Origin of the sequence: Collinsella sp. AM12-1 (genome assembly GCF_003472325.1) — a bacterium.
In the GTDB taxonomy this organism is placed as follows: domain Bacteria; phylum Actinomycetota; class Coriobacteriia; order Coriobacteriales; family Coriobacteriaceae; genus Collinsella.
This window is the reverse complement of record NZ_QRLS01000013.1, coordinates 1-57671: the sequence shown is the minus strand read 5'-3', so window position 1 is coordinate 57671 and position 57671 is coordinate 1. Positions and strand designations below refer to the sequence as shown.

Annotated in this window: 51 protein-coding genes and 2 pseudogenes (1 of these 53 running past the window's edge); 26 read left to right on the top strand and 27 right to left on the bottom strand. The window is 58.0% G+C overall.

Annotated elements, in window-relative coordinates; genetic code table 11:
• Both DW136_RS07540 and DW136_RS07535 read left to right on the top strand, forming a co-directional pair.
• Nucleotides 1-300, top strand: partial view of a response regulator transcription factor gene (locus tag DW136_RS07540; RefSeq protein WP_055252402.1) — the end only. 375 nt of this gene lie to the left of the window's left edge; the window shows 300 of its 675 coding nt (coding positions 376-675); its start codon lies beyond the left edge, outside the window; the stop codon is at nt 298-300.
• Nucleotides 297-1445 carry a HAMP domain-containing sensor histidine kinase gene (locus DW136_RS07535; RefSeq protein WP_055252403.1) on the top strand — a complete coding sequence of 383 codons (1149 nt, stop codon included), beginning with the start codon at nt 297-299 and terminating at the stop codon, nt 1443-1445. The genes DW136_RS07540 and DW136_RS07535 overlap by 4 nt, the downstream gene beginning before the upstream one ends.
• 116 nt (nt 1446-1561) lie before the next feature.
• On the opposite strand, the gene guaA (DW136_RS07530) is transcribed toward DW136_RS07535, so the two are convergent.
• On the bottom strand, nt 1562-2542 hold the full coding sequence (gene guaA / locus DW136_RS07530) for a glutamine-hydrolyzing GMP synthase (RefSeq protein ID WP_118289350.1): 981 nt from the start codon (nt 2540-2542) through the stop codon (nt 1562-1564).
• 297 nt (nt 2543-2839) lie between these two features.
• On the opposite strand from guaA (DW136_RS07530), the gene DW136_RS10060 reads away from it, so the two are divergent.
• Together DW136_RS10060 and DW136_RS07520 are read left to right on the top strand one after the other, a co-directional pair.
• The gene (locus DW136_RS10060; RefSeq protein WP_199580208.1) at nt 2840-3844 is read left to right on the top strand and encodes a helix-turn-helix transcriptional regulator; all 1005 of its coding nucleotides are present in this window, start codon (nt 2840-2842) and stop codon (nt 3842-3844) included.
• Nucleotides 3845-3999: 155 nt separating this feature from the next.
• Nucleotides 4000-8367, top strand: coding sequence for a hypothetical protein (locus tag DW136_RS07520; RefSeq protein ID WP_118289349.1), 4368 nt, complete (start codon nt 4000-4002; stop codon nt 8365-8367).
• A 90-nt stretch (nt 8368-8457) separates the two neighbouring features.
• Here the strand turns inward: DW136_RS07520 and DW136_RS07515 are convergent, their stop codons facing one another.
• From DW136_RS07515 to DW136_RS07505, 3 genes are all read right to left on the bottom strand, one after another.
• Complete coding sequence (locus DW136_RS07515; protein WP_055252406.1) at nt 8458-9042, bottom strand: hypothetical protein; 585 nt, start codon at nt 9040-9042, stop codon at nt 8458-8460.
• A 9-nt stretch (nt 9043-9051) separates the two neighbouring features.
• A complete protein-coding gene (locus tag DW136_RS07510; protein WP_055252407.1) occupies nt 9052-9282 on the bottom strand; it encodes a helix-turn-helix transcriptional regulator in 231 nt (76 codons plus the stop codon).
• A 270-nt stretch (nt 9283-9552) separates the two neighbouring features.
• The gene (locus tag DW136_RS07505) at nt 9553-10113 is read right to left on the bottom strand and encodes a sugar O-acetyltransferase (protein ID WP_055252408.1); all 561 of its coding nucleotides are present in this window, start codon (nt 10111-10113) and stop codon (nt 9553-9555) included.
• Between the two features lie 234 nt (nt 10114-10347).
• On the opposite strand from DW136_RS07505, the gene DW136_RS07500 reads away from it, so the two are divergent.
• Both DW136_RS07500 and DW136_RS07495 read left to right on the top strand, forming a co-directional pair.
• A complete protein-coding gene (locus DW136_RS07500; protein WP_055252409.1) occupies nt 10348-12345 on the top strand; it encodes a type IIA DNA topoisomerase subunit B in 1998 nt (665 codons plus the stop codon).
• 45 nt (nt 12346-12390) lie between these two features.
• A complete protein-coding gene (locus tag DW136_RS07495; protein ID WP_118289348.1) occupies nt 12391-14631 on the top strand; it encodes a DNA gyrase subunit A in 2241 nt (746 codons plus the stop codon).
• 99 nt (nt 14632-14730) lie between these two features.
• On the opposite strand, the gene DW136_RS07490 is transcribed toward DW136_RS07495, so the two are convergent.
• The 3 genes from DW136_RS07490 to DW136_RS07480 form a co-directional block, all read right to left on the bottom strand.
• Nucleotides 14731-16020, bottom strand: a complete 1290-nt coding sequence (locus DW136_RS07490) for an ATP-binding protein (protein WP_117583295.1) — start codon at nt 16018-16020, stop codon at nt 14731-14733.
• A 180-nt stretch (nt 16021-16200) separates the two neighbouring features.
• Entirely contained in the window at nt 16201-16731 is a 531-nt protein-coding gene (locus tag DW136_RS07485; protein WP_117583296.1) for a flavodoxin family protein, read from the bottom strand.
• Between the two features lie 204 nt (nt 16732-16935).
• Nucleotides 16936-17490: a TetR/AcrR family transcriptional regulator gene (locus DW136_RS07480; RefSeq protein ID WP_117583297.1), complete on the bottom strand. Its 555-nt coding sequence runs from the start codon at nt 17488-17490 to the stop codon at nt 16936-16938.
• Between the two features lie 143 nt (nt 17491-17633).
• Here DW136_RS07480 and DW136_RS07475 point away from each other — a divergent pair, with 143 nt between their 5' ends.
• From DW136_RS07475 to DW136_RS07465, 3 genes are read left to right on the top strand one after another with little or no spacing between them, the layout of a single operon-like run.
• On the top strand, nt 17634-18599 hold the full coding sequence (locus tag DW136_RS07475; RefSeq protein WP_199578365.1) for a Sir2 silent information regulator family NAD-dependent deacetylase: 966 nt from the start codon (nt 17634-17636) through the stop codon (nt 18597-18599).
• Between the two features lie 3 nt (nt 18600-18602).
• Nucleotides 18603-19301: a hypothetical protein gene (locus tag DW136_RS07470; RefSeq protein WP_117583298.1), complete on the top strand. Its 699-nt coding sequence runs from the start codon at nt 18603-18605 to the stop codon at nt 19299-19301.
• Nucleotides 19289-20137 (top strand): NAD-dependent protein deacetylase, SIR2 family, encoded by an 849-nt coding sequence (locus DW136_RS07465; protein ID WP_117583299.1) that lies wholly within the window; start codon nt 19289-19291, stop codon nt 20135-20137. The genes DW136_RS07470 and DW136_RS07465 overlap by 13 nt, the downstream gene beginning before the upstream one ends.
• Before the next feature lie 83 nt (nt 20138-20220).
• On the opposite strand, the gene DW136_RS07460 is transcribed toward DW136_RS07465, so the two are convergent.
• The gene (locus tag DW136_RS07460; protein ID WP_117583300.1) at nt 20221-20781 is read right to left on the bottom strand and encodes a TetR/AcrR family transcriptional regulator; all 561 of its coding nucleotides are present in this window, start codon (nt 20779-20781) and stop codon (nt 20221-20223) included.
• 143 nt (nt 20782-20924) lie between these two features.
• Between DW136_RS07460 and DW136_RS07455 the strand changes: the two genes are divergently transcribed.
• The 4 genes from DW136_RS07455 to DW136_RS07440 all read left to right on the top strand — a co-directional run bounded on the left by DW136_RS07455 (nt 20925) and on the right by DW136_RS07440 (nt 23653).
• Nucleotides 20925-21125, top strand: a complete 201-nt coding sequence (locus DW136_RS07455; RefSeq protein ID WP_055252679.1) for a hypothetical protein — start codon at nt 20925-20927, stop codon at nt 21123-21125.
• Nucleotides 21122-21811, top strand: a complete 690-nt coding sequence (locus DW136_RS07450) for a radical SAM mobile pair protein A (protein WP_055252677.1) — start codon at nt 21122-21124, stop codon at nt 21809-21811. Before DW136_RS07455 ends, DW136_RS07450 begins: the two co-directional genes overlap by 4 nt.
• Nucleotides 21799-22707: a radical SAM mobile pair protein B gene (locus tag DW136_RS07445; protein WP_118289347.1), complete on the top strand. Its 909-nt coding sequence runs from the start codon at nt 21799-21801 to the stop codon at nt 22705-22707. Before DW136_RS07450 ends, DW136_RS07445 begins: the two co-directional genes overlap by 13 nt.
• Nucleotides 22708-22906: 199 nt before the next feature.
• Nucleotides 22907-23653, top strand: a complete 747-nt coding sequence (locus DW136_RS07440) for an NAD-dependent protein deacetylase, SIR2 family (protein WP_117583302.1) — start codon at nt 22907-22909, stop codon at nt 23651-23653.
• Nucleotides 23654-23791: 138 nt separating this feature from the next.
• Here the strand turns inward: DW136_RS07440 and tnpA are convergent, their stop codons facing one another.
• Nucleotides 23792-24262, bottom strand: coding sequence for an IS200/IS605 family transposase (tnpA, locus tag DW136_RS07435; protein WP_117583303.1), 471 nt, complete (start codon nt 24260-24262; stop codon nt 23792-23794).
• Nucleotides 24263-24896: 634 nt separating this feature from the next.
• Between tnpA and DW136_RS07430 the strand changes: the two genes are divergently transcribed.
• From DW136_RS07430 to DW136_RS07420, 3 genes and pseudogenes are all read left to right on the top strand, one after another.
• Nucleotides 24897-28724, top strand: coding sequence for an N-6 DNA methylase (locus DW136_RS07430; RefSeq protein ID WP_118289346.1), 3828 nt, complete (start codon nt 24897-24899; stop codon nt 28722-28724).
• A 37-nt stretch (nt 28725-28761) separates the two neighbouring features.
• Nucleotides 28762-29754 carry a site-specific tyrosine recombinase/integron integrase gene (gene xerA, locus DW136_RS07425; RefSeq protein ID WP_117583305.1) on the top strand — a complete coding sequence of 331 codons (993 nt, stop codon included), beginning with the start codon at nt 28762-28764 and terminating at the stop codon, nt 29752-29754.
• A 57-nt stretch (nt 29755-29811) separates the two neighbouring features.
• Nucleotides 29812-30354 (top strand): annotated as a pseudogene (locus tag DW136_RS07420) (restriction endonuclease subunit S); the annotation flags it as partial.
• Between the two features lie 26 nt (nt 30355-30380).
• Here DW136_RS07420 and DW136_RS07415 read toward each other — a convergent pair.
• The 6 genes and pseudogenes from DW136_RS07415 to DW136_RS09895 form a co-directional block, all read right to left on the bottom strand.
• Complete coding sequence (locus tag DW136_RS07415; protein ID WP_117583307.1) at nt 30381-30743, bottom strand: hypothetical protein; 363 nt, start codon at nt 30741-30743, stop codon at nt 30381-30383.
• Between the two features lie 58 nt (nt 30744-30801).
• Nucleotides 30802-30972 (bottom strand): annotated as a pseudogene (locus tag DW136_RS10165) (IS30 family transposase); the annotation flags it as partial.
• Nucleotides 30972-31304 (bottom strand): nucleotidyl transferase AbiEii/AbiGii toxin family protein, encoded by a 333-nt coding sequence (locus DW136_RS07410; RefSeq protein WP_117583308.1) that lies wholly within the window; start codon nt 31302-31304, stop codon nt 30972-30974. The pseudogene DW136_RS10165 and the gene DW136_RS07410, both read right to left, overlap by 1 nt.
• Before the next feature lie 16 nt (nt 31305-31320).
• Entirely contained in the window at nt 31321-31533 is a 213-nt protein-coding gene (locus DW136_RS07405) for a hypothetical protein (protein ID WP_117583309.1), read from the bottom strand.
• Between the two features lie 169 nt (nt 31534-31702).
• Nucleotides 31703-31876: a type IV toxin-antitoxin system AbiEi family antitoxin domain-containing protein gene (locus tag DW136_RS07400; protein ID WP_255413178.1), complete on the bottom strand. Its 174-nt coding sequence runs from the start codon at nt 31874-31876 to the stop codon at nt 31703-31705.
• Nucleotides 31877-32323: 447 nt separating this feature from the next.
• Nucleotides 32324-32554 (bottom strand): hypothetical protein, encoded by a 231-nt coding sequence (locus DW136_RS09895; RefSeq protein WP_128619958.1) that lies wholly within the window; start codon nt 32552-32554, stop codon nt 32324-32326.
• Between the two features lie 202 nt (nt 32555-32756).
• On the opposite strand from DW136_RS09895, the gene DW136_RS07390 reads away from it, so the two are divergent.
• Together DW136_RS07390 and DW136_RS07385 are read left to right on the top strand one after the other, a co-directional pair.
• Nucleotides 32757-33719, top strand: a complete 963-nt coding sequence (locus tag DW136_RS07390; RefSeq protein ID WP_117583312.1) for an Abi family protein — start codon at nt 32757-32759, stop codon at nt 33717-33719.
• A 505-nt stretch (nt 33720-34224) separates the two neighbouring features.
• Entirely contained in the window at nt 34225-34644 is a 420-nt protein-coding gene (locus DW136_RS07385; protein WP_117583313.1) for a YjdF family protein, read from the top strand.
• Nucleotides 34645-34852: 208 nt separating this feature from the next.
• Here the strand turns inward: DW136_RS07385 and DW136_RS07380 are convergent, their stop codons facing one another.
• Nucleotides 34853-35302 carry a hypothetical protein gene (locus DW136_RS07380; RefSeq protein WP_117583314.1) on the bottom strand — a complete coding sequence of 150 codons (450 nt, stop codon included), beginning with the start codon at nt 35300-35302 and terminating at the stop codon, nt 34853-34855.
• Nucleotides 35303-35867: 565 nt separating this feature from the next.
• Here DW136_RS07380 and DW136_RS07375 point away from each other — a divergent pair.
• The 3 genes from DW136_RS07375 to DW136_RS07365 all read left to right on the top strand — a co-directional run bounded on the left by DW136_RS07375 (nt 35868) and on the right by DW136_RS07365 (nt 38034).
• Nucleotides 35868-36497: a class I SAM-dependent methyltransferase gene (locus tag DW136_RS07375; RefSeq protein ID WP_117583395.1), complete on the top strand. Its 630-nt coding sequence runs from the start codon at nt 35868-35870 to the stop codon at nt 36495-36497.
• Nucleotides 36484-37089: a class I SAM-dependent methyltransferase gene (locus tag DW136_RS07370; RefSeq protein ID WP_117583315.1), complete on the top strand. Its 606-nt coding sequence runs from the start codon at nt 36484-36486 to the stop codon at nt 37087-37089. Before DW136_RS07375 ends, DW136_RS07370 begins: the two co-directional genes overlap by 14 nt.
• 114 nt (nt 37090-37203) lie before the next feature.
• On the top strand, nt 37204-38034 hold the full coding sequence (locus tag DW136_RS07365) for a class I SAM-dependent methyltransferase (RefSeq protein WP_117583316.1): 831 nt from the start codon (nt 37204-37206) through the stop codon (nt 38032-38034).
• Between the two features lie 413 nt (nt 38035-38447).
• Here the strand turns inward: DW136_RS07365 and DW136_RS07360 are convergent, their stop codons facing one another.
• The 4 genes from DW136_RS07360 to guaA (DW136_RS07345) form a co-directional block, all read right to left on the bottom strand.
• Nucleotides 38448-40514: a DUF262 domain-containing protein gene (locus DW136_RS07360; protein WP_117583317.1), complete on the bottom strand. Its 2067-nt coding sequence runs from the start codon at nt 40512-40514 to the stop codon at nt 38448-38450.
• Nucleotides 40515-40523: 9 nt separating this feature from the next.
• Nucleotides 40524-41882, bottom strand: a complete 1359-nt coding sequence (locus DW136_RS07355; protein WP_117583318.1) for a P-loop NTPase fold protein — start codon at nt 41880-41882, stop codon at nt 40524-40526.
• Between the two features lie 34 nt (nt 41883-41916).
• The gene (locus tag DW136_RS09995; protein ID WP_158551530.1) at nt 41917-42138 is read right to left on the bottom strand and encodes a type II toxin-antitoxin system RelB/DinJ family antitoxin; all 222 of its coding nucleotides are present in this window, start codon (nt 42136-42138) and stop codon (nt 41917-41919) included.
• Nucleotides 42139-42349: 211 nt separating this feature from the next.
• Entirely contained in the window at nt 42350-43948 is a 1599-nt protein-coding gene (guaA, locus tag DW136_RS07345) for a glutamine-hydrolyzing GMP synthase (protein WP_117583320.1), read from the bottom strand.
• Between the two features lie 267 nt (nt 43949-44215).
• Here guaA (DW136_RS07345) and DW136_RS07340 point away from each other — a divergent pair, with 267 nt between their 5' ends.
• On the top strand, nt 44216-45229 hold the full coding sequence (locus tag DW136_RS07340) for an asparaginase (RefSeq protein ID WP_117583321.1): 1014 nt from the start codon (nt 44216-44218) through the stop codon (nt 45227-45229).
• Between the two features lie 22 nt (nt 45230-45251).
• Here DW136_RS07340 and DW136_RS10275 read toward each other — a convergent pair whose 3' ends face one another.
• Nucleotides 45252-45470: a helix-turn-helix domain-containing protein gene (locus tag DW136_RS10275; RefSeq protein ID WP_035136926.1), complete on the bottom strand. Its 219-nt coding sequence runs from the start codon at nt 45468-45470 to the stop codon at nt 45252-45254.
• 76 nt (nt 45471-45546) lie between these two features.
• Between DW136_RS10275 and DW136_RS07330 the strand changes: the two genes are divergently transcribed.
• Nucleotides 45547-45936, top strand: a complete 390-nt coding sequence (locus tag DW136_RS07330) for a hypothetical protein (RefSeq protein ID WP_117583322.1) — start codon at nt 45547-45549, stop codon at nt 45934-45936.
• Between the two features lie 9 nt (nt 45937-45945).
• Here DW136_RS07330 and DW136_RS07325 read toward each other — a convergent pair whose 3' ends face one another.
• The 6 genes from DW136_RS07325 to DW136_RS07300 all read right to left on the bottom strand — a co-directional run bounded on the left by DW136_RS07325 (nt 45946) and on the right by DW136_RS07300 (nt 52559).
• Nucleotides 45946-46329, bottom strand: a complete 384-nt coding sequence (locus tag DW136_RS07325; RefSeq protein WP_089572786.1) for a DUF1648 domain-containing protein — start codon at nt 46327-46329, stop codon at nt 45946-45948.
• Nucleotides 46330-46340: 11 nt separating this feature from the next.
• The gene (gene ychF, locus DW136_RS07320) at nt 46341-47417 is read right to left on the bottom strand and encodes a redox-regulated ATPase YchF (protein ID WP_118289345.1); all 1077 of its coding nucleotides are present in this window, start codon (nt 47415-47417) and stop codon (nt 46341-46343) included.
• 114 nt (nt 47418-47531) lie between these two features.
• Nucleotides 47532-48785 carry a 4Fe-4S binding protein gene (locus DW136_RS07315; protein ID WP_117583323.1) on the bottom strand — a complete coding sequence of 418 codons (1254 nt, stop codon included), beginning with the start codon at nt 48783-48785 and terminating at the stop codon, nt 47532-47534.
• Nucleotides 48786-48936: 151 nt separating this feature from the next.
• Entirely contained in the window at nt 48937-50004 is a 1068-nt protein-coding gene (locus DW136_RS07310) for a glycerol dehydrogenase (protein ID WP_118289344.1), read from the bottom strand.
• A 147-nt stretch (nt 50005-50151) separates the two neighbouring features.
• A complete protein-coding gene (locus tag DW136_RS07305; RefSeq protein WP_117583325.1) occupies nt 50152-51252 on the bottom strand; it encodes a glycerol dehydrogenase in 1101 nt (366 codons plus the stop codon).
• Between the two features lie 83 nt (nt 51253-51335).
• Nucleotides 51336-52559 (bottom strand): iron-containing alcohol dehydrogenase, encoded by a 1224-nt coding sequence (locus DW136_RS07300; RefSeq protein ID WP_117583326.1) that lies wholly within the window; start codon nt 52557-52559, stop codon nt 51336-51338.
• A 500-nt stretch (nt 52560-53059) separates the two neighbouring features.
• Here DW136_RS07300 and DW136_RS07295 point away from each other — a divergent pair, with 500 nt between their 5' ends.
• Genes DW136_RS07295 through DW136_RS10160 form a run of 3 tightly spaced genes read left to right on the top strand, consistent with a single transcriptional unit; the run spans nt 53060 to nt 57402 of the window.
• Nucleotides 53060-54136: a hypothetical protein gene (locus DW136_RS07295; RefSeq protein WP_117583327.1), complete on the top strand. Its 1077-nt coding sequence runs from the start codon at nt 53060-53062 to the stop codon at nt 54134-54136.
• Nucleotides 54136-55179 (top strand): hypothetical protein, encoded by a 1044-nt coding sequence (locus DW136_RS07290; protein WP_117583328.1) that lies wholly within the window; start codon nt 54136-54138, stop codon nt 55177-55179. The genes DW136_RS07295 and DW136_RS07290 overlap by 1 nt, the downstream gene beginning before the upstream one ends.
• 45 nt (nt 55180-55224) lie before the next feature.
• The gene (locus DW136_RS10160) at nt 55225-57402 is read left to right on the top strand and encodes a MurT ligase domain-containing protein (RefSeq protein ID WP_233503790.1); all 2178 of its coding nucleotides are present in this window, start codon (nt 55225-55227) and stop codon (nt 57400-57402) included.
• Nucleotides 57403-57671 lie beyond the last annotated feature (269 nt).

Sequence of the window (57671 nt, the reverse complement as noted above, 5' to 3'; positions counted from 1 at the left end):
GTTCTAACCTGTGGATCGCTGAGCTTTGACACCAAGGCGCGCCTCGCCACAGTGGGCGACGAGATCCTGTCCCTCACGCGCAAGGAGACCGGCATCTTGGAATACCTGATGCTTAACCAGGGGCGGCCGGTGAGCCAGGAGGAGCTCATCGACCACGTATGGGACAGCAGCGTCAACAGCTTTAGCAACGCGACCCGCGTGCACATCTCGTCGCTGCGCAAAAAGCTGCGCGGCGCGTTGGGGCACGACCCCATCCGCAACCGAATCGGCGAAGGCTACGTTATGGAGGATGGCAAATGAAGCGGTTGTCGCTGCAGTGGCGCATCACGTTGATGACGGCACTGCTGATATGTTCGACCTGCGTACTTATGAATTGCCTGGTTGGCTACTCCGGCATGCGCTACATGGACTCGATTGGTGCAGAAGCGTCGGCGCACAGCAAGGTGGAGGCGGCCTCGCCCAGCTCATTTGACCCGACAAACAAAGAGCTCGACGACGCGCTGACCATCGTCGTGAACGACGCCCAAGAATCGTTTGGCGCGACGAGCTGGTATATAACTGCGGCGGTGACGCTGCTCGGCGGCGTGCTGGCCTACTTTGTAAGCGGACATGCGCTGCGGCCGTTGCGCTTCTTTGCGACGCAAGTCGAGAGCGTGCGGCCCGACAACCTCGCCGACACAAAAATCAGCGAGGACGTGCCCTCTGAACTCAGGCGCTGCAGCGCGTCGTTTAACGACATGATTGCCCGCCTTGACGAGGGATTTTCCGCACAAAGACAGTTTACGGGCAATGCGGCGCACGAGCTGCGCACGCCACTTGCGCTCATGCAGGCCCAGGTCGAGCTGTTTTGCGCCGAGCACCCCGACGTCGACGCCGATACAGCGAGCCTGCTCGGGCTGCTGCAGGAGCAGACCGAGCGAATGACGCACATGACAAAGACCCTGCTCGAGATGAGCGAGCTGCGCAGTGTCCCTTGCAACGATGTGATTGACCTAGCGCCGATGATCGAAGAAGTGCTCACGGACCTGGCACCCCTTGCCGAGCAAAAAGACATCACGCTTACAAGTGAGGGCGACGCGCAAACGATCGGCAGCGACACGCTGATCTATCGGTTGCTGTTCAACTTGACCGAAAACGCCATACGCTATAGCGCGCCCAACTCGACCGTGCAAATCAACGCCTGCGCCGAAGGCGACCGCGTGCTGCTACGCGTGCGCGACCAGGGGCCGGGCATTCCCGAGCAATACCAGACGAGCATCTTTCAGCCCTTCTATCGCGTCGACAAATCGCGCAGCAGGGCATACGGCGGCGTGGGGCTGGGGCTTGCGCTGGTCTGGGAGATCGCCGCACTTCACGGCGGCTCCATCGAGGTCGAAAAGAGCTCGGAGCGCGGAACGACCATGCTCGTGACTCTTCCCACTCGCGCACTCGGCTCATTAAAATAACGAACGGGATGGCACGCCGCGTGGCGTACCATCCCGCACATAATATCGAGGATGTGACAAAGGGACTGTCCCTTTGTCACATCTGCTAGTTCTCGTCGCCTACCAGCTGAGTTAGCTTACTCCCACTCGACCGTGCCGACGGGCTTCGGCGTGAGGTCGTAGCACACTCGGCAGATGCCGGGAACCTCGGCGGTGACGCGAGCGGCAATACGCTTGAGCAGCGCCCAGTCGAGCTCGGGCACCTCGGCGGTCATGACGTCAACGGTGTTGATGCAGCGGATGATGCAGGGCCAGTCGTAGGCGCGCTTACCCTCGCGCACGCCGGTGGCGCGGAAGTCGGGCACGACGGCAAAATACTGCCAGATGGTCAGACCTGCCTTGTCGATCTCCTCGCGCACGATGGCGTCGGCTTCGCGCAGCGCCTCAAGACGGTCGCGGGTGATGGCGCCAAGGCAGCGGACGCCCAGGCCAGGACCGGGGAACGGCTGACGCTCAACCATGTTCTCGGGCAGGCCGAGCTCGCGGCCCACGACGCGCACCTCGTCCTTGTACAGTAGCTTGACGGGCTCGCAGAGCTCAAACTGCAGGTCATCGGGCAGGCCGCCCACGTTGTGGTGAGCCTTCACGCCATCCTGGGACTCCAGGATGTCGGGATAGATGGTGCCCTGGGCGAGGAAGCTAACCTCGTCGCCAACCTTGCGGGCCTCCTCCTCGAACACGCGAATGAACTCGGCGCCGATAATCTTACGCTTGGCCTCGGGCTCCTCGACGTCCACGAGCTTATCCAGGAAGCGATCAGTCGCGTCAACATAGACCAGGTTGGCGTCCATCTGGTTCTTGAAGACGTCGACGACCTGCTCGCTCTCGCCCTTGCGCATCAGGCCGTGGTTCACGTGCACGCAGATGAGTTGCTTGCCGATGGCCTTGATGAGCAAGGCCGCGACAACCGAGCTGTCAACGCCGCCCGAAAGGGCCAGCAGGACCTTCTTGTCGCCGATCTGCTCGCGGATTGCAGCGACCTGCTCTTCGATGAACGCCTGGGCAAGTTCGGGAGTGGTGATACGCACCATGTCGTCGGGACGCTTGTTGGGATCCATGCAGAGCTCCTTTTCGGTTCGATGGGAATGCGTTACACGTATGCAAACGCACCGTCACATGACCTCATTATATGCAGAACGAGATGCGTTTCCCATCGCTGCGACAGAGCTTTTTACAGGGGTGGTATTTTTTCCTAATGTCGAGGTCAGCTAGGCTTCGGTAGCCACCTTGGGAGCATCGCCAATAGACTCTTCCTTTATACGTTCGGCACAATCGTAGGCGATACCCACAAATTCAAGTCCCGAGCAACAGGAGTACAATTGCTGCTATTGTTGCCAGCTGTTGGGAGATGGAAGATGGACTGCGATGGCTACCCATGCGTTCCCATGCCGTTGATGTGCACTGCCTTTGTGCCGGGGCAGATGGACGCTGCGGTTGCAGGCATTTCCGACCCCGATTCGCGCGCCATTGCCACGGCAGAAGCGCTGTACTTTCGCGGACAGGCCACCCTTGCTGCCAAGACGGCGCGCCCCTATCTTGACGCCACCGATCCCGCACTGCGCTATTCCGCATGCTTTATCTGCGGATACGCCAGTCTGTCGCTCAACCGTATCGCCGACGCCCGCCGGTGCCTTGCGGGCATCCTCGATACGCCAACTGACGAGGAATCGCCCGCCGTCCACGCCACGCATATCCTGTTCGCCTCGGCCGCGAGCGTCCTGCTGCACTTGCCTTCCCCGTATTCTGCCGAAGAGTTTTATCCGCTTGCGGCGCATCTGCCCGAAGGCCTGCGCTTGTTCGCCAGCTACGTGATGGCGCATGCCCTGTACCTGCGCGGCGAATATGGCCGCAGTCTGGGCATGGCGGAAAACGCCCTAATTATGAAACAGGGAAGCTATCCCATCTCGGAACTGTTCCTGCACCTGGCAGCTTCCATGGCATGCATGAGCCTCAAGGACATCGACGCCGCAAAAGCGCATTTTGGAGCCGCTTGGGACATTGCGCGCCCCGACGGACTTATCGAGCTCATTGGCGAGCACCACGGCCTTTTGCAGGGGCTCATCGAGGCATGCCTAAAAACGCAATACCCTGACGACTTCGCACGCATCATCGAGATCACGTACCGCTTCAGCTACGGCTGGCGGCGCATCCACAACCCCGATTCGGGCGAGGACGTTGCCGACGATTTAACGACCACAGAGTTCACCATGGCCATGCTCGCCTGCCGCGGATGGACCAACGCTGAAATCGCAGGCCATATGGGAGTATCGCCGGGCACCGTCAAAAACCGCCTATCCGGCGTATACGCAAAGCTTGGCATCGGCACACGCGCCGAGCTGGTCGCGCACATGTTGCGTTAGCGACCGGGCTGCCAAGCGCATCGAACGCGTTCCGGAACCCGGCGCTTCGCTCGATCAATTTGGACATTTTGGCCATCGAACGGCACTACCGCCACGAAGCGTCTTCTCGCAAAATTGGATTATTTCCACCGATATTTGCGGAATGGGAGCCCAAGATGCTTGATCGCCGTTCGTTACTTGTTGCTGGAGCGTCCTCGCTGGCGAGCATTATGTTGCCTCGCGTGCCGGGAAGCGAAAATGCCTTCCTGCTGCCGTTCGCGCCCACCGCGGCCTATGCCGACGAAGAAGATCCCTTCAAGGTGCTCGTTCTCTCGCGCACCATGTTTGGTGTGGTCGTGGTCGACGTCGCCAACAAGAATACGCCCATCGCAGGTGCCCAGGTCACGCTCACATCGCGCTATGCCGTAGGCAAGCAGCTCACCGCCACGACCGATGACGAAGGCACGGCCATCTTTGAGGTCGCCCCTCTTTCGGAAGACTACGTGGACGAGGCAACGCTTCTCGACGCGTACGACTTTAACGGCGGCATCTCCATTAGCATGGCGGGCTACCGCGATGTCGAGATTCCCCTTGCGCGTATCCAGGGCGGCACCGCCATAACCGCGCCCACGCGTCCGCTGTCCGACGGCGAGCCGTACTTCCGCCAGCTCACATTCGACGAATGGGACATCCAGTACGCTGATGCCACGTTCATGGCATTGCCGAAGGACGACGCGGCAAACGACCAACCCGACACGCATGCCTTTATTGTACAGGCACATCTGCCACAGGGTGGACAGGCAACGCTGCACATCAACAAGGTAATGCCCGCCACGGGTAGCTCGCCCGAAACCGTCACGCAGATCGGCCAGATCAAGGCCAGCGCATCAGGCGCGGATAATCTGGCGACGTTCACACTCGAAGACAAGTTTCTCGACGCGGCATCGGGCCTTCTGGAGGAAGGGTGCAAGCTGCGCTTTGTCCTCGACTATCAGGGCAAAACCTACACGCTCTCATCCCCCATGGCCGTTGTCACCGCGCCGGCCGCAAAGGCGGAATCGGGCTCGACCACTATCGTCCCCACTACCATGGACCAAGAGGTCACTCCGTTTGATTTCCCCGCGGCGTTTCCCGGCATCGGCGGCAATAAGTTCACGTGCTGGATACCCACATTTCCGATCCTCTTCGATTTCTCGTTTGCTGGATACGTGCTGTTTGGCGGAGGATACAAACCAGCCAGCTATATGAACGATTCGGGCAATCCGGATCCGGAGTACTGGAAGAAGTCACCGCGCGAGTCGGGCGCCAAGCAGGCAAACCGCTACCTCGATGAAATGGAGGGGAAGTGGAATCAGTACAAAAGTATGAGTGCCGGTTCGGGCACCGATCCAAGAAACACCAAGCTCCTTCGCCACCATTGCACGCCGCTGTTCACGATGGATATCGCCACACAGCTGTACGGCTCGCTCGCCTACGATTGGGTGGGCAAAACCTGGGGTGACAACAACGACCCCGCATACGGCAATATTAAGGCCCTCTTCCAGGTAAGAACCGACCTCAATTGGACCGAGCAGTTTACCCTAGGACCGGTGCCGTTTTTCCTAAACGTCAACCCCTGGGTGCTGGCAAAACTGGCGCTCGCCGTGGGCGCCCACACGCACGGCAGCGGCGCGGCGTTTTTCAAGAACATTTCGCTCGACTATTCCAACACGTCGGGCTCGTTCACCATCCAGATCGGACTTGCCGTCACCTTTGGAGCCGGCATTGCAGGCGTCGCTTCGTCCGCTGTGCGTGGCGCCGCATCCCTCACACTGTTCATTGGGTACGAGAAGGCAGATGGACACCAGCTTCCGCGGCTGCGCGTAGGTGCAGACGTCGATGTCGATGTGATACTCCAGTTCGTAATGTTCAAGTGGACCACCAAGGCTTGGTCGGGGTCGTGGCCCACACTCATCGATTCGTGGAATATGTCGGTGAACAATGGCGACCAGTATGTGCTCCAACGCTCTGAGCTGGCATTGGGTGGAGATACGCCTTACACGCTGGATGCCTGCTTCGGCACGCCCGGCAACACCGAGGCAGGTGGTGTGCCGCAGTTTATCGCATCGGCCACCATCGTCACCAACGCCGAGCTGCTCGCACGCGCCGAGGTTAAGGCCACTGCCGTAAACGCCGCGCCTGTCGTGCGCGATTGGGATCAAGCGGTCACGCGCATTGAGCTCGAGGCGGATTCAGAAAGCGACGACACGGGACAGATCGAGCATTTCGTCCATGCACTGGTAGAGAACGACGAAAATGCCGCACCGATGTATGAGTACACCTACATCGGTCAGTCAACGAACGCCGTTGCGGACCCGAACGCCAATTCTGCCGGCGTGTCGGAGGACGAGCGTGGCGGCGTCAAACCCTCGAGCGACAACGTGCTGTTTTCCGGCGTGCTCAGCGAAGCCCACATGAAGCTAACGATGATTGCCGGCGTAGAATACCTGTTCCGTATCGCCTCGGTGCGCTACGGCGACAATGGCCGCTCGCGCCTGGTGGTGCACACAAAGGCAAACGGCACGTGGTCCGCTCCCACGCCCGTGGACTTTCCCCTTGGGTTTGGCGAGGGCGACGTGGAGCGCGACGGCATATTCGATTACGACTTCGACGTGGTGGAATATACGGACGGAAGAGGAAACCAGGACGCCTACGTGCTGCTGGTCTCGGGCGAGCGCCCCGCCGGCGACAACACCCTTTTCGATACGGCAAGCACAGCCGGCATACTGTCCGTTGTGCGCCTGCGCATAAGTAATGACGAGATCCGCGTGGTGTCGCATACGTCATGGCGCAGCATCTCGCGCGGCCGCCTGCAAGAGGATGGCTACCATTGCCTGCAGTGCCCGCGCATCACGGCAGGCAAGACGCTGGTCGACGGGCGCCTGTCGGGTGCCTACCTCCACCGCCGCGGAACCACCGCAGAGAAGGCGCTCGGCAGCGAGGCCGAGGTTGCGCTGGAATGCTTTACCCTGTGGTCGGATGATTTGGGCGACAGCCTGACGTTCCGCCAAGTTCTTCGCTTTCCGCAGGCACCGTCGAGTATCGAGCTGAGCGAGCCCGAGAATATCAACGGCAAAATGGTGGTGCCCGTTGCGTACGAGACCGCAGACGGTTGCGGCTGCGCATCGTACGCCGTGATCGGCCAGTCCATTGCGGGCTGGGGCGTTATGCCACCAGACGCCACGGTGCCCCATGCGGTGCCGTGGCCACAACATTCGGGCTTTTTGGCCACCGTCAACGAGCAGCTGCAGCATATTACTTGGACGCGAGGCGCATCGGCATTTGCAACGCAGCCCGTGGGTGCCGCAGGCTGTGGCCCGGCATCGTTTAGCGTAAGCAACAACGGCAGGTGCGCGCTCTATGTAGAGAACACCGATGGCAAGGTGGGGCAAACCTACGACGAAGAAGGCAACCCGGTAGCAGTAATGGGCAAGCACTTCCGCATCTTCGCCAGCACCTTGGCAGGCGATCTGTTCACGGAGCCGTTCGTGATGTGCGAGCTGGACCATCCCGTCGATCAGATAACGACATTTTTGACGTCGGGAGGCATGCTCTCCGCGCTCGCCACGCACATTGTGAGCGCGGAGAAGAGCGAGGCAGAGCTGCACGGCATCGAAGTGCCTCTGGTGGCGTGTGCCACTCCGACGGGCGCGGTCGCTACCTCGGGCGCGGTGGTGCCCGGAGCAGCAGGCGAATCCTTCATGGTCACGGTGCGAAACGACGGCAACACTTTGCTGACTGCCGGCACAATCGATCTGTACCGAGAGGGCTCCAGCCAGCCGTTCTCCAGCGCATCCATCGGATTCGGAGCGAACGCACGCATGGCTTCGATCTACGATCCAGAGCTTGCCGAAGACGCTTCGGCCAACGACATGGCACACGTAAAGTACGCGCTCGAGACGCTGGGCGCACGTTTTGCAACGCACCCGCTGGTAGCCGACAACGGCAACGCCGTGCTGGCACCGGGTTGCACGGCACAGTTCCGCATGAGCTTCGCCATCCCCGAGAGTTGGAGCGACGAAGTGGGCAAACGCGTCACGCTGTATGCGAAGGCGCGTAATCTGGTGGCGCTCGATCCCGTAACGCTCGAGGAGATCCGACCGGGCGCAAACTCGGCGCTGAGTGCCGTTCTGCACGAGCTTCATGTGCCCGACGCGGCATGCGAACGCTCAGAAGTTCAGGTCGGCGTATGCGACAGCGCGGATACGACAGGACTTCACGACGCCCCGATGACAGCAGACGGCGATGGTAGCTCGAGTGGCGGCGGTACTGACGAGGGCGGCGGCTCCGGCGGAAGCAGCTCCGGCAGTGGCAAAGACCACGGCAATAACAAGCGCTCCGGAAAAGCGGGCGCGCTTGCGGGCACGGGCGACAGCAACGTCCCCCTAACCGCAGCCGCAGCAGCGCTCGCCGCAGTTGGTGCCGGCCTTGTCGCCTACAGCGCCCGCCGCACGGCGCTCGAAAAAGACACCGCCAATGAGGACAATTCGGATAGGCCTCGCTAGCTCCTAGTTACTTTTGTGAGAGGCGCCGACTCGGCTCATCGAACATCAAAATGGGCTGGTTCTGAATACCCAGAGCCAGCCCATTGCGCATTAAATGTCGTCTGAGGAGTCGAGTTCTGCCTCGAGCTTGGCACGGCGTCTTTTCGCCGTGAAAAACGTTGCGCACAGGACAGCAAACGTGGCCGCGAAAATCGTCGCACCGCAGAACACGCCCGTGACCAGGTTCGCCAACCAAAAGACGCTTTCGAGCGGTACGATCTGCGCCTCAGCGATACAGCGCATTGCGGCAATAACAAGCGCGAACGCGGCGCCGCTAAGACCGCTGACAAGCAGGAAATATCCAACAGGAAGATGCTCGGTTTGCCCAAAACGATTGGTATCGACATAGCCCTTCCGCGTTTGCAGTCCTGCGCAAATCAACATCACGAGAACGAGCCACAAATACATGGCTGCCTCGAACGGCGTTGCAAAGCCATGCGGCATTTCACTAGCGTCGCTGTGAACCCACGTAACCTGTCGAGCTATAAACTGGTAGAAAAAGATCATCAACATGCCAAACGAAAGCAGCACGAAGCCAATCTTGTAGATCTTCGCGTTCTCAGCCTCCAGGCGTTCATCCTTTGGGCCGGCATATTCACGCCACTTTTGCACGATTTTCAGATCTTCATATTTCATAGTGAACTCCTAAAGAGCATTAGGGTCGGCGTCGGTTTCGTCTTCCCAAAACAAGTCGTTCAACGTAACGCGCAGCGCCTTACAGATTGCCACGCACAAATTGAGCGTGGGGTTGTAGCCGCCCGCCTCGATAAGGCCGATGGTTTGGCGCGTAACGCCCACGGCTTGGGCTAAGTCAGCTTGCGAAAGGCCAGCCGCCGCGCGTGCCGCCTTCATGCGTAGGTTCTTTTTGCCCGGCATGGAGTTCCTTTCGTAGTAATGGACAGATATCCGTTGCAACATGACAGAAATATATTGCATCCTTCACAAGATGTCAACTATATCTGTCATTATGGAAACCATGTCCGCCATCGCCATGTGGACATAACAATTTCGATTCGCTATTCAATCTTACTCGGACAAAACCGAGTCGGAAGGACCCGAGTAAGTGGAACTTATCAGCATGGCCAACGCGCACGCCAATAACCGGATTTGCCGGAACCATGCGTGCCCCATCGTTTAATAGCTCCGTTATTGTTCGATGATCTTCTTGACGACCGCGGGAACGCCTGCCGCCACCACGTTGTCCGGAAGGTCTTCCGTCACGACGCTGCCCGCGGCAATTACGCAACCGCTGCCGATGGTAACCCCCTGCAACACGGATACGTTCGCGCCAAACCAGCAGTTATCGCCTACAACAATAGGCAGAGCCTTCTCGAGACCCAAGTTGCGGTCCTTTGCCTTTAGGGGGTGCGAAGCGGTGTAGAAGCCGCAAAACGGCCCGATAAACACGTTGCCACCAAAGGTGATAGAGCCGCCGTCCATAAAGTAGCAGCCATGGTTTACAAAGCAGCCCTCACCAAAGCTCGTCTTGCTCCCGTAGTCAAAGTAGGCAGGCGAAAGGACCGTCAGCCCTTGCGGAAGATCGGTATCGAGCAAGGATTTCAAAGCGTCAAGCTGCGCGTCGCTTCCGGGTTTTGCCATATTAAAGTCATAGCAGAGCGCCTCCGCCTTTGCGCGTTGCGCCAGGAGCTCCTCGTCAAAGTTGGCATCATGCCACTCCCCGCGCTCCATCTTCTCTTTCTCAGTCATTGCGCCCCCTCAAACAACATGCAGTCTTGATGCGGCAATTCTACCAGCCGATAAGCCACGGTTTTAACACGAGCACCACGCCGCGCAGGGAATGACCGCAGAAGCTAAAGGTCACCGACTCCGAACGCGCGTTCGATGGAATTCGTGTTAGTTGGAATCGTCCGAGGCCTGGGCTATGCTACCTTGACTATCTATATGACTACAACGCAGCAAAGGAGCATCGAGAGAGCGAGCATGGCAAAAAACACCGCAAACTATGGTAACGACAGTATTCGTCAGCTCAAGGACGAGGAGCGCGTACGCCTGCGCCCCGCCGTTATCTTTGGCTCGGACGGACTCGACGGCTGCGCGCATGCCGCCTTCGAGATCCTGTCCAACGCCGTTGACGAGGCGCGCCAGGGCTACGGCAAGCTCATCACCCTTACCGCCTTTCGCGATGGTTCCATTCAGGTAGAGGACAACGGCCGCGGCTGCCCGCTCGACTGGAACCCCTCCGAGAAGCGCTTTAACTGGGAGCTCGTCTTTTGCGAGCTCTACGCAGGTGGCAAATACAACAACAACCAGGGCGGCGACTACGACTTCTCGCTCGGTACCAACGGCCTGGGCTCGTGCGCGACCCAGTACGCATCCGAGTACATGGACGTCACGGTTTGGCGCGACGGCAACAAGTACTCCCTGCACTTTAAGAAAGGCAAGGTCGTTGGCGCCAAAAAGAAAGCGCTTGAGATCGAGCCCAGCGACGAGGACCGCACCGGCACCACCATCAAGTGGCGCCCCGATCTTGAGGTCTTTACCTCGATCAGCATTCCCCACGACTGGTATCGCGAGACCATGCGCCGCCAGGCCGTGGTCAACGCCAACGTGACCTTCCGCCTGCGCATTGAGGGCGACGATGGCGAGTTTTCCGAAGAGGATTTTTGCTATCCCAAGGGCATCGAGGACTACGTGCTCGAGAAGGTCGGTACCGACTACCTTACCGAGCCCTTCTTTATCGAGGCTGACCGTCGCGGTCGCGACCGCGAGGACCTGCCCGATTACAACGTCAAGATCACCGCGTGCATGTGCTTCTCGCGCACCTTCATGATGCAGGAGTACTACCACAACTCGTCATGGCTCGAGAACGGCGGTTCGCCCGAAAAGGCCGCCCGTAGTGCTCTGACCAGCGCCATCGATGCCTACATCAAGCAACAGGGCAAGTACAACAAAAACGAGAGCGGCATTAAGTGGCAGGACGTCCAGGACTGTCTGGTGCTGGTGACCAACTGCTTCTCCACCCAGACGTCCTACGAAAACCAGACTAAGAAGGCCATCAATAACCGCTTTATCCAGCAGGCGATGACGGCATTCTTTAAGGAGCGCCTCTCGACCTATCTGATCGAGAACAAAGACGCCGCCAACAAGATCATGGAGCAGGTGCTCATCAACAAGCGCTCGCGCGAGAACGCCGAGAAGACGCGCCAGAGCATCAAGACCAATCTGCAGCAGAAGACCGACATGGCCAACCGCGTGCAGAAGTTCATCGACTGCCGCTCCAAGGACAAGAGCCGTCGCGAGATCTACATCGTAGAGGGCGACTCGGCAGCAGGCGCCATCCGCACCTCGCGCGATGCCGAGTTCCAGGGTGTTATGCCCGTCCGAGGCAAGATCCTCAACTGTCTGAAAGAGGACTACCCGCGCATCTTTAAGTCCGACATCATCATGGACCTCATGCGCGTGCTGGGCTGCGGCGTAGAGATCAAGGACAAGCGCATCAAGAACCTCGGTGCTTTTGACCTGGATAATCTCAACTGGAACAAGGTCATTATCTGTACGGACGCCGACGTCGACGGTTATCACATCCGCACGCTTGTGCTCACCATGCTCTATCGCCTGGTGCCCACGCTTATCGACGAGGGCTACGTGTATATCGCCGAGTCGCCGCTCTACGAGATCAACTGCAAAGAGAAGACCTACTTTGCCTACACCGAGCTCGAGAAGAACGGCATCCTCAAGGAGATTGGCGACCAGAAGTGCTCGATCAACCGCTCCAAGGGTCTTGGTGAGAACGATCCGGACATGATGTGGCTCACCACCATGAACCCCGAGACGCGCCGCCTGATCAAGGTAGAACCCGAGGACGTCACCAAGATGGAGACCATGTTCAACCTGTTGCTGGGCAACGACGAGACGGGCCGCAAGCGTCACATCTCCGAGCACGGCAAGGAATACCTGGACCAGCTGGACCTGCAGTAGCAGCAAATCGATAACGACGGCCCATAAGAAGTTCAAGAGGAAATCGTGGCAAAGAAGAAGACGAAGAACCAGCCCAAGAAAAAGCAGGTCAACGCCGAGAACGTCATCGGCCTGCACTCCGAGGTCACCGATCAGCCGATCACGCAGACGCTCGAGGTCAACTACATGCCCTACGCTATGAGCGTCAACGTCTCGCGTGCGTTCCCCGAGATTGACGGCTTTAAGCCCTCGCACCGCAAGCTGCTCTACACCATGTACAAGATGGGTCTGCTCAAGGGCGAGCGCCAGAAGAGCGCCAACATCGTGGGCCAGACCATGAAGCTCAACCCGCACGGCGACGCCGCGATCTACGAGACGATGGTGCGCCTGGCCACCGGCAACGAGGCGTTGCTCGCCCCCTTCGTTGAGTCGAAGGGCAACTTTGGCAAGTACTATTCGGGCGACCTGAGCTACGCCGCCTCGCGCTATACCGAGGCCAAGCTCTCCCCCATTAGCGCCGAGATCTTCAAGGACATCGACAAGGACCCGGTCGACTTCGTCGACAGCTACGACGGCGCCATGAAGGAGCCACGCCTGCTGCCCACCACGTTCCCCAACATCCTCGTCTCGGCCAACAAGGGCATCGGCGTCGCCATGGCATCCGATATCTGCGGTTTCAACCTCAACGAGGTCTGTACCGCCACAATGCATTACCTGCAGGATCCCGACTGCGACCTGCTCGAATACATGCCCATGCCCGACTTCTCGACCGGCGGCGAAATTATCTACCGCCGCGAGGAGATGGAAAAGATAATCGAGACCGGCCTTGGCAGCTTCCAGATCCGCTCCCGCTGGCGCTGGATTCCCGAAGAGCGCATCATCGAGGTCTACGAGATCCCCTACACCACCAAAACCGATGTCATCATCGAGCGCATCGTCAAGCTCTCCAAAGAGGGCAAGGTCAAGGAGATTGCCGACATCCGCGACGAGACCGACCTCTCGGGTCTGCGCATCGCCATCGACCTTAAGCGCGGCGTCGACCCCGACAAGCTCATGGCGAAGCTCTATCGCTCGACCACGCTGCAGGATTCGTTCTCGTGCAACTTTAACGTGCTGGTCGACGGCTATCCCCGCGTTATGGGCGTGCGCCAGATCCTGCACGAGTGGGTCAAGTGGCGTATTGAGTCCACGCGTCGCCGCATTAACTTTGACCTGGGCAAAAAGTCCGAGCGTCTGCACCTGCTGCACGGCCTCGAGGCAATTCTGCTCGACATCGACAAGGCCATCGCCATCATCCGCGGCACTAAGCTCGAGGCCGAGGTCGTGCCCAACCTTATGAAGGGTTTCGACATCGACGAGACCCAGGCCGAGTTTGTTGCCGAGCTCAAGCTCCGCAACATCAACGAAGAGTACATTCTCAACCGCACCAAGGACATCGCCAAGCTCGAGGGCGAGATTGCCGAGCTTGAGGAGATCCTCTCCAGCGAGGAGAACATCAAGAAGGTCATCAGCGACGAGCTAGCAGCGGTCAACAAGAAGTACGTGATGCCGCGCCGCACGGGCAGGATCGAGCCCCATGAGGTTATCGAGGTAAGCTTGGAGCCCAAGGTCGAGGAGTACCCGGTCACCATCATGCTCTCGCGCGATGGCTACCTAAAGAAGATGACGGACCGCGTGCTCAAGAAGGCGACCACGCTCAAGTACAAGGACGGCGACAAACCCTTTATCGAGTTCCCGTCCTCCAACACCCACGAGCTGCTGGTCTTTACCAACAAGAGCCAGGTGTACAAGTGCAAGGTCGCGGCGTTTGAGGACACCAAGTCGGCCCAGCTGGGCTCGTACCTTCCGACCGATCTTGAGATGGAACCCGACGAGAGCGTCATCTGGGTCATCGACCCCGAGGACTACAAGGCCGACGTGCTGTTCGTCTTTGAGAACGGCCGCGTGGTGCGTGTCGCGCTTTCTGGATACGCTACCAAGACCAACCGCAAGCGCCTTAAGAACGCCATCTACGGCGGCAGCAAGCTGCTGTATGCGCAGGTGCTCAAGGAAGACCGCGACCTCGCGCTGGTCTCGAGCGACTACCGCCTGATGAACTTCAACACGTCGCTGCTCAAGACCAAGACGACCACCAACACGCAGGGCGTCCAGGCTTTCACGGCCAAGAAGGGCCGCTCGGTCACCACTGTCGGCACGACCGAGGAGATTCTTGGCGCCGGCGTCTCGGCCGAGAAGTTCACCGCGCAGAGCCTGCCCTCTGCCGGTGCCCTCATGAAGGAAAACGACATGCCGAGTTTGTTTGACTAGGACGACGGCGACCAAACCGTCATGGTTTAACTAAGCAGCGGGGCCCGGAGCGCAGTAAACGCTGCGCCCTGGGCCCCATGCATTACACCAGCATCATCCCTATAGACAAAATGCCGCATAAAGTGGAACAGACATAAGCCCATCATTCATTCCAAAGGGCTTAGTCGATAGCCTGATAAGGCGTACGCCCGGATGGGTCTTTTTAAGTGAGGACAGGCTTCGAGATCTTGTGTTCTCTCCCGCCTTGACTTCAATCGCAGACAAGCATCCCTGCTTCTCTACTACAAAGTCGATTTCCGCACGATTATCTCGCGCCCAATAATGCAGCGGATAGCCCATGGCTGAAAGCTGTTGGGCGACGTAGTTTTCGGTAAGTGCACCCATGAATGTGCCGCCGATGCCGGCAAGAATATCGGCGCGTTGAGCACCGGCCTTGGAGACGAGCAGCCCTGTATCCGCCTGATAGATTTTAAAAGCAGAAGGGTTAACGAAGGCCTCTAAAGGGCTTTCGATCTGCCCGACTAGGCTGCAGCGCGCCACCGTACCCGACAATACAAGCCAGTCGAGAGCATCTCCAAAGAGAGACGCATTGCCCCCCGCTCGCACTACCTTGTATTGAAATTTGCGATTCTCTTTGGCAAGCTGCTGTGGAATGGAATCGAAGCACGCACGCGTCTTTGCGCTCAAGCGTTCATCAGCATATTTATTGGTGTCGGCGGAATATCCGTCGAGAATAATCCGATGCTTTTCGGCCACATCAATGATTGACTGATCATCGATATACGTTTGGACCGCCTCGGGCATTCCGCCAACAACAAGATACTGTCGATAGAGCCTAAGCGCCTTTTCATGAAGGCTTGGCGCAAGAGGACCCATTAACTCGAATGACGAGCGTATCTCATCGACCAGCTGATCGTGCCCCATTGCCCAGAGAAACTCCTCGAAATCGAGTGGAGTCATCTCGATCAAGTCGGTCTTTCCGACGGGGAACGAATACGACTGATGGTTAATGGCAACCCCAAGAAGCGACCCGGCAGCCGCAACGTAATACTCGGGAGCATCTTCGCAAAAGTATTTAAGGGAAGTGAGCGCTTCCTCGCATGCCTGGATCTCGTCAATGAACAGTAAGGTTTTGCCAGGCACGATACGCTGTCCCGTACGAGCCTCGATCGCGCGCACAATCGAATGAGGGTCAAGACCGCCCGAAAAATCCGCTCGCGCCGACCGGTCGTTCTCAAGATTAACGTAGACAACCGATTCGAAAAGATCCTGGGCGTACGTTCTGAGCAAATAGGTCTTGCCACACTGGCGCACGCCTTTGACCAGCAAAGGTTTTCTATCAGCTCTGTCTCGCCATTCCCTAAGTAGCTCGTCTGCCTTGCGACGCATACGCAACCTTCCCTCATTAACTTCTGTTTGACAATATTTTAACGCGGATTAATTTGTTTTCAGTTATTTTTCTGCGTTTAAAAATTGTTCTATACGGCGCTTGAGGGAATGCGCCCCTATCTCTCGGTAAGGACAGCAAGCATTTCCACCAACACCGATTGCCATGCGCTCTTCTTGCCCTTAGGCGAGCTTGCGAGCGAGCTCTCGCACCTCTTCCAGCTTGGGCGAGGAGGCCATGCTGTCGCGCTCGGTCATACCGCTGATGGTGACAATGCCCTGGTCCTCCCACTTGCAGTATGCGCACGTGGACTTGTACATGGCGATCGCCGCATCATAGACGCCCTCGCTGTGGCTATCGAGCAAAAGGGCCGTCTTGGTGAACGGGAAGCCCGTAGCACCGAAGGCGTACAGGCGGTCGATGACAGCCTTCTCCTGCGCAGTGATATCGAACCAGTAGATAGGCGAGGCAAAGACGACCATATCTGCGTCTTTCAGCGACTCGATCACGTTGACCATGTCATCCTTCTGCACGCAGACGCCCTCATGAGCGAAGCAGTACTGGCATCCCAAGCAGCCGGCGATCTTCTTGCTGGCAACGCGGACGACCTCGACCGTATTGCCGCCCTCACGCGCGGTCTCGGCAAACGCCTCGACCATGGTATCGGTATTGGCGCCCTTACGCGGGCTGCCGCTCAATACAACGATATTCATAGGATTCCCTCTCCTTCATGCTGCAGGCGCGCAGCATTTTTTCTTGTAACCAAAACAAATGGGGTTAATCAATCGCCAGCAGGCCATATCTCTTGCTCAAGTTCCCTAAAGAAGCTCAAGGCGATTGCAATTGCCTTATACAACATCGAAAACCAAAGAGGGGCCATAGCAACGTCGCCTGCCCGAAATGGCCTGCGGTTAAAATCAACTACGGGGATCGTGACGAGCCGATACCGCCCGCATGCCCCCTTCGGAATAGGCGCTGAGCAGCTCCTGAGCGTGGGCAAACTCGGGCCCTCGCCTCCAACCGAGCAGGCGGTTGACCGCGAGATTTCCCTGGACGTTGTGGACGAAGAGCAGATAGGCGTCCTCGCGCGAAAGCCCAGTCTCCTCCATGATCGAGGGAACCATCTGCTCGGCGCCGCGCTCGACGACGCGCTGTGCCACCCGGGCGTACGCGTCGTCATCCGAGTAGAGCAGATAATAGTCATCGTTTGCCGGCGGACGCTGGCAGAGGGCACCCGCCTCCGTTCCCTCGAGCGGCGGCACCGCCGCCAAGGCCTCGTCGATAAGCGCGTCGAGCAGGGCGAACTTGTCCTCGTAGTGCAGATAGAACGTGCCACGGTTGATATCGGCGCGGCGGCAGATATCCGCTACCGTCATCTTCGCGAAGCCGACCTCGGCCAGCAGCGCGAAGAACGCCTCCCGTATGACCGAGAGTGTATAGCGTCGGCGACGATCGATCTTCCCCGCTTCCATTACCCCTCCAATTGCAACGCTCGACAATGCCCGGCAATCGTTCGTTTATCAACGGCGCATCGAAGCTGTTCATTGCTCTCGCACAAATCAACATGGATACTTTTTATCAACACCTGTTCATAATAGCTGAAAGAAGGTATCCAGTGACTCTGTACGAGCAGTTCGTTATCGAGCTCACCAACCAATCGTTTTCCCTTCAGGCCGCCTATCGCAGCGGCGGCACGCCCTATGAGCTGAGTGACCGCGAGCCTAAGCCCTACGAGCAGCAAATTGAGGACGTCGCCCGCATGATCGATGAAGCCGATTGCGTGCTTGTGGGCGGGGCCTCCGGTCTCTCCGCGGCAGGCGGCGGCGACTTCTACTACGAAGACAACGCAACCTATCGCAAGCATTTCGGCAAATTCGCCGAGCGTTACGGTTTCAAGGGCGCTTTCGAGGGGTCGTTCTACCGTTGGCCCACCGCCGAGGCGCGCTGGGGATACCTCGCCACCTTCCTCGACACCACGCTCAACGCCCCGCTGCGCAAGCCCTACAGGGACCTCGACGCCATTCTCGCCGAGAAGGATTTCTTCGTGCTCACCACCAACCAGGACACGCAGTTTGTGAAGCTCTATCCCTGGGAGAAAGTGGCAGAGATCCAAGGCGACCACCGCTTCTTTCAGTGCTCCCACTGTTGCACCGACGAGGTGTGGAACGCGGTCGAGCCGGTCTCCCACATGGTAGAGGCCATGGGAGACGGCCTTGAGGTTCCGACAGAGCTCGTGCCGCGCTGCCCGCACTGCGGGGCAGAGGCGTTCCCCTGGGTTCGCGGCTACGGCAACTTCCTGCAGGGCGAGCTCTACGAGGAGCAGTACCACAAGGTGTCCGACTGGCTCGACGCGCACGCGCGGCAGAGGATCCTTTTCCTCGAGCTGGGCGTGGGCCGCATGACGCCCGCGTTTATCCAGGAGCCGTTCTGGGCCCTCACGGCGCAGTTGTCGCAGGCTAGCTACATCGCCGTGAACAACAGGACGCAGTTTCTCCCCCGCGCGATCGAGGATCGGGGGCTCGCCGTTCGCGCCGACATCGCCGACGTGCTCGCCGACGTGCGCAAGACGCTGGGGAGGTAGCACATGGAAACGGTGAAAGCAGTTCGCATAGGCACGGCGCTTTCCGAGGCGGATCTTGTCATCATCGGCGCCAGCAACGGGCTGGACATGGCAGAGGGGCTCAACCTCTTCTGCGCCGATGCTCATTTCCGAGAGGCGTACGGCGACCTCGCTCAGGCCGACGGCATCGGCTGCATGCTGCAGGGGCTCGCCTCCCCGGATGCCAGCGTGCGAAGCCGATGGGTCGAGCGGTTCCATCAAAAGGAGTATGTCGAGTATGAGCCCAGCCCGCTCATGAACGGGCTGCGGCGTCTTACAGAGCACGCCGACGCCTTCGTGATCACGTGCAATATCGACGGGCACTTCGTACGCGCAGGGTTCAACGAGAACCGCGTGCTCGAGACGGAGGGGAGCATACGCACGTCGATCGACGAGCGGCGTCTCGCCCATCCAGACGCCCTCGCCATGACCCAGCTCGACGAGCTCGCGCGTCTTGTGCAAGCCCATCGCAACGGCAGGGTCGCCATCCTCGAACTTGGCGTGGGACTGCACAACGGCGTCATAAAGCGCATGCTCGCCCAGATCGCGAACGCCTGCGAGCACGCCACCTACATCGTGTTCAACTACGGCCAGGCCATGGCGCCCGACGCTTCGTGCGAGACGATTCTCGTTGACGGCGATATGGCCCCGGCTTTCGAGGAGATCGCCCGATGCCACCCCTAGAAAGAGAAGCGCGTAGGCTTCGAAGCCTTATCGACGATGCCGACGCCATCATCGTCGGCATCGGCTCGGGCATGTCGAGCGCCGCCGGGTTCAACCATTACAACCGCGCGGGCATGGCGCGCGCAGGAATGGCGGACTGGCAGCAAGCCTTTGGCTTCAAGAGCCTTTTCGACGGCTTCTACCACCTCTACCCCAGCCTCGAGCAGCAATGGGCCTACTACGCGCGATATATCGATTTCATGCTGCGCGAGCCGACCTCGCAGCCCTATCTCGACCTACGGTCCCTCATCGGCCATAAGGACTACTTCATCCTGAGCACCAATGTAGACACCCAAGTCGAGAAGACGTTTCCCACCGAGAGGATCTGCAACTATCAGGGAAGCTTCGCGCACCTTCAATGCAAGCAGCCATGCTGCGACGAGCTCTTCGATGCGAGCCCCTACGTCGAGCGCATGCTCGCGGGCATGGCGGGGTTCGAGATCCGCAGCGAGGATGTCCCCCGATGCCCGCACTGCGGCTGGCAGCTTGTGCCGTGGGTGCGCGACGACACGTTTCTGCAGGGTGCGGCATGGCGCGAGAGCCTCGGACGATACGAGCGCTTCGTGCGCGAGCGCAGCGATCGCCGCGTGCTGTTGCTGGAGCTCGGCGTGGGCGAGATGACCCCCGGCATCATCACACTCCCGTTCTGGAGCATGACCGCAAAGCTGCCGGATGCGCACCTTTTGAGCGTAAACATCTCGGGCGACTCGGCTCCGTTGCAGCTTGGAAGCAAGGCAGGGGCGATCCAGGCCGATTTGGGCGCCCTGCTCTCGGTGGCGCGGGCAGGTGGCGAGTAACGCGGAGCGGTAGACGCGCAATGAGGTTTTAGCCGCAGCCTCCGAACGAGAGGGCTCGGAGGCTGGTATTCCTGAATCGCAGGTCACGATGGGTTATCGGAATCGCGAAGAGCGGATACCGCCAGTAAGCCCCCTTCGGAATAGGCGTTGAGCAGCTCCTGGGCATGGGTGAACTCGGGGCCTCGTCTCCAGCCGAGCAGGCGGTTGACGGCCAGATTGCCCTGGACGTTGTGGACGAAGAGCAGGAAGGCGTCTTCGCGTGAAAGCCCTGTTTTCTCCATGACCCAGGGAACCATCTGCTCCGCTCCGCGTTCTATGACGCGCTGGGCTACGCGAGCGTATGAGTCGCTGTCCGAATAAAGCAGGCGATAATCGTCGTCTGCCGGCGGACGCTGGCAAAGCGTTGCCGATTCAACCCCCTCAAGCGGGGGAGCCGCTGCCAATGCCTCGTCGATAAGCGCATCGAGCAGCGCGTACTTATCCTCGTAATGCAGATAGAACGTTCCCCGGTTGATCTCGGCGCGGCGGCAGATGTCCGCCACCGTCATCTTCGCGAAGCCGACCTCGGCCAGCAGCGCGAAGAACGCCTCCTGTATGACCGAGAGGGTGTAGCGCCGCCGGCGGTCGATCTTGGTTTCTCCCATCGCCTCTCCAATCTGAGTCGTTTGACAATGTCCAGTAGCTGTTCGTTTATCGACAGGTGCACGCGTTTGTTCATTGCCCCTGCGAAAATCAACAAGGATACTGTTTATAGACACCTGTTTTTTATAGCTGAAAGGGAGCACGGATGACCCTGTGCGAGAAGCTCGGCATCGGGCTTGTCAGCCGATCGTTTTCCCATCGGGCCGTCTATCGAAACGGCGGCACGTCATACGATTTGAGCGATTGCGAGCCTGCTGCTTGCAAGCAAGATATCGAGGCTTTTGCCCGCAAGGTGGGGAAGGCTGATTGCGTGTTTACGGGAGAGGCAGGTAGGCAGGCGTTATGAGCATCTGCATCAAAAATCAGATTCAGAATATGAATATCGTCATCGGCTGCACGGTGGGGTGTCCATATTGCTATGCCCGTAACAATGTGAAACGTTGGCATATGATTGACGACTTCGCTGATCCTGCGTTCTTCCCGAGCAAGCTCAAGATGATGGAAAAGAAACGCCCGCAGAACTTTCTCCTTACCGGCATGAGCGATCTCTCCGGGTGGAAGCTGGAATGGCGAGACGAGGTATTTGCAAAGATCCATGAGAATCCACAGCATCAGTTCCTGTTCCTGACCAAGAGACCCGATTTGCTGGATTTAGATACCGACCTGGAAAACGCATGGTTCGGCGTTACGGTGACGAGGAAAGCGGAGCTGTGGCGTATCGACGCCCTTCGGAAAAACGTCAAAGCAAATCACTTCTTCGTTACTTTTGAGCCGCTATTCGACGATCCCGGTACGGTCGACCTTTCCGGAATCAACTGGATCGTCGTCGGTACCATGACCGGGGCGCAGAGCAGGAAGGTTCATACGGAACCGGAGTGGGCATGGTCTTTGACGGACCAGGCGCACGCGCTTGGCATTCCAATGTTTATGAAGGAAGACCTCGTCTCTGTCATAGGGGACGAAAACATGATTCAGGAATTGCCGGAAGAATTCGAAAGAGTGCTGGAGGTGCAGAGAACATGGCGGAAGTGATCGATGGAATCCTCATCAATGAGGTGGAAGCAAAGAACATCATGACCAAGTCCAGCCTGCCGGTAGGCGGCTACTCGGTCAATCCCTATGTAGGCTGCACGCATGCCTGCAAGTATTGCTATGCCTCCTTTATGAAGCGCTTTACCGGACACAAGGAGGAATGGGGCACCTTTCTTGATGTGAAGCATTGGCCGGAAATCAAGAATCCGAAGAAATACGCTGGACAGCGGGTGGTTATCGGTTCTGTGACGGATGGCTACAATCCACAGGAGGAGCGATTCGGGAATACCAGGAAACTCCTGGAGCAGCTGATTGGCAGCGATGCAGATATTCTGATCTGCACAAAGTCCGATCTTGTGGTACGGGATATCGATCTGCTGAAGAGGCTTGGACGAGTGACCGTTTCATGGTCGATCAACACGCTGGATGAGAACTTCAAGAACGATATGGACTCCGCGTCGAGCATCGAGCGTCGTATCGCTGCTATGAAGCAGGTGTATGACGAAGGTATCCGTACGGTCTGCTTCGTGTCCCCGGTATTTCCCGGCATCACGGATTTTGAGATGATTTTTGAGCGAGTAAAGGATCGGTGCGATTTGTTTTGGCTCGAAAATCTCAATCTTCGGGGTGGTTTCAAAAAAACGATCCTGGATTATATCGCCGAGAAACATCCCAATCTCGTACCGCTTTACGATGAGATCTATAACAAGCGCAACCGTAGCTATTTTGAAGCGCTTGAAGTAAAAGCCGAGGAAATGGCCAAGAAGTACGATTGCCCCTTTGTGGACAACGAAATGCCTTATGGCAGAGTCCCCCAGGGGCATCCGGTGATCGTGGACTACTTCTATCACGAGGAAGTCCGAGGGTCAGATAATAGCGGAAAAAGAAATCGTTAAACGGAAACCGACGACGATTCGCTCGAGCGATTAGCGTCCACGCGTGGCTTCTGCCGATTGGCGCAACGGGCGACGGATTAAGGGATCGCTCGGGCGGATGATCCCGCTGCAGTACAGGCGGTCGCTCAATTTAGCGGCATGAGCGTTTTCGCACGGAAAACCAGTATCCCCTGTGCCGAGTTTAATCGTAGCGAATACAATGGGCACTGAGCATCAATCGAAAGTAGTCAAGAGCCTTTTCGACGGCTTCTACCACCTCTACCCCAGCCTCGAGCAGCAGTGGGCATACTATGCGCGATACATCGACTTCATGCTGCGCGAGCTGGCCTCGCAGCCCTATCTCGACCTACGGTCCCTCATCGGCCATAAGGACTACTTCATCCTGAGCACCAATGTGGACACCCAGGCCGAGAAGACGTTTCCCGACGAGAGAACCTGTAACTATCAGGGAAGCTTCGCGCACCTTCAGTGCAAGCAGCCATGCTGTGACGAGCTCTTCGACGCGAGCCCCTACGTCGAACGCATGCTCGCGGGCATGGCGGGGTTCGAGGTCCTCAGCGAGGATATCCCCCGATGCCCGCATTGCGGCTGGCAGCTTGTGCCGTGGGTGCGCGACGACACGTTTCTGCAAGGCGGAGCATGGCGCGAGAGCCTCGAACGATACGAACGCTTTGTGCGCGAGCGCAGCAGTGGCCGCGTGCTGTTGCTGGAGCTCGGCGTGGGCGAGATGACCCCCGGCATCATCACACTCCCGTTCTGGAGCATGACCGCAAAGCTGCCGGATGCGCACCTTTTGAGCGTAAACATCTCGGGCGACTCGGCTCCGTTGCAGCTTGGAAGCAAGGCAGAGGCGATCCAGGCCGATTTGGGCGCCCTGCTCTCGGCGGCGCGGACGGGCGACGAGCAGCGCAGTTCATCGCGCCGTGTTTCATGCGTGGACGCTTAAATCAAAACCACCCCTAGAAGGGGTGGTTTGCTCTTAGGGTGTAACCCTTGGATTTCCGGCACGCGTCTAAAGGCGCCGGCCCTCACGGGGTTCGGGCCGCACTGCAGATTGACCCGTGACGGGCCGGTCAAACCGGCGCTATTTACGCCCCGGCCCCCTATCGAAGGGGTCCTCGTACTCCTTGGCGCTCAGCCGGTCGAGCGCGATGTCGGCCTTCTCCTGCTCCCGGATGTACTTCGCGATCGTGGCCTCGTTCAGGCCGACGGTGGACACGCAGTGGCCCTCGGCCCAGAACTTCCTGTTGCCGAACTTGTACTTCATGTTCGCGTGCCTGTCGAATACCATCAGCGAGCTCTTCCCCTTCAGGTAGCCCATCACGCTCGACACGCTGTACTTCGGCGGTATCGCCAGCAGCATGTGGACGTGGTCGGGCATCAGGTGCCCCTCGATGACCTCTATCCCCTTGTACTGGCAGAGCTTCCTGAAGATCTCCCCAAGGTCGGACCTTATTTGGTTGTAGATGACTTTGCGCCTATACTTCGGCGTGAACACGACGTGGTACTTGCACGTCCACTTCGTGTGCGACAGGCCGTAGGCCTTCTGGGCCATACGCCACCACCGCCCTCTCGACTCGGATTCCTTGCGGCCTGAACAATCGCAAGTGTCCGGCGAGGGGGCGGCTTTGTAAAGCCGTTTGGCCCCACCCGCATAGCGGGTGGTTTCTGATGCGGCGCGCTGCGCGCCCCGCACAGGCTAAAGCCTGTAAATAAAAATACCCCCGATTCCAAGTGGAAATCGGGGGTATCTCATCGGGTGGCTTTCAAGCAGTTTGCAAAACTGCAGGTCGCAGACCTTCATTGCTAGTAGGAGAAATGAGTAGTCTCGGGTGGCTTGCCCATGAGTTGACGAATAAGTTGGAGCTTCGCCATTGGCTCAATCGCTTCGCGCGCTCGATAAACTTGTTTAGTAAAAGGCGGATCGGTCACCGATGGACGCACGACGAGAAACACGTACCTCCAGTGGTTCAAGCACGGCGCGCGTGAGGATCTCTGCAAGCAACCGCCTGGTACGCTACTGTTGCCAGCGTGGCTTAGCGGACTGGCGAATCCCGCCCCGTGCGCGTCATCATCCAATCAAATGCCCTGGCAAGCAGCAGCACCGCCAATCACACTACGTTCTTACGGCGCCCTCTGCGATAAAATTAGCGAATTGTGTTTTCACCTCGCAGCTACGGAGACATTAGATGATTACTCTGGACAATCTTCGCGACGCACTTAGGGCTCTGTGCTACGAGCCCTCGGGCGACGGCACCGTTTATCAGAAATCCTGGGAAGAGACCAGCGCGCAAATCACGGTCGATTTTTCCAAGAAACGCATCGGCTACCCGAAAGACCTGGGGTTCAAAGTCAACAAAGACACAACTTGTAACTTTTCCGATAACGAGAACTTCGTCGTACTCGCCTGCGTAACCATGCTCCTCGACAAAGGATATCGCCCCGAATCACTTGAGCTGGAGCGCGAATGGGCCCTTGGGCACGAACAAAAGAGCGGCCGCGCTGATATCTGCATTAATGACGAGAGGGGCGACACACTCGCAATCGTCGAATGCAAGACCCCTGGAACCGAGTTCAAAAACGAATTCAAGAACATGCAGTCAGACGGAGGGCAACTCCTCTCCTATTGGCAACAAGAGCGCGCGACTCGCTGGTTGGTACTCTTTGCATGCGATTTCATCAACAACGAAATCGTGCCAGACCAGGTTTCAATTAACTGCAGCGATGACGAGAACTTCATCGCGCTCGCCAAACGCGATGACACCATTGCGCTCTACCGCGACGCCCATACAGTGGAACAGCTCCATCAAGTTTGGACGGAAACGTACAACCAACAAGTCGAGGGAAACATCCTCTTTGGCGATAGGTCGACGGCATACCACCCGATGGTTCCTCCCCTTCTCAAGAAGGACCTTGTCGACTTCAGGGCCGAAGACAGCATCGTCAACCGCTTCGAGGAAATCCTCCGCCACAACAACGTCTCCGATAAAGAGAACGCCTTCAATCGCCTTATCGCGCTCTTTATCGCGAAGCTCCAAGACGAGCTCTCGAAAATGCCAACCCAGGAGATTGAGTTCCAATACCGCCAAGGACGCGACACCTACGAAACGCTCCAGGACAGGCTCCAGAGACTCCACTCAGACGGCATGAGAAAGCTCATGCGGGAAGAGGTCCTGTACGTTCCCAACGACTACGCCGAAAACCTCATAAGCAACTATACGGGCCAGCACCGCAAGAAGCTCATCGAGGAGCTGAACGGCACGCTGCGCAAGCTCAAGTTCTATACCAACAATGACTTTGCGTTCAAAGACGTCCACAACGAGGAACTCTTTCTTCAGAACGGCAAGGTACTCGTAGAGACGGTGCAACTTCTACAGCCGTATCGCATCGTAGGAACTCAAGACATTCAATTCTTGGGCGACCTCTTCGAACAGCTCCTTAATCAGGGCTTTAAGCAAAACGAGGGCCAATTCTTCACACCTGTGCCCATCACCCGTTTTATTTGGAAGTCACTCCCACTCGACAGCATCGTGCAGGACGAGGCTGGTGCCGTGCACTATCCACGCGTTATCGATTACGCCTGTGGCGCGGGGCACTTTCTCACAGAAGGATTCGAAGAAATCTCCGACGCCGCATGCCAATATGATCCGACCATAGAGGATGACCTCGGAGACGCCGACTGGGTCAGAGACAATCTCGTCGGCATCGAGAAGGACTATCGACTCGCTCGCGTTTCCAAGGTCTCGTTCTACATGCATGGCGCAGGGCAGAGCAACGTGGTCTTCGGCGACGGACTTGAAAATTATCCCGACAAGGGAATCGACAGCCGAACCGACAGGGGACGCTTCGACATTCTTGTCGCCAATCCCCCGTACTCTGTCGCGGCCTTCAAACCGCATCTCAAGCTTCACAACAACGAACTCAAAGTGCTGGAAACCATCAGCGATAGCGGCTCGGAAATCGAGACCCTCTTTGTCGAGCGTGCGGCACAGCTTGTTCGGCCCGGAGGCTACGCCGCCATTGTCCTCCCCACCTCGATCCTCGACAAGAGCACGAGCTCGAGTTTCATGGCCGCACGCGATGTGCTTTTGAGCTCCTTCGAGATCGTCTCCATCGCCAGGTTTGGATCAGGCACATTCGCGGCCACAGGAACAAACGTCGCAATTATGTTCCTACGTCGCTTTGACGAGATCCCGCCCCGCAATGCGAACGCACTTGATTTCGTTGACGCTGTTTTTGAGCGCAGGAAGCTCACTGGTTGGAAAGACGAAAGCGCTTTCAACGCTTATCTCGACACAATTAATGTAGACGGAGATACTTACCGGGCTTTTCTCGCAGGAGAGGCTGGCTGGAACGAATGGGCAAACACTCGCCACTTCAACGTTTATTGCCATCTTTTCGAATCATCGAAGGAGCTCAAGACCCTTCGAAAGAGCAAGACTTGGAAGGCGGCCGACAAGAACTCACAGCTCAAAGCAGAGAACGAGCTGTTCTATCGCTATGCGCACAAGGAAGAGCGCAAACGCCTGCGCGTTTGGGGTCTCGTCTGCGGCGAACAGACGCTCATCATCAACTCACCTAACACGACCAAGGAAATCGCCTCTTTCCTTGGCTACAAATGGAGCAATCGCAAAGGCAACGAGGGGATACAGCCCATCGATGGTGAGGGCGTGCTCTATTCGGACGACGAATCGGACGACACGAACTCGCTAAGCGGCATCATCAGAGCATGGTTCTCCGGCGAGCAGGTTGAGCCCGGCGACCTTGCCCAGTACTACTACTATGCCAAGACCACCGATTTCATCGACTTTGATGCCGAGAAGTTCGACGAGACTCTTACGATTCCCCGCTCTTTCTACAAGCCCCGCTCGTTCGCCCAGGGCACCGTAGTCAAGACGCTTAGAGACATCACATCCTACGTTACCAACAGCGTGGCCCAGAGTTCCATCACCACCGACACTTACGTAACAACGGAGAACATGGTCAAGGATCGTGGCGGCATAACCGCCTATAGCGGAGAGCTTCCGGCAAGTGCTGGCACCGCATACAAGAAGGGAGACACGCTCGTCTCCAATATTCGCCCCTATCTGCAGAAGATTTGGCTCGCAGACCGCGATGGGGCGTGCTCCAAGGACGTTTTGGTATTCCGAAGCATAAATACCGACAGCCTATTGCCCGAGTTCCTCCATCTGCTCCTGTGGCAGAAGGACTTCTTCGACTACGATATGTCCACCTTCACGGGAACCGGCAGGCCTCGCGGAGACAAGAATGAGCTGCTCAAATACCCCATCCCAGTCCCGACGCTCTCCGAGCAGAGAGCCCTCATCGACGGTTTCAATCGCTTAACAGATGAAATCAATAGCAAAAGACAGCAAATCGCCGCTCTCAAGGAAAGCGTCAAATCACGGTTTGTCGAGATGTTTAGAACCAAGACACACGCATCATGGCCAATCGAAACAATCGGCAACTACAGCATAGAAATGCACTACGGCACTTCAGCAAAAGCCGGCGCCGATGGCGATTATGTCTACATCCGAATGAACAATATCACCGACGACGGCATCCTTGACCTAACCGATACAAAGCGAATCACCCTAAAGGGCCAAGCTCTCGAAAATGCTACCGTCCGCTATGGCGATATGCTTTTTAATCGAACCAACAGCATTGACAAGGTTGGGAAAACTTGCGTTTTTCATCAGTCAGAGACCATGGTTATTGCTGGGTACATCGTGTGCGTAAGGTTCGCTGACCACAGCTCTGCCGAATATGTATCTGGTTACCTGAATTCAAAGGAAGGAAAGCGAGTCCTTCGTAATATAGCGAAGGGAAGTGTCCATCAGGCAAACATCAGCGCAGCAGACTTGGCCGCTATTCCCATTGCAATTCCCCCGTTGTCCCTCCAACAGGAGTTCGCCGACTTCGCTGCCGAGGCGGACAAATCGCAATTTGCACTCGAGCAAGAGGTCGACGCCCTTTCCGCAGAGCGCGACGCCCTTCTAGACCGATTCCTCGCGTGATACGTTCCTCCCATCCATATCGGGATGGGAGGAACTGATGCACACGACGATCGAAATAGCAAACGCGGTTCTCACAAAAATGCAGGCACTCGTTAGCGGCGAAGTGCTTTCGTATCTCGAGAGCGTCCTTATGAGCGAACTCAGGGGCATCGAACTTGAAGTGAACGCGCTCAGCAATGTCGAAGACGAGGCCTCAAAGTACATGGAGCGATTCCTCGCAGCCAAAACCATCGAGGGATGCTCGCCTAAGACCATCAGGTACTACAAGGCCACACTTACAAGGGCGCTCGAAGCAATCAAAAAACCAATTGTCCGGATTAGTTCAGATGACTTACGAACATACCTGAGCGAATATCCCATGGGTAATAACGCAGGGAGCATCACCGTCGACAACGTCAGGCGCATCCTGTCGTCATTCTTCTCTTGGCTTGAAGACGAGAACCATATACTCAAAAGCCCTGCACGACGCATTAAAAAGATTCGCTCAAAGAGAACGGTCAAGTCCGTATATTCTGATGAAGAACTTATAGCCCTCACAGACGCCTGTTCTTGCAAGAGGGATCTGGCAATCATCAACCTTCTTAGTTCAACAGGGATGAGAATAGGCGAACTCGTCTCGCTCAATCGAGAAGACGTTGATCTAAATCGGCGAGAGTGCATTGTACTCGGAAAGGGCAACAAAGAGAGAGTCGTCTATTTTGATGCGACTACAAAGCTGCACCTAAACAACTACCTGCAAGAACGCAGCGATAACGTCGCCGCGCTATTCTGTAGTCTCACAAAGCCGAGTTCTAGGCTGCAAGTAAGCGGAGTCGAGCTCCGCCTTCGCTCCTTGGGAACAAAAGCAGGCGTCAAACACGTCCACCCACATAAGTTCAGGAGAACGCTGGCCACCAAAGCAATTGGAAAAGGAATGCCCATCGAGCAGGTGCAGAAGCTGCTTGGCCATCAAAAGATTGATACAACGTTGATGTACGCAATGGTCGATCAGGACAACGTAAGGGACTCTCATAGAAGGTATATCTGTTAAGTCAAATCACGGTTTGTAGAGGTATTTGGCGATCCGGTCGATGGTAAAAAATGGCCTTTCGTTAGGCTTGAAGACCTCTGTACCAAGTTGGGTTCCGGAGCAACACCACGAGGCGGCAAAACGGCATACAAGGCCGAAGGTGTTCCGCTGGTCAGAAGTATGAATGTTCACAACGGTCGTTTCGTGTGGAAGGACCTTGCTTGTATTGATGATGAACAAGCCGCAAAACTAGAAGGCGTCACGCTGATGAAGGGTGACGTGCTTCTGAATATTACTGGCGCTTCGGTTGCTCGTTCATGTCTTTTGCCGGATGAATTGGCTGGTGGACGTGTTAATCAGCATGTCTCAATTGTCAGAGTCGACCAAAAACGGATGCTGCCGGTGCTATTGAACACGGTGCTGATCAGTGATTCGTATCAGAGACTCCTGCTAAACGGCTCAAGAGCGGCTGGAGCAACAAGGGAGGCAATTACCAAAGAAGCTCTAAAGAGAATGACGGTTCCCTTGCCTCCCCTTGAGCTTCAGCAAGAGTTCGCCTCTTTCGTCGCTCAGGTCGACAAATCGCAATTTATCATCCACCAAGATCTTCACGGCTTTTGAAAAGACAGATAGTTACATGTCCAACGCTACAGAAGCCCGAGGACCGTCGCCTTTGATAGCATCTCGTAGGCTCGCGGATATGTCTCTTTGTCGCGCTCGGCCATAAATGCCCAGTTCGCCGTCACGTCAGCCGCCCTCACCATAGCCACCTTGGAGGAGTCGACATAGGAGACTGGAATCTTGGGCAGCCAGTCGCTAAATACAGGAGGGTAGGAGGTCTGCCACGTTGGGTTGAACATGCCGCAGCGCAGCTCCTCATCAACCGATTCTGCCAGGTTGTACTTTCCGTCGATCGAAGTCGAATGCTCGTCAACCACAACAGAAACTGCATCAACCTCGCTCGCGGCAATTCCCTGAAGCCTCAGCGCGTCAACGATGCCGGACTTCACGCCACGCTTTAGAGCGTAGTCAAGATACCTTTGCTTGCGCCTTTTCGAGCTTGAATTCTCAGAGCAACTGCAACACCCCTGAGTAGTGGACCTCGTAGGGCGTCCTGAACCCCAGGCGCTTGTGGGGCCTGCGGTTGATGGCATCGTACACCCGCTCGACCTCCTCGTCCGAGACCGCAGAGAAGCCGGTCCCCTTCGGGAAGTACTCGCGCAGCAGACCGTCTGTGTTTAGTCAAGCCTGATTTTCGGGTTGGGGCTGCGGTGGAAATCCTGGTCCTCTTTTGGTCCAGGATTTCCACCGCAGCCCCAACCCGTAAATTGAACGCTATCAAACACAGATGCCGTCGCGAAGTCGATGTCGCGCGTGACGCGGCCGTCGGGGATGCGCGCGAGCAGCCCGCTTCCGCCCTTGAGGATAAACCGGCCGTCGGGGTTGCTGAACACCCTGCGCAGGAACCGGTCGCGCAAAGCCCGACGACAGCCGTCCCCGGGGTCACCGCCCCTGTCGCGAACGGCCCTCTTCAGGGCCCTGTCGAGCTGACCGCCGTTCTCGTACGTCATTCTTCCCGCCTCCTAGCTAACGAATCGTACAGGCTGGCCCCCGCCGGCATCCCGGCTTTTGCCCCCCGGCGTCGATTTTCTCCCTCAGCGCGCCCTCGTCTTCGACGAGGCCCCTTTCGAGCGCGTCCGCGAGCACGTTCGCGACCAGGCTCAGTTCCTCCCCGGAGTCTATCAGGTCCACCACCGTGAGCCAGGGCCTCGTCGCCGGGATGTCCGAGACGATCGCCACGTCCTTCGGGTCGAGGCGGCGCTTCCTGATGAATCAGGTTCGGGCGCTTAGTCTGCTTTCTCTCGGGCGTGCAGAACTCGTAGGGCGAGGGGCTGACCTCGCCGATGCCGTAGAGCCATGCAGCCGTCGCCCCCATGGCGACGGGGCGCCTCCCCGGGTCGATCGACAGTCAGGCCGCGAGGACGTCCTCCTCCCGCGTGCTCGGCGAGCCGCCCATGCGGTAGACGCCCTTCGCGAGCCTCTCTATGTTGCCGAGCCCTTCCAGCCTCGAGAGCGCGTACCGCTCGACGCCGAGCACCTTCGCCTGCACAGATGTGAAGAGCCCCCTTTGGGAAGAGGCGATGTCGTTGGTGGCTCGTATGACTTCGATTTATTCCATGCTTGCATTGTGGAAAATAATGCAACAATGCAAGCAATACGCTCAGAATACACGGCGTTATTCGGCGGCATTCGGGGTCACTGAAACTGAGGAAACCGATTTTCGCATTTCTTTATTCCCATTTGTTGACCTGGGAGAATGCAATTGAAGAGGGCTTGAATCCGCCTCGCAGTTTCAAGTCAGTTTCATCCGCTCGAAATCGGCCTTCGGGGGACCCGAATTGTGAATTATTCCCGCAGGGCCTAATTATTCCCGTACCGCCGAGTACTCCGTTGTACCGCCCAGTAGGGACACACGGGAATAATTGGGTCGTTTTCCCAGGTAGAGATGCAAAAAGAAAGCCCTCGAACCAAAGGGTTCGAGGGCTGTTATTCCCACTATTTCGCTGGTGGCTTTGGTTCTGTCGTCCCGTCATTCCAGTTGCACCCAGTTTTCGGCATCGACACGGAACGCGTGCCGCCGAATGACGCGATGTCGCGTCTCGTCGGCTTCGGGGACAAAAGCTGGGACAACTTCAAAAACTTTTTTCAAACTCAGGGCTTTGAGTTTTTGTTTTTGTCCCAAAGGAGCTTCCGGCCGTGATTCGGATGCCCGATTGGGCGGAATCGCCCGTTTCTGGAACTCAACCGCAGCATCACGCACAAGCCACTCGCAACAACTGCAAATGATTGGTCGAGGGCGGCTTCCAACGCGATTCCAAAGCCGCAGGTCAGGCGACTGCGCTGCTGGCAGGGAAAGGGAGTCGTATCAGGCGGCTTGCCCATGAGTCGACGATGAGGCCTTCACCGAATGTCGAGAACATGCTGGTAAAATAGGCAATACTTTTTATGACAGGAGAACGAGCATGGCCGAACCCCACGATAGGAAGCCGATCCTCACGATCGAGCAGCAGATAGAGCACCTCAAGCAGAAGGGCGTAGCCTTCGAGCTGTGTTCCGAGGAAGAGGCCGAGGACTACCTGCGCGACAAGTGCAACTTCTTCAAGCTCGCATCCTATCGCAAACTCTTCTCGAAATACGAGGGAGGCCCGCGCGACGGCCGCTACGTAGACCTCGACTTCGGCCAGCTACGCCTGCTCGCGGCGCTCGACCAGGAGCTACGCCACGCCCTGCTCGGCATGACGCTCGACATCGAGCACTTCCAGAAGGTGACACTGCTTCGCGAGATGGAGGACCGTGGAGAGGACGGCTACGCCATCGTGGCCGACTACATGGCATCGCTTACCACTGCAAACAGGGAGTACCGCCTGCGCGAGCTCAAGATGAGCGGCCGCAGCCCCTACAGCTCGAGCCTCTACGCGAAGTACTCCGGCGACATGCCTGCCTGGGCCTTCCTTGAGCTCACCTCGTTCGGCACCCTCATCGACTTCGTGCGCTTCTGCGCCAGGCGATGGGGCGACAGGCGCTTCGAGGCCTCCCACTACGACCTCAAGCGCGTGAAGTCCGTCCGCAACTGCGCCGCGCACGGCTCGTGCCTGATCAACTGCTTCGCCGAGAGGGGCGCCGCCCGGGGCTCGGCGTCCAGTGGCGTCTCCCGAAGGGTCGCCGCCGTGGGAATCCCCAAGGCGACCAGGAGGAAGTGGATGGGGAATACGGCCATGCAGGAGGTCGCGACCGTGCTCGTGGCGCACTCCGGCTTGGTACCCGAGGGCTCCTCGCGCTCGCGCGCCGCATCCGAGCTCGCCGAGATGTTCGCCAGGGCCGACGGAGAAACCGAGGCGCTGCCCGACAAGGGGCCCGACGCCGCAGCTCGCTCCGCGCTCGAGTTCCTTCGCAGGTTGACAGAATCGCTCGGGTTGGTAGAATAGCCTGCAGATAGCAAAACCTTCACGGTTTTAGGGGCGGACTTGCGCAAGCGACTCTGCCCTATTTTTATATTCACTCGCTATAGGAGACGGGTGATACCTGGGTCAATGACAGAACTGAGAAGCCCGGAATAATGGAGCCAGTTAGAAACCCTCGGATTTGCGGGGCGGGATCGTGAGAGCGATTCTGCCCTATTTTTTTCCTCCGTCTGCCCCAAACCAAGTATTTCGAAGATAGCCTGTAGGTGTCCTCCTGGGCGCCTTTTATTTTCAGGGAATCGGCCGCTTCATGAACGAGCGACCGGCTTGACCTAGATCGAACCGCCTTCATCTCCGCCTAGGCGCCGGCGATCAACATCGTAAATCCGCGCGTGCTACAATGCGGGCACCAGAGATGAAAACACAGTCCCCGTCGGGTAGTCGTGGGCGTGCGGGAGTCCGCATCAGTAACCTGCCTCCTTGGTTGTCCCTTCTCTGCATGGTCATCTACATAAAGGAGGAACCAACCATGCAGATCAGCGTGTCATCCACCCTGACCGTATATCACGACGGCCAATTCTGGGTCGGGCTGGCGGAGCATGTCGAGGACGGCAGATACGGCGCCGCCCGCATCGTCTTCGGTGCAGAACCGTCCAATGAGGAAATCCTGCAATTCGTTACAAGCAAATGGGCGAAGCTCTCGTTCTTCGGTGACGAGGCCACGGAAACAAGCAAGCCCGCGAAGAATCCCAAGCGACGCGCTCGCGAGGCAGCGAAAGCCCTTAAGCGGCCCGCGGTGAGCACCAAGGCACAACAGGCGCTCGCAGCACAGCGGGAAGCGATGAAGCGGGAATCGGCCCGCGCAAGAAGCCAGTGTCGCGCGGATGAGGCGGAGGCGCGCTTCGAGCAGCGGAAGCTGAAGCGCAAGCAGAAGCATCGTGGGCATTGATCGCCATGTGCAGCAAGGCAGACCATATACAGCAGTGGGGCCAGTTCCACTTGAAGCCGACGCCGCGTAGACGCTGATGGTGACGGCTATGCACGGGCACGGGCGAGCCACTGCACTTCACAGCTTGTTTCTCAAGCATTTGGGACGCACACGCGGCGTTCAAAAATGCGGAGCGACTCCGCATGGCTCGAGACTGAGCCGAGGTGCCCTACTTCTCGCCCTCCAGCAGCCCCACGATACGGTCGATGTCGACGGCGAAGCGGGGCCTTCCCTCGCGCTCGTAGCGGTCGAGGTACGCCTGGCACTCGGAGACAATGCGCTTGGTGTTGCCGTCGATGATGCGCTGGAGCGTCTCGTAGTAGGCCGAGCCCTCGGTCCTGAAGCGGCGCTGGTAGGACTTGGTTATGGGGAACATCTTGATGTAGTGGATGCCGTGGCGACAGCACGGGCGCGTCGTGGGGCGGGGTGGCAACGCAAAGTACTGGTCTTTGGGCACGTTGGGGGCGATGTTGGAATGCAGCGGTACGGCGAAGTCCCTGCGCTTCCCGCGGAAACGCAGCCTCACCACCACGATGCAGGGGAGATTGTGCTTAAGCATGAGCTCGCGGTCGCCCTCGACGAGGTCAAAGAAGTCCTGGGAGATGGATACGACCTTCACCGGTTGCGCCTCTTCATACGAAGTGGGGCCCGCATCGCTGCAGGCCCCTACAGGTGGGCGATATTCTACGCCTTGCGGCACCCCGTCGCCCACGGAGGTTAAACGTACACGTAAGCCGTACTCTGAAAGCCGCGGCTTCCGGCAAGTAGTTTATGCCACGAAAGGTCGCTTTCAACGCGCATAGCTCGCAAAATAACACTCGCTGGGCCGTCACCCCTGGCAGTTGCCCTCCAATCTTCATTGGAGTCAGCAGGTCAATTCATATAGTTATGGGGGGGGGTATCCTAAAGGAAATCAAATTTATACCCCCATAACTAAGGAATTTTCTATTCCCACTCAATGACTAGGGCCCTGGTGTAATTGGCTGGATCACCGTTCCGGGAACCGGTATCGACCTACCTGTCCGCCGAGCTCTTTCTTCAGCTCCAGCCTAGTATCTGATTCGCGCCGTTATAAGCGAAAACCGAAGAGATGCGTCTTAGCCAAGAAAAGAAGGTTAGCCTCATCTTACTGCATGATTCGTGTGTTATAGTTAGATGGCTCTAACTGTTTGGGGGCGATGGCCATGCACGAACGCAAGGACTTCTGGGACAGGAATGCTGGTCGGTACGACCGTTTCATGCGAAACGACCGGGCGGCGTATGAGAAGATGTATGGGCTGATCCGGCCGGTGGTGAAAGCAAAGACCGTGCTGGAGGTTGCCACCGGCACGGGGCTCATCGCAAAGAGCGTCGTGGATGCGGCGGCGCGCATCGAGGCTACGGACGCCTCTGCAAAGATGATCCTTGAAGCAAAGCGGGACAATCAATCCGCAAAGCTGCACTTTTCCGTACAAGATATGTTCCGCCTGCCCTATGCACAGAAGTCCTTCGAAGTGGTGATCGTGTCCAACGCACTTCACATAGTGCCGCATCCGGAAAAGGCCCTGCAAGAAATCAGGCGGGTGCTGAAGGACGTCGGCGTGCTCATCGCGCCAACCTTCACCCACGCGGGGAACTCGGTTTCCGGCAAGGCAAAAGCCTTTTTCATGAGTATGGCGGGATTCCCCCTCCACAGCGGGTGGACAAGCGAGGAATACCTGCGTTTCCTGCGTCAAAACGGCTGGGCGGTGCGGAAAAGCGCGGTGCTGAAGGCCTCGTTCCCGTTGACCTATGCGGAATGCACGAAATCGGAGGGGCCAGATGTCGTTCTTTGAAAACACCCGCAAGCCCGTGGGCCTCGGCGGAAAACTTATGGTTGCCATGATGAACCTGGGCCACAGCCCTGTGGCGCGGTGGGGACTTCGATTTCTACGACTTGCGCCAAATGCCAAGGTGCTGGATTGCGGCTGCGGCGGCGGGGCGAATATAAAACGGCTGCTGAAAAAATGCCCGCATGGCGTCGTCAAGGGCGTCGACTATTCGCCCGTCAGCGTGGAGAAGACTAGAAAGCTCAACCGAGTTGCAATTCAGGAGGGGCGTTGCGCCGTTCTGCAAGGCAGTGTGGCGGATATGGTGTTTGAGGATAGCTACTTCGATGCCGCCACGGCCTTTGAGACCGTCTATTTTTGGCCTGATTTGCCCCGATGCCTCCGTGAGGTCTGGCGGACGCTGAAGCCAGGCGGGACAATTCTCATCTGCAACGAGAGCAATGGCGATACGGACAAGGACGAGAGGTGGACGCAGATCATCGGCGGCATGACCATCTACAAGGACATTGAATTAAAGGCGTATCTGGAGCAGGCGGGTTTTCACGAGGTGCAGATACGCAAAAAGAAAAAGTGGCTCTGCATCACGGCGCGGAAGTAAGGGCATCAAGCACGGGCATTTTTGCATCCATCCTGCACATGAGTTAGGCATGCCGGTCATAGCGGCTGTGCTGGCGGCAATTATGACAGTTTTTATTCACTGAGGAAGAAACCTATGAAATGTAAAATTGAGAAAAACACCGTGCAGGAGACGCTGATCCTCCCGCTGTATTCCCGGAAGCTGTGTACGGAGTTGTACCCGAACCTTTACAAGGATGAAACAGCGGTTCGTCTGCTCGGCCAGATCGACTACGACTTTTCAGAGGCAGAGAAAAACTCCCGCAGCCTGATGCAGCGCTTTGGTGCGCTGGAGGTGGCCATGCGGCAGGGTGATCTTGCTTTCGAGGTGCGGGATTATCTGAAAGACCACCCCAATGCGGCGGTGGTCAATCTGGGCTGCGGGCTGGACAACACCGGCAGAACCTGCGACAACGGTAGATGCAAGATCTACAATCTGGACTTCCCGGATGTGATTGCCTTGCGGCAGCAGCTGCTGCCCGCCGGGGATCGAGAACAAAATATCCCCTGCGACCTGAAAGACACCGCATGGTTTGGCAAAATCGATGCCTCCGGCGGGGCGGTGTTCTTTGCCTCCGGAGTGTTCTATTACTTTCTGACCCAGCAGGTCCGGGAACTGGTGCGGGGGATGGCGGACGCTTTCCCCGGCGGTGTGCTGGTCTTTGATGCTGCCAATCGGACGGCAGTAAAGATGATCGCAAAAACATGGCTTAAGACTGCAAAAATCAAGGATGTGGGGGCATATTTTGCGGTTTCGGATGCCGCCAAGGAAATCGGCACGTGGAACAGCCGTCTGCAGGTCACAAGTCGCGGCTATATGCTGGGTTACAACGATTTGAGAGACCCTTCTGTCAGCGGCTTTTTCCGGTTTCTCGCAAGGGTCGGTGACAACGGGATGAAAATGCAAATCGTGAAAATAAGATTTTGAGAGGCAAAAAACGAAGCGCATTCACTTTGACGTTGAAGAAGACGGATTTTACGGCGCATATTGGGCGTGCAAGGGCACGCATACAGCAGCGGGCACGGATTCGATTGAAACCGTGCCCGCTATCTGATACTATATTATTATATCGAACGTCTGTTCTATTCCAACTCAATAGTTAAAAACTATCTCCGGTTTGTTCCAGTTTGCCGCAGTTCGCACCAGTTTGTCCCATTTACACCCAGTCTCAAAATCGCCGTGAATCCATGGGGCCAAATCTGGGTCACGGATTTCGGGGCGGGGCAGGGTGTTTTAGCGGGTCAAGGTGGGTCACGGCAAACTGCGATAGCAGCTAATGATCACATGGACATTGCATGTCAGAGGAGGCAGGGTAGAGAAGCCTCTACAGGCCCCAGCAGCTACGATGGATCCCCGACCTTCGACTTGTACAGCTCGATCAGAAGCTCTGAGCAGTCAATGCCCGCTGCCTCAAAAACGATCTTCAGCGTTTCGATTTTCACATAAGTCGAGCTTCCGGGATTGAAGTAGATTCCCTCACCGACTTTGAAGCAATAGTCGCTTTCTTTCCATGAGAAATACCTTCCCGGGAAGTCCGAGCCCTCAGGTACGAACTTATGGAAGACGACTGGATCAAGCTCGTAAACCATGGAAAGCACGCCGCAGATCATGTCAACCCAGGTCTTCGCCGTGAAGCGAGATCCCATGAAGCTGTATGCGGCGATCTGCCTGCCGGTGAACGAGAAATCATCGTCGAGGGCATGCTCCTCGTAGGCGTCGTTGCCCCACTCGAAGTCGGACTCGATGGATGGCCAAAGCTCAAGGAACTTCCTCTTCATGAGCTCGTTGCGAGCCTTCAGCTGCTCCTCGCCCCAGGCCTCCTGCTGGCAGACGAAGCCGTTGATCCTGAAGCCAGACTGCTTGAAGCCGTTCTCCATGTCCCGCTTCTCGGCAAAGCGCCTGTTGCTGTATTTGGAGTTGTATGCGGTAAGCGTCAGATTCGCCATGCTGTTCAGCCACCTTGCGTGAATTGCGGCGAACTCAACGCCCAAATCCTGCTGCCAGCTTGTCGAAAGCGTCTGGGGCATGATGTGCTCAATGCTGAAAGACTCATCGCGAAGGTTGTCGACGACGTTGACCCTTTCGAGGCTGTCTCCGTTTTCAAGACGATCGAAGAGGTAGTACTTGTAGCTCGCGATCCTGTAGAAGTCCCTCTCTTCGAACGCTTGAATGAACTCGGCGTCGTCGGGGAAGTGGCCGCTGCCCTCCTTGGAGAGGAGAACTTTGTTCAACACGTCAGGATATGAACCGCCGTCTTTGACGCCTCTCAAAACCTCGCTGTGCAGAGTCTCGAAGACCTTGTTGAGCGCATTTGTGGGAACCTTGCAGACCCAGCGCCTGAAAAGGTAGGTCTCGACGGATTTGAGCGCCTCGATCACCTGCTGGTCGCTGATTCCTCCACAGCGCCTGTATTCGAATAGATTAAGCGTGAACGGGTTCATGACGCTCATGTCCAGCAGAATAAGTCGCCTCAAAACCGCATCAAGCCGATGGTTTCCAGAATCGGCGTCGTTAATCGCCTTGTAATGCTTTGAGTACTTAAGAAGTTCCTCAAGCAGGACTTTCGTATCGAATGCCTCCGCTTTTACATAGTCCTTGAACACGGAATAGACCTTCTTGATTGCGGGGGTCTTCCTGCGGACGGCAGCAAGCCAATCACGAGCAAAGGAGCTTACGTCGTAGCCGGTATTCTTCTCGATCTCGTTCCAGTACTGCTCGTAATACTCTTCCTGCATTTGGGCATCCAGACCCATGAGGATAAAGTTGCGGATCTTGTCGCCCTCGTTCAGGTCGAGGCCTGTCGAGTTGAGGCTCTCGAAGATTCGCTGGGCGTCATCCTCCTTGTCAAGCTTGATGTCGATGATCATCAGGCGCTCGATGGCATCGCGCAGCTGATCGGCCGTCAGCCTTGTCTTGTCGATACGGCCGCAGAAATAGATGTAATTCTGGGTTACGTTGGAGTCCTGGATGAACTTCTCTGCGTCAGCGGAGTAAAGCGCCTCAAAGGCAGCCTGGTCGTCCTTGATGAGCTTCAGCTTCAGCTTTCGCTCGGACTTATGCCATTTGTCGATGAGGTATTCCTCGTTGATCATGTCGGCCAGATTGTCGTCTTCGGAGGCGATGGCGCCTTCCCTGAGCTTGCTCACAAGCGCAAGGAGAAGGAGGTAAGACGTGGTGATCCTTTGCTGGCCATCGATGACGATGCGTGTGTCGGGGCCATCTGCTTTGGAGACGATGCTTCCAAAGAAATGACTCTCCACGCCTTCTGAAATGACATCCTCGAGGTCGTCGAACAATTGCTTGCAGTTTTCGATCTTCCAGTCGTAGTTGCGCTGATAGACGGGGATAACAAATCGAGTTTTCGTGCCTTCGAGCAAGTTAAGAAGGTATCGTTCTTCGCCTTTCATCTGTTACTCCTAGATAATCTTTGCTAAACGCGGGAGCGAGTCAAATCCCCAGCTTCTTCCAATAAGAACTTGATAGGAATGCTGGTATTTAGAATTGTTTCTGTCTTTGCACCAAATCATGTAGACCAAGGTCTCGAGGAGCTCGTGCCTTGCACCTACCTTGTCTTCGTCGGAAGGGGTCTTTCCCTCCTCGAACTTTATGTACGACCCCCATGTTGCATCCATAAACTCCATCGCCGCTTCGCTCTTAGAGAATGCATGATAAAGAGGCTCAATTTCAAATTTCTGAACCACAGAGGCAAACGCGTCGGCGTCAAATACTTTCAAGGCGAGCATAGTCGGGACCAGGCCGGCATCGGCAAACGCTCGAACCCGGTCGTCTACAAATCCATCGCGGCTTTCCAATACTAAAGGGCGAACTCTGAAAAGCTCAGTCAGATACCTGTTGGCGTCCCTCATCGTCATTCCGTATGCCTCTGCAAGCTCATACGCAATTACGTCAAAGCGGTTGGAGGTTTTTATGAAGCCGTTCGCTTCTAGCTGCTTAAAGCTATCGACCTTTCTTAGAGGGATGGTTAGATCGTAGAAACGCGACAAATAACGTCGGCCGTCAAAACCTTGCCCATACATGCCTTCAACAACATGTGATAGTTGATTGGCGTTGACCGAATACACGATGACTACTCGATCATCTGTAAACAGATTCTTCAACTGCTCGAGCACCTTCATTGCAAAAGAAGGACGGCAACGATCGAGCTCATCGACAATGAGAAGCAATGTGTTGGCTTTTTCAGGGAGAGCTACATCTACCAGGTTTGAAACAGAGGACCTTAGCGTTTCTCTGTCACGATAAGCCTGGATTAAATCTCTGCCCGAAAAAGCGTCTCTTAAAGAGCTGGCTCCGCCATGTCCAAAGACCCCCAATATGGCGTCGAGTGTTCCGGCAATCTTTTCGCCAGCTTCGGTGTCACTGCGAAAAGAGGCGCATGCATCGCCTTGGAGGGCTATAGATGCTGCAATCGAAGGCAGCGGATCATCCCAATGGTCATTTTCCCAGGCGTTGTAGTATACGGGCAAGAAGCTGTTCAGCTCCATATAGGGTGCAAGCTCGCGATTGTTGTCAAGCAATCCGTCGAGGTCTCCGTGAGACTCAAGAAAAGGATTAACCTCTTCAAGGATGCAGGCCACCTGTCTAACGAAGAATGTCTTCCCGCTTCCCCAATCAGCGTCGACGAACAGGGAAAACCCGCCTTCGATGGATTTGAGTATCCCGGCAAACTCGGCGAGATCTCCATTCCTCCCGAGGGCGTCGTTGTGCAGCAGCTTAACAAGGATGTCGCGTGTAGGTGCTGAATCGATTCTTCGCATGTTACTTACTCTAATCCCACTCAATAGTTAGAAACTATCTCCAGTTCGTTCCAGTTTGCCTCAGTTTGTCCCACTTGCATCCAGTCTCAAAATTGCCGCGAATCCAGACCTCGAAGGGTGTCCTCTGCTCCCTCACGGCCTGCTTGAGGAACATGTTGATCGCCTGGGTGGTGCTGATGCCGAGCTTCGAGAAGAGCTTCGCAGCGTCGTCCCTCGTCTGCCTCTCCATGCGTACGGTGACGTTAACTGTCTCCATGCGGACCTCCTTGCCTCGTGTGTGCGCAATACGGCGATTGCACGCGCGGCAGGCGGTATGTTCCTGGAATCCGTCATGGTGTGGCGGATATCCGTCACGTGGCGACTGGAATATGCCGTGACCCGCTCCCATATACAAAGATAGCACCCATGATGCAGTGCGCCATGGGTGCTATCTAGGTTTTCATGCACGTAAATTGCACATATTTTAACTACTCCCACTCGATGGTCGCCGGCGGCTTGGACGTGATGTCGTAGCACACGCGGTTGGCACCGGGGACCTCAGCCACGATACGGCCGGAAATGCGGGCCAGCACGTCGTAGGGCAGCTTGGCCCAGTCGGCGGTCATGGCATCGCTGGACTCGACGGCACGCAGGATGATCGGACGCTGATAGGTGCGCTCGTCGCCCATTACGCCAACGGACTTAATGTCGGGCAGGACCGCGAAATACTGCCAGCAGCTGTGCTCGGAGTTGCGCTCGCCAGTCTGCTCAAACAGACGCTGGTTGTAGGCGTCGAGCTCCTCGCGCACGATAGCGTCGGCGTTTTTGAGAATCTCGAGCTTCTCCTTGTCGACCGCGCCGATGATGCGGATGGCCAGACCCGGGCCCGGGAAGGGCTGACGGAACACGATGTGACCCGGCAGGCCGAGCGCCAGACCAAGCGCGCGGACCTCGTCCTTAAAGAAGTGGTCGAGCGGCTCGATGAGGTCGAAGTGCACGCCCTCGGGGAACGGGATCAGGTTGTGGTGGCTCTTGATGGTGGCCGTCTTGCCGCCCGTCTTGCGAGCGCCGGACTCGATGATGTCGGGGTAGATGGTGCCCTGAGCCAGATACTTGACCGGCTTGCCATCGCACTCGAGCTGCTGGGCGACCGCGAAGAACTCTTTCCAGAACTGCGTGCCGATGATGCGGCGCTTCTCCTCAGGCTCGGTCACGCCGGCCAGAAGCTCGGCATAGCGGTCCTCGGCGTGGACGTGGATAAAGTCGACGTCAAACTGCTTGGTGAAGACCTCCTCCACCTGCTCGGGCTCACCCTTGCGCAGCAGACCGTGGTTGATGAACACACAGGTCATCTGCTTGCCCACGGCGCGGGCGCCCAGCGCAGCCACGACGGAGGAGTCGACGCCACCGGACAAGGCCAGAATCACGCGGTCGTCGCCGACCTTCTCGCGGAACTCGGCCGTCATGGTCTCGACCAGGTTGTCCATGCTCCAGTTGGGCTCCAGGCCGCAGATCTCAAACAGGAAGTTGCTCAGCAGCTGCTGACCGTACTCGGAGTGCTTGACCTCGGGGTGGAACTGCGTGGTGAAAATCTTGCGCTCGACGCACTCCATGGCGGCAACCGGGCACACGTCGGTGCTGGCAGTAACGGTAAAGCCCTCGGGCACCTCGGAGACGGCATCACGGTGGCTCATCCACACGGTCTGCTCCATAGGCGTGGAGTTAAAGAGCTTGGCACCAGCCGTGCGCGTGATGGTGGCGCGGCCGTACTCGCCCACCTCGGAGTGGCCGACCTTGCCGCCGAGCGTCACGGCCGTGATCTGATGGCCGTAGCAAAAGCCCAGGACGGGAAGGCCCAGGTCAAAGATGGCAGGATCGATGGACGGAGCGTCCTCAGCATACACAGAAGCCGGGCCGCCGGAAAGGATGAGCGCAGAGGCGTTCATCTCGCGAATCTCGTCGGCCGAGATGTCGCAGGGAACGATCTCGGAATACACGTTGAGGTCGCGAACGCGACGGGCAATGAGCTGACCGTACTGCGCACCAAAGTCGAGTACGAGGACCTTTGCGGAAGCCTTTTGATCCATGGTTTCCCCCTCTTGTTGGCGGGGAGCCGGTGCCCACCCGCGTGAATGAACGAAAATAACTTTCATAGTGTACACGTTATATGGGGTTTCTCGTCCCTCGCAGCCATCAGCGCACGGCAAACGCACGACCTGGGCCTTATTTGACGGCAATTGGAGTGTTACTAAACATTACAGATGATGTATTACGTTTGAACATTGGACGCCCTGTGCCACAATACTGCCGAACGACTCCGCCTCTGGGGCGGCAAATACGATAGGAATACCAGCATGAAGCGCATCCTTCTCATCGCCACGGGCGGCACCATCGCATCGACCGAGGACGGCAACGGCCTCTCCCCCGCCCTGACCGGTGAGGAGCTCGCCCAGAGCGTCCCCGAGATCTCGGGCCTCTGCGAGCTCGACGTCGTGCAGCCCATGAACATCGACAGCACCAATATGCGTCCGAGCGACTGGATGCGTATCCGCGACGTCATCGTCGAGGGTTACGCCGACCACGACGGCTTCGTGATTCTGCACGGCACCGACACCATGAGCTACACCGCGGCGGCGCTTTCCTACCTGATTCAGGACAGCCCCAAGCCCATCGTGCTCACCGGCTCGCAAAAGCCCATGGGCAACCCCTTTACCGATGCCAAGCTCAATCTGTACCAGAGCCTGCTCTATGCGCTCGACGAGCATTCGCACGATGTCTCGATCGTGTTTGGCGGCGTGGCAATTGCCGGCACGCGCGCCCGCAAGCAGCGCACCATGAGCTTTAACGCGTTCATTAGTGTCAACTATCCGCCCATTGCCTACATCCGCAACGACCGCATCGTGCGCAACGGGATTCACGGCACTCACCAGAATGAGTGCCCGGTTCGTTTCTACGACAGTATCGACCCGCGTGTGTTTGTCCTTAAGCTCACGCCCGGCGTGAACCCGGGTATCCTGGACGCCCTTGCCGATAGCTACGATGCTGTAATCCTGGAGACCTTTGGCATTGGCGGCATCCCCGAGTTTGGTGAGTCGGGCGAGTCGTTCCAAGAGACAATTTTCCGCTGGGTCGATTCGGGCCGCACTGTCGTTATGACCACGCAGGTCCCCGAAGAGGGCCTTGACCTGGGTGTTTATGAGGTCGGCCGCGCTTACGCCGATCATTCGGGTATTTTGCGCGGCGACGACATGACCACCGAGACGCTCGTAGCCAAAACCATGTGGGCACTCGGCCAGTCACGCGATGCCGCCGAGATCCAGCGCCTGTTCTACAGCCAAGTCAACCACGACCGCATCCCGATGGCGTAATTCAGTTGTCGACGGGTATCCCCTATTCGATCCCCTCGAGAAGCTCTGACACCGTCATGCCGAGTGCGGGCGCGATCTTAAATAGAACCTTGAGCGTGAAATTTGCCGTCCCATCTTCGATTCGGTCGAGGTAGGGTCGGCTGATTCCTGTCGCCACACAAAAATCAACCTTGGAGATACCAAGGTCCCTGCGTGTCTCTTCGACCCGCCTGCCAAGAATCTGTTTAGCACGTTCGTCCATGCAGACGAGTTTGAAATGGAGCCGAACATAAACGTAAACTATAGTTTACGTTTTGCCGAATACACAGGAGTTTTCTATGTCGGGTTCTTCGGTCCGCACGTACCGAGCCACGCTTCGCACAAACAGCGCACCGCCCAAGCTCGTCGTCGTTGAAGCAGAATGTCTTTCGCCCGATGAGCGCACAGCATTTGCATTGCTATCAAGTCGCGTCGCCGCCGTTCTGGTCCCTTGCCCGGCGCAAGGCGAACTTGTCATCCAATGCCAAGCGCACAGCCGCTCGCTCAATCAGGCTGCCGTAATCGCAACCAGCCAACGCGGCCTGCCGCTCCTTTTAGAAGCCGGTATCGCACTCGCCCTCCGCGGTTCCGGATACGAAAACGAGGCCGCCGCCGATATGGTCTTTAAACCACGATCGAGCGGCGGCCTCGCAGCAGCCATTGAATATGCGTGCAGGCTCGTTGCCTAAAAGGACAAGCTAGAAACCAAAGCCAAAGCCTGTTCCGGTAATAGCCGAGTACATAAAGTAAACGTTAATCACGTTGAGGAACACACCCGTGATGCAGCCGTTTCGCAGGTAGCGCTCGCACACGATGCGCGCCATGGCGGCGGAGTCATCATTGTTTTTAGCCTGACGTCCTGCCGTAAAGTACGTCGCCACGCTCAGCAGCAGGTTGAGCACCGGCAGCGCCAGCAGCTCGTAGCTCTTGCCCCAGCGCGTCACCTCACCGGCCGCGTTAAACTTCGTTGCCACCTCGGGACCAATGTTGGGGATAACACACGCTGCAACCACCAGCGGAATCACCGCAAGTACGAGCAACGCAATACCCATGTAGCCAGCTTTTTTGCCATATTTAAACATATGCGTCGTCCTTACACGTTAAAGCGGAAGTGCACGACGTCGCCATCGGCCATGACATACTCTTTGCCCTCGATACGCAGCTTGCCGGCGGCCTTGGCGCCCTGCTCGCCACCGAGCTCGATGTAATCGTCGTAGCCAATGACCTCGGCCTTAATAAAGCCGCGCTCAAAGTCGGTGTGGATGACGCCGGCGGCCTGCGGAGCGGTTGCGCCCTGACGAACCGACCAGGCCTTGACCTCCATCTCACCAGCCGTAAAGAACGACTGCAGGCCAAGCAGCTTGTAGGCGGCCTGCGCGAGCACGTCCAGGCCGGGCTGCTCCAGGCCCAGGCTCTCCAGGTAGTCGGCAGCGTCCTCGGGATCGAGCTCGGAAAGCTCGGCCTCAATCTTGGCGCAGATCGGCAGCGGCTTGACGCCATCGATGGGCGCCAGGTCCTCGTTGAGCATATCCTCGTCCACGTTGGCCACATACAGGATGGGCTTCATGGTGAGCAGGAACAGGCCCTTGGCGGCGGCGCGCTCCTCGTCAGTCATCTCCATGGATGCGGCGCGCTTGCCCTCGTTGAGCCAGGCAAGCAGACGCTTGGCGACCTCAAACTTGGGCATGAGCTCCTTGTCGCGCTTGGCCTCCTTCTCGAGCTTGGGCAGCTGCTTCTCGAGCGTGCCCATGTCGGCCAGGATAAGCTCGGTCATGATGGTGTCGGCATCGCCGGCGGGATCGACGAACTCGCCGGTGCGGCCCACCTCACGCATGACGTTGGGGTCCTTAAAGTAGCGCACGACCTCGCAGATGGCGTCGGTCTCGCGGATGTTTGCCAAGAACTGGTTGCCCAGACCCTCGCCCTCGTTAGCGCCCTTCACCAGACCTGCGATGTCGACGAACTCGACCGTAGCCGGCACAATGCGACCCGGGTTGACGATGTCGGCGAGCTTTTGCAGGCGGCTATCGGGCACATCGACGATACCCACGTTGGGGTCGATCGTGGCGAACGGGTAGTTGGCGGCAAGGCCGGTCTTTTTGGTAAGCGCGGTGAACAGCGTCGACTTGCCCACGTTGGGCAGGCCCACGATACCGATGGAAAGGGACACGACAGCTCCTTTTGATACAGGTACTTCAAACTGCATAAGTATAGCGCCGCCGCAGCATCCAGGCGAACCCGGACGCCACGGCGGCGCAAATGAAGCAGAGATAGGGGTCGCTGACTAGTCTGCGAGCTTTTCCACCTGATCGAGCATCTTATCGAGCTTGGCCTTTGCCTCGGCCTTGACCTTCTCGGCCTCCTCGTGAGCCTTCGCCTTCTGGGCAGCCTTTTCCTCGGCTTCGGGATCGACGACGACCAGATTGGACGCGTCATGCTCAACCAGCTTGAGCGCATGCTCGGGGCACACCTTGACGCAGGCACTGCAGCCCAAGCAATACGTGGACTCCAACGCAAAGCGGCCGCTTCCCATCAAATCGCAGGCGAACGTGGGGCATACATTGACGCACTCGCCGCACGACGTGCACTTGTCAAAATCGCACTCCGGCGTGCTCACCTGCATGTTCTGGGCAAGCTCGGGGTGGTTTTGCAGCGTCGAGAGCACCAGCTGTCGCCCGTGCGTAAGCGAACGGCGACGCTTGGTCGTCGTGGTACCGCACATGGTGTTGAGTGTGCGCTCCAGCTGGGTAATCTGATGACGATGGGCTTTGAGCTTCTGTGTCACCGAAGCTAGCGCCGCCGTCGCCGGGTTGAGCTTAGTCACGGTCAGGCCCGTGGTGCGGGCGATCTTTTCCATGTATTCCTTGCGCTCGTACTCGCGGCGCTTATGGCACTTGAGGCTCTTGGGGTCGACCTCAAGACCCATGCCCGTACCGGCCCATTCCTCGGCCTTCGCAATCGCCTCGCCCAGAATGTCCTCGCCGCCGGTGTTGCGGCATTTATCGCACACGCCCAACGGCAGGTACACACTCACGTTGGGATAGTCCGCCAGCACCGAGAACCAGGTCTCGGCCGTAATATCGCCCACGCAGGCAACGACGACCTCGTTTTCGCGCGGCATGCGCTTAAGGGCGCGCGTGCAGGTGACGTAGGCGGTCTCGTGGCTCGTAGCTGCCGAGACAATGTCGTCATACAGGTTTTTGGGCGCCAGGCGTGGCGAGATGATCGCCTCGGTCGGACAGGCGGCGGCGCACAGGCCGCACTTGCGACAGGAGTCGAGGATCTCGATGGCGTCTTCCTCGACCTCGATAGCGTTGACCGGGCACACGTCCACGCACGCGGTGCAGCCGCTCTTTTCGTTTTTGCAGGTCAGGCACGGAATGGTGTTGCCGCGCGGACGCTCCTTGTAGTCGGCAGGATTCCACTGCGGTGCCGACGGATCGAGTGCATCGGTCACACCGCCAAGCGGATTTTTAAGAAAGTCGAAACCCTTGCTGATCTCGATAATGTCATCAAATAGATCGTGTTCCTGCGCCATGCGCGGCCCCTCCCTGAGCAGTGCAAACAAGCAAGAGATAATGATACGCTATGAGCCCACGCCTCGGGCAAATTACACGCGGAGCACCTTTGAGGCAAATAACCCATGGCCTATCGCAGCCTCGATTGCACAAGGTCGATCAAGCGCCAAGCTATGCCTCCCGCATGAGCTGCACGAGCTTTTGTTTGGTCGCCTTGGCCTGCTCGTTGGCCATATTGCGTTCGTTTCTAAAGGCCGCATCCGCAACGCTCATCAGGTCGGCATCGGAAATCTCGCCGAGGCCCAGCTCCTCGAGCGTCGTCGGCAGACCAACGCGCTGGCAAAACTCGAGCACCTGATTAAGCTCGGGCGCACGCTCCAGACGCAGCTGCACCGCCAGGCCAAATGCCACAGCCTCACCATGCATGGCCTTGCACTCGGGCAGAATCGTCAGACCGTTGGCGATGGCATGCGCCAACGCCAAGCCACCGCTCTCAAAGCCGACGCCCGAGAGCAGGATGTTGCACTCGATCAGGCGTTCAACCGCTGGCGATGTACGTCCCCTTTTGAGATCGCGCTTGGCAGCGATGCCGCATTCCATAAGCGTGTCGTAGCAGGCACGTGCCGCGACCAGTGCCAAGTGCCCCGGTGCGCCACCGTGCTCGTTCGCACCTCTCGCCGCGGCGCACGAACGTGCCTCAAAGTACGTTGCCAGCGCGTCGCCCATACCGGCGACCGTCATGCGCAGTGGGGCCGCCGCGACCACGTTGGTATCGACCACGACCAGGTCTGGATTCTTCTCGAGCATCAGATAGCGGTCGAACGACCCGTCCTCGTGATACAACACCGAAATCGCGCTGCACGGACCGTCCATCGAAGCCGCCGTGGGACATACGCACAACGGCAGCTCAGCATAAAACGCAACGGCCTTTGCGATATCGAGCATCTTGCCGCCGCCAATGCCCGCCACCATGTCGCAATACTCGGCCCGGGCTTCCTTGGCCATTTCGACAACGGCATCTTCCGTACACGGACCGTCATAAATCTTAAAGAATGGCTCACTCAGATCGTCGTCCAGAAATCCATCGACAATCTGCCTGCACAGCCGATCCTCGGTGCCCTGGTCAAACAAGACATAGGCAGCGCAGCCCAACCATGACAAATACCTGCCCTGACGCGAAAGTTCGCCCGGCCCCTGAACATACCGGCCAGGACCACCGTAAACCATAGGAAGCGCCATACGAGAATCCGCCCTTCATCAAACAACGATTGGTGCAAAGTAACCTGACCCCCTTGCACCAACTTGGTGCGATGGGGTCAGGTTAGTTTGCACCATAGCAAAAAGGGGCAAAGCCATCTGCTTGCTTTGCCCCTTCCATAGCTTGATTTACTCATCCATGAGATAGTAGTGGCCCAGAGCGTCGGCACCCAGGATGGCGTTTGCGACCATCTCGGGCGTCACCTCAAACGGCATGTTGCACATGGTGTCATCGGGCGCGCACGCGGCCTCGGCAACAATCATGGCCTGCTCGCGTGTAAGCTCGGCAACGCCAAGTTCCTTCATCGTGACCGGCAGGCCCAGTTCAATGCAGAAGCCCAAGACTTCCTCGAGCTTCTCGGTCGGGGCATCCTCGAGTACCAGCTGGACGATGGTGCCGAAGGCGACCTTCTCGCCGTGGTACATGCCGTGGCACTCGGGCAGCATCGTCAGACCATTGTGGATGGCATGAGCAGCAGCAAGGCCCGAGCTCTCAAAGCCAATGCCCGAAAGCAGCGTATTGGCCTCGATGATATGCTCGACGGCAGGCGTGAGCGCACCCTTCTCCAGCGCGACCTTGGCCTTGACGCCATCGGCCATAAGCGTCTCGTAGCAGAGCTTGGCGAGCGCCAGGCCGGCCATGCCGCCTTTGCCACCGGCGCAGGTGCCACCGTCGGCATCGTGCGTCGCCTGGGCCTCAAAGTAGGTTGCGAGCGCATCGCCCATACCTGCCACCGTCAGGCGTACCGGGCTCGCCGCGATAACCGTCGTATCCATAAGAACGATATTGGGGTTCGCCTTAAGGAACAGGTACTTATCGAACTGGCCGTCATCGGTATAGAGCACGGAGAGCGCCGAGCACGGGGCATCGGTCGAAGCGATGGTGGGGCAAATGATGACCGGGGACTCCAGGTAGTAGGCGACGGCCTTGGCGGTGTCGAGGATCTTGCCGCCACCGACGCCAACGATGATGTCGCAACCGTTGTCGTGAGCGAGTGCAACCAGGCGATCGACCTCGCTCTTGGAGCACTCGCCGTTAAAGTCCTCAAACAGCAGCTCGGCCTTAGCCTCGGCAAAACCGCCCTCGATCTTGGCACCGACGCGCTTCTTGCCCGAAGGCGTCACGATGACGAGGGCCTTAGCGCCGAGCGGCTCGACATAGGAGCCGAGCTTGGCGAGCTCGTCCGGACCCTGGATGTACTTGCTGGGGCTATTGAAAATTGCAGCCATAACTATCCCATTCTCTAAAAGAAAAAAGAAAGGGGCTCCGTACAGATACGTGCGGAGCCCCTCGTTACGATAACAAGAGTCGATTAGAAATCGATGTCGGTGTCGTAGTAGCAGGCCTTGAGGATCTTCTCGAAGTCGGCAGCCTTGGTCTCACGCGGGTTCTCCGGCGTGCAGGCGTCGGTCTCGGCGTTCGCGGCGATCTCGGGCAGCTTGGCGAGGAACTCCTCCTCGGAAACCATCTGCGGGTTCTCGGCGTCGACCTTCACGCCGCCATTCGCGTAATCCTTGATGGACTGCGGAATGTTGAGCTGGTCGTTGAGGTCGCGGATCTTCTGGACGAGCGCAGCGATGAGCTCCTCGTTGGTCTCGCCGGGAAGGTGCAGGATCTCCTTGGCCACGTAAGCGTAACGCTCGGCAGCACGGGGATCCTTGGAGTTCCACTGGATGACCTTGCCCAGGTACATGGCGTTAGCAGCACCGTGGATGATGTGGCCGTTCTCAAAGGCTGCACCGGTCTTGTGAGCCATGGAGTGAACGATGCCGAGCAGACCCGAGGAGAAGGCGATACCGGCGATGCACTGAGCCTCGTGCATGTGCTGACGAGCCTCATGGTCGCCAGCATAGGACTTGGGCAGCCACTCGACGATCTCGCGGATGCCGTGCAGGGCGTTGGCATCGGTGAACATAGAAGCGCAGGTGGAAACGTAGGCCTCCATGCAGTGGGTCAGAGCGTCCATGCCGGTGTGAGCGCAAAGCTTAGCAGGCATGGTGTAGGTGAGCTCGGGGTCGACGATGGCGACATCCGGGGTGATGTTGAAGTCGGCCAGCGGGTACTTGATGCCCTTGGCGTAGTCGGTGATGACGGAGAAGGCAGTGACCTCGGTAGCGGTACCGGAGGTAGAGGAGATGGCGCAGAAATGAGCCTTCTGACGCAGCTCGGGGAAGCTGAACGGCTGGATGATGTTATCGAAGGACTCCTCGGGATACTCGTAGAAGACCCACATGGCCTTAGCGGCATCGATGGGCGAGCCGCCGCCGATGGCGATAATCCAGTCGGGCTCGAACTCGCGCATGGCCTCGGCGCCCTTCATGACCGTCTCGATGGACGGATCGGACTCGACGCCCTCGAACAGCTTGACCTCGAAGCCGCCTTCCTTAAGGTCGGCCTCAACGTCCTGCAAGAACCCGCCGCGGCGCATAGAGCTGCCGCCAGAAACGATGATGGCCTTCTTGCCCTTGAGGTTCTTCACCTCGTGGCGAGCGCCCTCACCAAAGTACAGATCGCGAGGATTGGTAAAACGTCCCATACTGTGCCTCCTAAACAAGCCCCTCTTAGACTTGCGTATATAACGGAGCACCCGATTGGCTCCGTTAGGACCGTTTTGCGCGTTGCCGGCGATGACAATGCGCGATGTCTAAACGTCTCAACGCTCAGACAAACACTATTCTACCGTTCTGGTTGGTCAGTTATTCACCTAAAGCCGACAATGATGAAACGTTTTTTCTATCCCTGAAGACCCTTGTGGGGCATTCATACTCCCAAGCTGGGCAAACGTTTTATCAAGGTTGACCACATATCCCGGGCAGGACTGTGCCCCTCCAAAATGCGCCCCGTTCGCCGCCAAAAATCGACCGTTTGCGGCACCGTGATACCACTCAGTCGTCCAAGGTGCCGACATTTGTGCGACATCCGTCTTCGTGGTGCAAAGGTGCATGTCCAAGTGCGGCACCCCCGGTGTGCCACATGCGGGTAAACTAGAACCTTATATAGAGACATTTGAACCCTAACCGCAGCAAAGGAGGCCCCATGGCATTCGATCCCATTCAAGAGGATTGCCATCGCCTCGTTCTTGAGGCCTTGCGCCGCGACAATATCCCGCTCACCGACGGTGCCGCCGTAGAGCGTTTGATGGAACAATTCACCCGCGACCCCGCGCCGCTCATCGTGCACGACCGCGACCGCGCCGGGCACCTTATTGCCAAGGTGGTCGAGGCTGTCGACTACCGCATTCCCTTTATCCCTGACGATGCCCAGGCAGAGCAAGAAGAGACCACAGCCGAAAACATGCTTCGCGAGGCAGCCGCGCTCGACCCCACCAACTGGGATGCCCAGCGCATGCTGACCGCCCTCACCGCCAACTCCAACGAGGAGTACGTACAGTATTTGGTATCCAAGCGCGATGAAGTCGAGCACGACCTGGCACTCAAGATCGCCTCGGCGCAGGACCCCTACGAGCGCGAGGCCGCTGGCGACCTTATGCGCCGCCCCTACCTGCGCTGGCTTGCCGCCCTTGCGTCGCGCGCCCTCATTAGCGGCCGCTATCGCATGTCGCTCGAAGCCGCGAATCGCAGCCTGGACTTTGCGCCCAACGACCCCGCCGGCGTCCGCCATACTGCGATGCTTGCCATGGCAAAGCTCGAATACCCCGCCGAGGAGCTCAAGCGCTTTCGCTCTGCCCACTCCGTCCCCTATCTCGCCAACACGCCGCTACGCCGTCGTCCCAAGGATGCAGAGCGTGACTTGGACCCGTGGACGCTCATCGCGCTGATGAGCGCTGCCTGGCGCGAGCTGGACTACGAGGGTGCCGAGCACTACTTGCGCATCCTTGCACGCTCGTGCCCGCACGCAGCCGAGGCGCTCTACTTCCAAACCGAGTTTCCCGATGGCGTCTATGCCCGCGTCAACGTGGATGCGGGCTCCACCGACGAGCTTGTCCTTGCGCTGTCCGAAGCGACGCCGGTTCTGCAGGAGGGCCTGGGTGCCCCCGACAACGCCAGCTTTGCCGCCTGGGTCGCCACCAACGATATCGTGCGTTCCCAGATCGACGAGCGCATCCTGCGAGCGGCCGAGCAGGGCTTGCCGTTTAAGGGAGGAGACCTCTAATGGATCCGAGCGTCTACATCCCCGCCTACCTGGAGCGCGCCTACGTTGCGTCGCACCCCGAACTCACCGATGCAGCACGCGATCTTGTCCATAACGACGTGAGCGTCAGCCCTCACAAGTATGCGCAGACCGAGCATGCCCAGGCGCTGCTGTCCTATGCCGGCGTCCACCGCCACCTGCTCGACGAACTCCATCGCATCGAGGACATGGGCAGCGACGAGGAGTTTGAGAAGACACGCAACCGCCTGTTCGACGATATGCGCGATGAGCTGCTCAAGATTGTCCGCATCGATGCGTATGTCGTCGATGCCCAGCTGCTCGCCATCATTTTGGCGGACACGCCCGTCGACGCCTGCCTGGGCGACCTGATGAAACTCGAGGCGACCACGGCCGATTACCTGCAGCAAAGCGTGCCCGGGTTCGACATGGAGGCCCCACACTACTGGGCCAACAAGGTTTTGACGGACGGCGTGACGGCGGCCGATCTCACCGTAAGCGAGCCGGCGCTTATCGGGTGGCTCCACACGCTCGAGGCCATCTCGCAGCTGTGCATGGCGAGCGCTCGTTACCGTGCCGCCGCCAACTATTCTCGCCGTGTTCTTAAGGCGGAGGGCTATCCCACCCGAGCTGCAGGCACCGTGCTACTCGCCCTCGCTCGTCTGGAAGACGAGGACGGCTTTTTTGCCCTGGCCCACCAGCTCGAGGAACAGATGGGGGCCGATGTCCTCGAGGACTCCCCCTGGTACCTGCTCGCCCGCACGATCTTGCTGTTCAAAACGAACAAGATGCGCCCGGCCACACGCGCGCTGCGCGAGTTTGCCAACCGCTGCGAGGGCGGCGCGTTCTTTTTGCTGAACCCCATGTATCAGACACCGTACCTTCCCTGCCGGCCCGAGCCGCACGACCCCTGGGACCTTTCGCATCAGGCAGTTTGGGAAGCCGACGGCATCATCTCGGATACTCCCGACTTTGCCCCCTGGGCCAGCGCTTGCGAAGACGTATCGCAGCTTGCCCAGGAATTTGCGCGCCGTTACGGCTTTTAACGGCGCAAACGTCACGACCATGTCATTCACGTTAGGAACGGCTTCATGAACTTCCGCTCATCTCTCGCCTGCACCTCGAGCGATATCGCCCGCTGGGGGCTGCGCTCCGTCCTTAAGCGCCAGGGCGGCGTACTCCCCGGCCGCATCGCCATGAAGATCGACCCCGAGTTGCTGAGCGACCTCGCGGACCTTGTCGACCGCAGCGTGGTAATCACCGGCACCAACGGCAAGACCACCACCTCCAACCTCATCGCCGACGCCGTTGCCGCCAGCGGCGTCACCGTGGTATGCAACCGTGCCGGAAACAACATGGAGCCGGGCGTGGTGGGCGCCCTGCTCGAGAGCCGCAGCGATCTTAAGCGTGCCGGAAGCGGCAAGCGCGTAGGCGTCTTTGAGTGCGACGAGCTCTACACGGTGCGCGTCCTGCCCAAGCTCAAGCCGACCTACTTTGTGCTGCTCAACCTGTTCCGCGACCAGCTGGACCGCTACGGCGAGATCGACCACACCCAGGACGTCATCGCCCACGCGCTGGAGCTTTCGCCGGCAACGACGCTCATCTATAACGCCGACGATCCGCTGTGCGCCTCGATCGCCGCACGCGTCCCCAACACGAGCATCGCCTTTGGCATCGACGGTGCCACGGGCACCGAGTCCGATCGCATTAGCGACTCGCGTTTTTGCTCGCAGTGCAACGCGCCGTTGGAATACGACTATGTGCAGTACGGCCAGCTCGGCGCCTATCATTGTCCTTCGTGCGGCTGGGCCCGCCCTGGGCTTGTCCGTCGCGTGACGGGCGTGGAACTCGGCTGCGACGGCTACGGCTTTGACCTGAACTTTGGACCCGAGGCACAAGCGCCCGCAACGCACATCGCCACGCGCTACAACGGCCTGTACATGGTCTACAACGTTGCCGCCGCCTTCTTTGCGGCGCGCGAGTTGGGCGTGGACGCGGCACATCTGCAGCCAACGCTCGATGCCTACGTCCCCGCCGGCGGACGCATGGGCCGCTGGGAGATCGCCGGCCGTACCGTCGAGGCCAACCTGGCCAAAAATCCCGTGGGCTTCGATCGCCAGATCCAGTCCATTAAAACGGCAGGCGGCAGGCTCTGCGCCTTCTTCCTGAACGACAACGACGCCGACGGCCACGATGTCTCGTGGATCTACGACGTCGACTTCGAGCGCATCGCCGATACCCCAGGGCTTATCGCCTTTGTCGGGGGTACGCGCGCGCACGATATGCAGGTACGCCTGAAGTACGCCGGCATCGACGCCGCCATCATCTCGAATATCGAGCAGGCGATCGGCGCCGTGGCAGACGAGGAGGCTGGCGATACGTTCTACGCCGTCGCCAACTACACGGCCTTCCCGCCGCTGGTCAAGGAGCTCGACGAGCTTAAGGGCACCGATGCGAGCTCGGTTGCCTCCCACGCCGTAACGCGCGCCGATGGCAGCGCTGTCCCCACCGACATTGTGCCGGTCGAGCTCTCGCGCCCCCTGCGCATCGTCTATCTGTACCCCGATGCCCTCAACCTCTACGGCGACGGCGGCAACGTCATTGCCCTCGAGCGCCGCTGCGCCTGGCGCGGCATTCCCGTGCGCGTGGACGAAGTCCGTATGGGCGAGACGCTCGATCTCACCGACGCCGACATCGTCATGATGGGCGGTGGCTCCGACCGCGACCAGCTGGCCGTGGCACACGAGCTGCTCGCTCAAAAAGACAAGGTCGCAGCCTATGTTGAGGACGGCGGCTCGCTGCTCGCTATCTGCGGCAGCTATCAGCTGCTCGGCCGTTCGTACTATATGGGCGAGAATCGCATCGATGGCCTGGGCGTCGTTGCCGCCGAAACCGTGCGCGGCTCCGATCGCCTGATCGGCAACGTCGCCGTCAAGGCCAACCTGGCACCCGAGCCCTTTGTGGGATTCGAGAACCACGGCGGCCGCACCCTGCTCGATGCAGAGGCCACGCCGCTCGGAACGTCCGTCGTCGTGGGCACCGGCAACAACGGCGACGATGGCTTTGAGGGTCTGATCTACAAGGGAGTCATCGGCACGTACCTGCACGGACCAGCGCTACCCAAGAACCCCGAGCTCGCCGACTGGCTCATCGCCCACGCCCTTGAGCGCCGTGGCGACGCACAGGCCGCCGCCCTGCTGCCGCTCAAGCCCCTCGACGACACCTACGAGCACGTCGCCCACGACGCCGCGATGAAGCTCCTCCCCTAACCATCACAAAGTGGACAGGCACCTTTGTGGTGGTTTCGACCCGCCACGGTAGTTTGTCTCGATCTGTAACATTTAGACCGTTAAAAGTCATCTTACTGTTACAGATTGAGATGTTCGCCCCGACTGCCGCCGTCTGTCTCGATCTGTAACAGATAGAGCCGATTTGCCCGCCCAGATGTTACAGATTGAGATATTTGAAAATCGGAATAGAAACCCACTCCTGTGTGGTGGTTGATTTTCAATCTCAACGCAACAGCCTGAACGGGTCC

What these genes read in the sequence shown, in the direction of transcription:
- guaA (WP_118289350.1), bottom strand. Translation starts at nt 2,542, where the DNA reads ATGGATCCCAACAAGCGTCCCGACGACATGGTGCGTATCACCACTCCC.
- DW136_RS07485 (WP_117583296.1), bottom strand. Translation starts at nt 16,731, where the DNA reads ATGAATATCGTTGTATTGAGCGGCAGCCCGCGTAAGGGCGCCAATACC.
- DW136_RS07330 (WP_117583322.1), top strand. Translation starts at nt 45,547, where the DNA reads ATGTCGGGTTCTTCGGTCCGCACGTACCGAGCCACGCTTCGCACAAAC.
- DW136_RS10160 (WP_233503790.1), top strand. Translation starts at nt 55,225, where the DNA reads ATGAACTTCCGCTCATCTCTCGCCTGCACCTCGAGCGATATCGCCCGC.
- DW136_RS07430 (WP_118289346.1), top strand. Translation starts at nt 24,897, where the DNA reads ATGATTACTCTGGACAATCTTCGCGACGCACTTAGGGCTCTGTGCTAC.
- DW136_RS07535 (WP_055252403.1), top strand. Translation starts at nt 297, where the DNA reads ATGAAGCGGTTGTCGCTGCAGTGGCGCATCACGTTGATGACGGCACTG.
- tnpA (WP_117583303.1), bottom strand. Translation starts at nt 24,262, where the DNA reads ATGGCCCAGAAGGCCTACGGCCTGTCGCACACGAAGTGGACGTGCAAG.
- DW136_RS07365 (WP_117583316.1), top strand. Translation starts at nt 37,204, where the DNA reads ATGAAATGTAAAATTGAGAAAAACACCGTGCAGGAGACGCTGATCCTC.
- DW136_RS07375 (WP_117583395.1), top strand. Translation starts at nt 35,868, where the DNA reads ATGCACGAACGCAAGGACTTCTGGGACAGGAATGCTGGTCGGTACGAC.
- DW136_RS07510 (WP_055252407.1), bottom strand. Translation starts at nt 9,282, where the DNA reads ATGCCGGGCAAAAAGAACCTACGCATGAAGGCGGCACGCGCGGCGGCT.
- DW136_RS07300 (WP_117583326.1), bottom strand. Translation starts at nt 52,559, where the DNA reads ATGGGACGTTTTACCAATCCTCGCGATCTGTACTTTGGTGAGGGCGCT.
- DW136_RS07290 (WP_117583328.1), top strand. Translation starts at nt 54,136, where the DNA reads ATGGATCCGAGCGTCTACATCCCCGCCTACCTGGAGCGCGCCTACGTT.
- guaA (WP_117583320.1), bottom strand. Translation starts at nt 43,948, where the DNA reads ATGGATCAAAAGGCTTCCGCAAAGGTCCTCGTACTCGACTTTGGTGCG.
- DW136_RS07455 (WP_055252679.1), top strand. Translation starts at nt 20,925, where the DNA reads ATGACCCTGTGCGAGAAGCTCGGCATCGGGCTTGTCAGCCGATCGTTT.
- DW136_RS07520 (WP_118289349.1), top strand. Translation starts at nt 4,000, where the DNA reads ATGCTTGATCGCCGTTCGTTACTTGTTGCTGGAGCGTCCTCGCTGGCG.
- DW136_RS07470 (WP_117583298.1), top strand. Translation starts at nt 18,603, where the DNA reads ATGGAAACGGTGAAAGCAGTTCGCATAGGCACGGCGCTTTCCGAGGCG.
- xerA (WP_117583305.1), top strand. Translation starts at nt 28,762, where the DNA reads ATGCACACGACGATCGAAATAGCAAACGCGGTTCTCACAAAAATGCAG.
- DW136_RS10275 (WP_035136926.1), bottom strand. Translation starts at nt 45,470, where the DNA reads ATGGACGAACGTGCTAAACAGATTCTTGGCAGGCGGGTCGAAGAGACA.
- DW136_RS07295 (WP_117583327.1), top strand. Translation starts at nt 53,060, where the DNA reads ATGGCATTCGATCCCATTCAAGAGGATTGCCATCGCCTCGTTCTTGAG.
- DW136_RS07460 (WP_117583300.1), bottom strand. Translation starts at nt 20,781, where the DNA reads ATGGGAGAAACCAAGATCGACCGCCGGCGGCGCTACACCCTCTCGGTC.
- DW136_RS07500 (WP_055252409.1), top strand. Translation starts at nt 10,348, where the DNA reads ATGGCAAAAAACACCGCAAACTATGGTAACGACAGTATTCGTCAGCTC.
- DW136_RS07465 (WP_117583299.1), top strand. Translation starts at nt 19,289, where the DNA reads ATGCCACCCCTAGAAAGAGAAGCGCGTAGGCTTCGAAGCCTTATCGAC.
- DW136_RS07305 (WP_117583325.1), bottom strand. Translation starts at nt 51,252, where the DNA reads ATGGCTGCAATTTTCAATAGCCCCAGCAAGTACATCCAGGGTCCGGAC.
- DW136_RS07480 (WP_117583297.1), bottom strand. Translation starts at nt 17,490, where the DNA reads ATGGAAGCGGGGAAGATCGATCGTCGCCGACGCTATACACTCTCGGTC.
- DW136_RS07385 (WP_117583313.1), top strand. Translation starts at nt 34,225, where the DNA reads ATGCAGATCAGCGTGTCATCCACCCTGACCGTATATCACGACGGCCAA.
- DW136_RS07390 (WP_117583312.1), top strand. Translation starts at nt 32,757, where the DNA reads ATGGCCGAACCCCACGATAGGAAGCCGATCCTCACGATCGAGCAGCAG.
- DW136_RS07445 (WP_118289347.1), top strand. Translation starts at nt 21,799, where the DNA reads ATGGCGGAAGTGATCGATGGAATCCTCATCAATGAGGTGGAAGCAAAG.
- DW136_RS07325 (WP_089572786.1), bottom strand. Translation starts at nt 46,329, where the DNA reads ATGTTTAAATATGGCAAAAAAGCTGGCTACATGGGTATTGCGTTGCTC.
- DW136_RS07360 (WP_117583317.1), bottom strand. Translation starts at nt 40,514, where the DNA reads ATGAAAGGCGAAGAACGATACCTTCTTAACTTGCTCGAAGGCACGAAA.
- DW136_RS07315 (WP_117583323.1), bottom strand. Translation starts at nt 48,785, where the DNA reads ATGGCGCAGGAACACGATCTATTTGATGACATTATCGAGATCAGCAAG.
- DW136_RS07515 (WP_055252406.1), bottom strand. Translation starts at nt 9,042, where the DNA reads ATGAAATATGAAGATCTGAAAATCGTGCAAAAGTGGCGTGAATATGCC.
- DW136_RS07340 (WP_117583321.1), top strand. Translation starts at nt 44,216, where the DNA reads ATGAAGCGCATCCTTCTCATCGCCACGGGCGGCACCATCGCATCGACC.
- DW136_RS07490 (WP_117583295.1), bottom strand. Translation starts at nt 16,020, where the DNA reads ATGCGTCGCAAGGCAGACGAGCTACTTAGGGAATGGCGAGACAGAGCT.
- DW136_RS09995 (WP_158551530.1), bottom strand. Translation starts at nt 42,138, where the DNA reads ATGGAGACAGTTAACGTCACCGTACGCATGGAGAGGCAGACGAGGGAC.
- DW136_RS07505 (WP_055252408.1), bottom strand. Translation starts at nt 10,113, where the DNA reads ATGACTGAGAAAGAGAAGATGGAGCGCGGGGAGTGGCATGATGCCAAC.
- DW136_RS07310 (WP_118289344.1), bottom strand. Translation starts at nt 50,004, where the DNA reads ATGGCGCTTCCTATGGTTTACGGTGGTCCTGGCCGGTATGTTCAGGGG.
- DW136_RS07440 (WP_117583302.1), top strand. Translation starts at nt 22,907, where the DNA reads ATGGGCACTGAGCATCAATCGAAAGTAGTCAAGAGCCTTTTCGACGGC.
- DW136_RS10060 (WP_199580208.1), top strand. Translation starts at nt 2,840, where the DNA reads ATGGACTGCGATGGCTACCCATGCGTTCCCATGCCGTTGATGTGCACT.
- DW136_RS07410 (WP_117583308.1), bottom strand. Translation starts at nt 31,304, where the DNA reads ATGACGTACGAGAACGGCGGTCAGCTCGACAGGGCCCTGAAGAGGGCC.
- DW136_RS07450 (WP_055252677.1), top strand. Translation starts at nt 21,122, where the DNA reads ATGAGCATCTGCATCAAAAATCAGATTCAGAATATGAATATCGTCATC.
- DW136_RS07355 (WP_117583318.1), bottom strand. Translation starts at nt 41,882, where the DNA reads ATGCGAAGAATCGATTCAGCACCTACACGCGACATCCTTGTTAAGCTG.
- DW136_RS07370 (WP_117583315.1), top strand. Translation starts at nt 36,484, where the DNA reads ATGTCGTTCTTTGAAAACACCCGCAAGCCCGTGGGCCTCGGCGGAAAA.